Raw genomic sequence first — 55407 nt, 5'->3', positions numbered from 1 at the left:
GGCAGCTTCCGCTTTTCCGCTGCCGGAGGAGCCATTCGTCCAAACGGAAAACCGGCCGTCATCCGCTCTGTTGCATCGGGTGAGAGAAACAGCGGAGGACGCGCTTGCAGCATTGGAAAGAAGAACGACAAAGAAGGCGTCCGCCGTGCTGTTCGAAGCGGCAGTGAGCCCAGGGGTGGCCAACAAGCAGTTTACTCCGGAGCAGCTCATCGCGCTTGCCGAAGCGGTCGGACCGGACGGGAAAATGACGTACACGCCGGATCATTATATCAAAATCGAGCGGGTGACAGAGGATCCAAAAGGGCTTGTCGATCGGCTCGCTGCTGTCGGACTGATGGTGATGCCGGTTGGTGATGTGCTGACGGTGAAGGCATGCGACTTTTGCGATGGAGAGAAAAAAGACGCGATTCCATATGCCGAGGAATTGGCGCGGCGATTTGGGGGCATGGCGCTGCCGAAAGAGTTGAAGCTTGGCATCAACGGCTGCGGGATGGCATGCTACGGCGCGGTGCGCGAAGACATCGGGCTTGTGTACCGGAAAGGGAAATTTGACTTGTTTTTAGGCGGGAAAACGGTCGGCCGCAACGCCCATCCTGGCCAGCTCGTTGCGGAAGGCATCCCGCCGGAAGAGATGGTGGCCATTGTGGCGGACATCATTGAACAGTACAAAGAACATGCTCATCCGAACGAACGATTTCATAAGTTTTTTGCCCGCGTGAAACAAATCGGCCGCTTTTCGTACGAGGAGGCCAAGACGGCGGCGAAGATCGAAACGCCGGCATGCGGTGAGTAACCTCGGATGGAGTGATATAAAAGAGAGGAGAGCGAATATGAGAGCCATTTTGTTTGTCGGCCATGGAAGCCGCGACCCGGAAGGAAATGAGCAAGTACAGCAGTTTGTCGACCGCCTGCGGCCGCGTCTTTCTGCTTCTTTCCATGTTGAAACGAGTTTTCTAGAGTTTGGCCGTCCGTCGATCAGCGAAGGAATCGCGCGGTGCGTTGAGGCCGGAGCGGCGGAAGTGGCGGTCATTCCGCTCATTTTATTGCCGGCTGGGCATTCGAAGCTGCACATCCCGGCGGAAATCGATGAGGCGAAAGCGCGCTATCCGCACATCATGTTTCGATATGGACGGCCGATCGGCGTTCATGAGCAGACGTTCGCGATTTTGCGCGAGCGTCTGCAAGAAATCGGCGAGCGGCCGGAGCAGCCTGATGACGGAACAGCGGTCATTTTGCTTGGCCGCGGCGGGAGCGACCCGGACGCGAACAGCGACTTGTATAAAATCGCCCGCTTGTTTTGGGAACAAACGGGCTATGCGCTCATCGAGCCGGCGTTTATGGGGGTGACGACGCCGTCGCTTGATGACGCCGTCCGCCGCTGTCTCATGCTTGGGGCGAAGCGGATCGTCGTTTTGCCGTATTTTTTGTTCACCGGTGTGCTCATCAAGCGGCTTGAACGGCAAGTGGCGCAATACCGCCTCGATCACCCGCACGTCTCATTTGCGCTGGCCGATTATGTCGGCTTTCATCCGAAACTGATCGATATCGTGCTTGACCGCCTGCAAGAAGTGCTCGATCAAACGGTGGCGATGAACTGCGATGTCTGTCAATACCGGCTGCACGTTTCTCACCATCATCATCACCATCATCACTAAAAAACAAAAAGGAGGAGCGCTGATGATTTTGATGTTGGCAGGGACGAGCGATGCCCGCGAATTGGCGGTGATGATCCAACAAGCTGGCTATTCGGTCACGGCGACGGTCGTCACCGATCACGCGGCCGAACAGCTTCGGTCATCCGGCATTCGCGCCTACGTCGGCCGCTTGGATGCGTCCCAGCTTGCCGAGCTGGCCAAAGCCGAGGGAGCCAAAGCGATTGTCGATGCGAGCCATCCATTTGCGGAGGAGGCGTCGAAAAACGCCATGCAAGCGTCGGCCGCTGCCGAATTGCCGTACATCCGCTATGAGCGGCAGGCGTCTTCGCTTTCATCCGAGAAGGTGACGTTTGTCGATAGCTATGAAGAAGCCGCCGAGCTGGCGGCGGAAAAAGGCGGCGTCGTGATGCTGACGACCGGCAGCAAAACGCTCGACATTTTCGCCGCGAGGCTCATCGGGCGCCCGGACGTCAAGGTGATTGCACGGATGCTCCCGAGAAAAGACAATTTGGACAAATGCGAGCGTCTTGGGTTTTCCCAAGAGCAGATCGTCATGATGCAAGGGCCGTTTACGAAAGAGCTCGATCGGGCGCTGTACCGCCATTTCGGCGTCACGGTCGTCGTCACGAAAGAAAGCGGCAAAGTCGGGTTTGTCGATGAGAAAATCGCTGCCGCCGAGGAGCTCGGCATCGAGGTCATCGTCATCCGCCGCCCACGGTTGTCATACGGCATCGTGCATCACGATTTTGCCGGCGTGCTCGATGCGTTGAAGCAACATGCGCCGCTTCCAACCGTGTAAAACGTGTTTTCAGAAAAAACAGCAAAACGTTTTTCGCGCCAATGGCGTCCCATGCGTCTGAGCTTGTTGCCTTCATGCGGGAAGCGAAGCGCACGGATGGAAGGAATGGGCTTCTAGCGGCCGCTCATGCAAGCGATCATGAAGAAAGGAGAGAATTGTCATGGACTTCCATACAACATTTCGTCCGGCGACGGTGCAGCCGGAACAAATTGAAGCGCGCAGCTTTCAAATCATTGATGAAGAGATCGGCGAGCATTCATTTACAGAAGAACAATACCGAATCGTTCAGCGCGTCATCCATGCATCGGCTGATTTTGAGCTGGGCAAAAGCCTCATTTTCCACCCGGATGCGATCCGCTCAGGCATTGATGCCATTCGCAGCGGCAAGCTCGTCGTCGCCGATGTGCAAATGGTGCAAGCCGGCGTCAATCAAGCGCGGCTTGCGAAGTTCGGCAGCGCGGTGCGCGTCTATATTTCTGATGAAGACGTGATCGCGGAAGCGAAACGGTTGAATACGACGAGGGCGATTGTGGCTATGCGCAAAGCGGTGAAAGAAGCGGAAGGCGGCATTTTTGCCATCGGCAACGCTCCGACAGCGTTATTGGAGCTCATTCGCCTCATCAAAGAAGGAGAGGCGCGGCCGGGATTGGTGATCGGCTTGCCGGTCGGATTCGTCTCGGCGGCGGAATCGAAAGAAGAATTGGCGAAGCTCGATGTGCCGTTCATCACCAACCGCGGCCGCAAAGGAGGAAGCACCGTGACTGTCGCCGCCTTGAATGCGTTATCGCTGCTTGCCGAGCGAGCGTGACGAACGATGGAAACGAAAAAAACGCTGCGTGAAGGGTATACGACCGGATCGTGCGCGACAGCGGCAACGAAAGCCGCGCTCACGGCGCTCATCACTGGCCAAGTGCAGGCGGAGGCGACGATTCGGATTCCGATCGGGCGGGTGGTGACCTTTTCGCTCGCCTCTTGTTCGTTCGATGGCGAAACGGCGACGGCCTCGGTCGTGAAGGATGGCGGCGATGACCCAGATGCGACGCACGGCGCGCTCATCGTTTCCACTGTCTCGTGGGCCTCGTCGCCGGGCGTTCATATCGACGGCGGTGAAGGGGTCGGACGCGTCACCAAACCCGGCTTGCCGGTGCCGGTCGGGGAAGCGGCGATCAATCCAGTGCCGCGGCAAATGATCCGCGAAGCCGTCAATGAAGTGCTGGCGCAATACGGTCTACATCGCGGGGTGAAGGTCGTCATTTCTGTGCCCGGCGGCGAGGAAATCGCCAAAAAAACGTTGAACCCGAGACTAGGCATCATTGGCGGCATTTCGATTTTGGGGACGCGCGGCATCGTCGTTCCGTTCTCCACCGCCGCCTACCGGGCGAGCATCGTGCAGGCGCTTCAAGTGGCGAAAGCGAACGGCTGCCGCCATGTTGTCATCACAACCGGGGGGCGGAGCGAGAAATACGCCATGCAAGAATATCCGCATTTGCCGGAAGAAGCGTTTATCGAAATGGGCGATTTTGTCGGCTTTACGCTGAAACAATGCAAACGGCTTGGCATCAAGATGGTGTCGATGGTCGGGATGATGGGGAAATTTTCGAAAGTCGCTCAAGGAGTGATGATGGTGCACTCGAAAAGCGCCCCGGTCGACTTTGGCTTTTTGGCTGCCATCGCCGAGCAGGCAGGTGCTGGCCCAGAACTGGTGGCTGCGGTGCGCGGCGCGAATACGGCGGCGCAAGTCGGCGACATGATGCAAGAGGCCGGTTGCATGAAGTTTTTCGAGCTTTTGTGCGAAGCGTGCTGCCAGGCGGCGCTTCACGAAGTGGGAGGCGGTCTGACGGTGGCGACGTCCATTTACACAATGAACGGACAACAATTAGGAAAGGCGGTGCAGACCGATGGGGACGATGAAGTTGATCGGTGTGGGTGCTGATGGGCAAGCAAGTCTTCCTGAGCTGTATCGACGCTGGATTGATGAAAGCGAGCTGCTTGTCGGCGGCGAACGGCAGCTGGCGATGTTTCCTGAATACAAAGGAGAAACGATCATCATCCGCCGCGGACTGGCGGAGCTGGTGGAGCGGCTCCGCCATGAGACGCGCAACACGGTCGTGCTTGCTTCCGGCGATCCGCTCTTTTACGGCATCGGCAGCTATTTGGCCGGCAAATTGCCGATCGACGTGTATCCGGCCGTCAGCTCAGTGCAATGGGCGTTTGCGAAAATGGGCGAGTCTTGGCAAGACGCGGCGTTTGTCAGCGTCCATGGCCGGCCGCTCACCGGTTTGGCTCAGCGGGTCGACGGGCGGCGCAAAGTCGCCATCTTAACCGATGAGACGAACTCGCCGGCCGCCATCGCCCGCTATTTGCTCGAGTACGGCATGACGGAATATGAGGCGTTTGTCGGCGAGGAGCTCGGCGGGCCGAATGAGCGATGCCGGTTTTTCAAGCTAGAAGAAATGGCAGAAACCGAGTTTCTTCCATTAAACATAGTCATTTTGCGGCAAACCGCTCCTGGTCCGATTTGGCCGCTCGGCATTGACGATGATGAATTTTTCCAACGCAAGCCGGACAAAGGGCTGATTACAAAGAAAGAAATTCGCGTCTTAAGCGTAAGCGCCTTGCGCTTGCGCCCGGACAGCGTCGTCTGGGACATTGGGACGTGCACCGGTTCGGTCGCGATTGAAGCGGCGAAAATCGCCCGCGACGGGGCGGTGTTTGCGATTGAAAAAAATGAATACGACCTCGAGATTTGCCGGCAAAACTTGCGCAAATTCCGCGTTGACATCACGCTTGTGCACGGCAGGGCGCCCGATCGGCTCGATGAGTTTGCCGACCCGGATGCCATCTTTATCGGCGGCACGTCAGGCGCGATGTCGCCGTTGTTGGACGTCTGTGCGAAACGGCTGAAGAAAAATGGACGCATCGTGATCAACGCGGCAACGGTTGAGACGCTTGCTGAAGCGGGCCGCGAGCTGCGCAGCCGTGGATTTCATGTTGACATCACGCTCGCGCAAGTGTCGCGAAGCAAGCCCATTTTAGAGTTGACGCGCTTTGAGGCGCTCAATCCGGTGTATATCATGACAGCCAAGCGGGAGGGAGACGAATGACCGGCACGTTGTACGGCATCGGTGTTGGCCCGGGCGATCCAGAGCTCATGACGGTGAAAGCATACCGCCGCCTAAAAGAAGCGGATGTCATCGCCTATCCAAAAAAAGGGCGGCAAAGCAAAAGCTATGCCGAACAAATTATCGACGCGTATTTTGCGCCGGAGGAAAAACGCCGGCTTGGGCTTCATTTTCCGATGACAAAAGACGTGGCCGTGCTTGAACCAAAATGGAACGAAGCAGCCGACGCCATTTGGGCGGAACTGTCGGCTGGGCGCGATGTGGCGTTTGTCACCGAAGGCGATCCGCTGTTGTACAGCACGTTCATCCATTTGATGCATGTGATGGAGCGACGCTATCCAGACGCGCCGATCGAAGTCGTCCCCGGCGTCAGCTCGGCGAACGCCGCCGCCGCCCGGCTTCGCCTGCCGCTTGCGGACGGCGATGAGCAAGTGGCGATCGTGCCGGCGCGTGACGACTATGAAGCGATGAAAGCCGCGATTCTTGCACATGATTGTGTCATCTTTTTTAAAGTAGCAAAAGTGATCGACTTGATGATCCGCCTCCTGCGCGAGCTCGATTTGCTTCATCGCGCCGCTGTTGTGACGAAAGTGACGTCCGGCGAGGAAGTCGTGTGGAAGGTCGAGGAGCTCGACGGAGCGGAGCTCGAATATTTGACATTGATGGTGGTGAGAAAGTGAAGCTGTATATCGTAGGAGCGGGGCCGGGAGCGCCGGATTTGATCACGGTTCGCGGCGCCGAGCTTCTTGCTGCTGCCGACGCCATTTTTTACACAGACTCGCTAGTGAGCGCGGAATTGATCGAGCGCTACCGGAAGCCGGAAGCGGAGGTGTTTCATACGGCCGGCATGCATTTGGAGCAAATGGTGGCGATGATGGCCGACAAGGTGAGACAAGGCCGGCTCGTCGTGCGCGTCCATACCGGTGATCCATCGATTTACGGGGCGACGCTCGAGCAAATCGCCTTGTTGAAAGAAGAAGGAATTGAAGTGGAAATCGTCCCCGGCGTCAGTTCGGCGTTTGCCGCCGCGGCCGCCGTGCAGGCGGAGCTCACCGTTCCGGAATTGACGCAGACGGTCATTTTCACCCGCGCCGAGGGGCGGACGCCGATGCCGCCGCGTGAGAAATTGCAGGAGCTGGCGCAGCATCATTGCACGCTCGTTCTTTTTTTAAGCGCGACGCTTGCCAAAAAAGTAAGCGCGGCGCTCCTTGAAGCGGGCTGGAGCGGTGATACGCCTGTCGCGATCGTCTATAAGGCGACATGGCCGGATGAAGTTGTGATTCGTTCCACCGTTGCCACAATGGCTGACGATATGCGGCGCCATGGTGTGACGAAACACGCGATCATGTTGGCCGGTTGGGCGCTCGATCCCCATATTCATGAGCGCGGCTACCGTTCGAAGCTGTACGACCGCACGTTTACGCACGGATATCGAAAGGGGGAGAAGTAAGGTGGGGGCTGCTGCCGCGAACAACGAAAGACACGGCGCCTATGCTGTCGTGGCCATTACGAAACACGGGGTCGAGATCGCCCGACGCCTTGGAGGCGCTCTTGCGGGAGCGGACGTTTATTATACGGATAAATTCGCCCGCGGCGATGAAGCCAAGCACGGGATCCGCTTGTTTTCCGGCAACGTCAGGGCCTTGTTGCCGGAGTTGTTCGCCCGCTATGACGGACTCATTTGCATCATTTCGCTCGGCGCTGTCGTGCGGATGATCGCTCCGCTGTTAAAAGACAAAAAGACCGATCCTGCGGTCGTGGTGATCGATGATAAGGCTGAACATGTGATCAGTGTTCTTTCCGGCCATTTGGGCGGAGCGAACGAACTGACGCGGCGTGTGGCCGCCATATTGGGCGCCCGCCCGGTCATTACGACCGCTTCCGACGTGCAGCAGACAATCGCCGTCGATCTGTTCGGTCGCCAGTTCGGCTGGGAATGGGAATCGGCCGACAAGCTGACACCGGTGAGCGCCGCGGTCGTGAATGAAGAGCCGGTGGCGATCGTGCAAGAGTCGGGGGAACCCGATTGGTGGCCGGAGGGCCGGACGCTGCCGAAAAACATCACCGTGTACGGCTCAATCGCGGAAGCGCTCGCTGCCCGCCCGGCGGCCGCGCTTGTGGTCACTCATCGCCTGCTTGCACCGGAAGAAGAGGCCATTTTGCAAAACGGCGTTTTGTATCGCCCGAAAGTAATCGCGCTTGGCATCGGCTGCAACCGCGGCACATCGGCTGACGAAATCGAAGCGGTCATCCATGAGACGCTCAATGAGCTGCGCTTTTCGATGAAAAGCGTCAAAGCGGTGTGCACCATTGATTTGAAAAAGGATGAACAAGGACTTTTGGAGGTAGTCAACAAATATAGATGGGAATTGGTTGCGTATACGCCAGAAGAGCTGAACACGGTGCCGATCGAAGCGCCGTCGGAAACGGTGTACCGCTACACCGGCGCGTATGGGGTGAGCGAGCCGGCGGCGAAATTGTACAGCGGGGCCGATCGGCTGGCGCTGGTGAAAAAGAAGTCCGGCAATGTGACGATTTCCGTAGCGCTCATCGATCATCAAAAGAAAGCGACCATGCAGGGAAAGGGGAAAGAGGCATGCGACGGCTTGTCATCGCCGCACCGGGAAGCGGCGCCGGCAAAACGACCGTGACGCTTGGATTGATGGCGGCCATGAGGCAGCAAGGATATACGGTGCAAGGGTTTAAATGCGGCCCGGACTACATCGACCCGACTTACCATACGGCTGTGACCGGCCGGCCGGCGCGCAACTTGGACAGTTGGATGATGGGAAGCGAAGCGGTCAAAACGGTGCTCGCCAACGGTTGTCAAGGGGCTGATATCGCCATCATCGAGGGGGTGATGGGGCTGTTTGACGGGAAACAGCCGCTTTCTGACGAGGGGGCGACGGCTGAAATCGCCGTATTGACCGAAAGCCCGGTGCTGCTTGTCGTCGATTGTTCCGGCATGGCCCGCAGCGCCGCCGCCATCGTCCATGGGTTTCAAACGTTTCGCCCCGATGTGCGCCTCGCCGGCGTATTTGCCAACCGCGTCGGCAGCGAAGGGCATTTTCGGCTCGTCAAAGCGGCCATCGAGCAAACGTGCGGGGTGCCGGTCGTCGGGTTTCTCACGCAAGACGAAGCGTTGGCGCTGCCAGAGCGCCATTTAGGGCTCGTGCCGTCGGTGGAGCGCGGCGAACTGGATTCGTTTTTTGCCGAACTGGGGAGAAAGGTGGCGCGCACGATCGATTGGGAGACGCTTCTTTCGATTGCAGAAGCGCCAGCCCTTTGTTCTCCGGCGCCGCTCATTCGCCCTTCGCGGCCGTATCGCGTGCGCGTGGCGGTTGCCAAAGATGCCGCCTTTCATTTTTACTATCCGGAGAATCTGGAGATGCTTTCTGCCTGCGGCGCGGAGCTTGTCTACTTTTCTCCGCTCGCCGGCGAGCCGCTTCCGGATGGGGTGAACGGATTGTATATCGGCGGCGGCTTCCCGGAGGAATTTGCCGCTGAGCTGGCGCGGCAGACGGCGGCGAAACAGTCGATCCGGGCGGCGATTGAATCCGGTTTGCCGACGCTGGCTGAGTGCGGCGGATTTATGTTTCTCACCGAACAGCTTGTGACGACGAGCGGGGAGGCGTACGACATGGTCGGCGTCATTCCGGGGAAGGTCGTGATGAAGACGAAGCTCGCGGCGCTTGGCTATCGCGAAGTGCGCGGGCGGAAAGGGAATTTTCTATTGCCGGAAGGAGAAACAGCGCGCGGACATGAATTCCATTATTCGGTGTACGAACCGCGGAGCGAGACGCCGTTTGCTTATGACACGAGCGGCCGGAAAGGAACAAAGCCGGACGGTTGTCTAGTGCACCGGCTTGTCGCCGGCTACGTTCATTTCCATTTCACGTCCGCCCCGGCGATGGCCGAACGGTGGCTTGCCGAATGCGAGCGGGTGAAACGCGATGGCTAGAGCGCTGCCGATCATGTTTCAAGGCACCCATTCCGATGCCGGCAAAAGCGTCATCGCAACCGCCTTTTGCCGCATGTTCGCCCAAGACGGCTGGAAGACGGCGCCGTTTAAGTCGCAAAACATGTCGTTAAACTCATATGTAACGCCGGACGGGAAAGAAATCGGCCGGGCGCAAGGCATTCAGGCCGAAGCAGCCGGAGTGGCGGCGCGCGCCGAGATGAATCCGATTTTGATTAAGCCAAGCCGCGAGCATGAATCGCAAATCGTTGTGCTTGGCAAACCGTACGGCAATATGCAGGCGTTCGCTTACCGGAACGAGTTTTTCCACCAAGGGTTGGCTGTCATCCGTCAGTCGCTCGAAACGTTGATGAATGAGTATGACCGGATTGTCATTGAAGGAGCGGGAAGCCCGGCGGAAGTAAACTTAAACGACCGCGAGCTCGTCAACATGCGCATCGCCCGCCTCGCCAACGCTCCGGTCGTGTTGATCGGCGATATTGAGCGGGGCGGGGTGTTCGCGAGCCTCGTTGGAACGCTGTGGCTGCTTGAGCCTGAGGACCGAAAGCGGGTCATTGGGGTCATCATTAACAAGTTTCGCGGCGATGTGGCGCTGCTTAAGCCGGGGCTTGATTGGTTTGAGCAGCACACCGGCGTGCCGGTGCTTGGCGTCGTTCCCTATTTGCCTGATTTGGCGATCGATGCTGAAGATTCGCTGTCGCTTGAGCGGTTTGCTTCATCTGTCGGGGGAGAGGAAGCGATTGATGTCGTGGTCATCCGCTGTCCGAAAATCGCCAATTTCACCGACATCGACCCGTTTTTGGCAGAACCGGACTGCCGCGTCCGGTTGGTCACGCACGCCGATGAGCTTGGCGCGCCGGATGTAATCGTGCTTCCCGGCAGCAAAAACACGATCGAAGACTTGATTTATATGAAGAAAAGAGGACTCGCTTCCCGCATTGTGTCGCTTGTCAATGAAGGAAAAGCGAGAGTCGTCGGCTTATGCGGCGGCTATCAAATGCTTGGCGCCGTCATCCGCGATCCGTATGGAGTCGAGACGCCGCTCCCGGAAGTAAAAGGGCTTGGTTTGCTGCCGATTGAAACGACGCTTGAGCGGACGAAAATCACGATCCGTACGGAAGGGATGCTTACGTGGGCGGGCGAGCGGTTTTCGGTGCAAGGATACGAGATTCATATGGGCCGCTCGGCGCCGCTTCCTGGCTATGCGCCGCTTATTGAGGCGGACGGCCGCCATGAAGGGGCGAAGCACAGTGATGAGCGGGTGCTGGGCACGTACATGCACGATTTGTTTCATAACGATGCGTTCCGCACCGCGTTTTTCAACAGCATTCGCCGCCAAAAAGGAATCGCCCCTTCTGGCGTCCGACCCTTTCGCTCGCTCAAAGAAAAGGCGTTCGACCGGCTTGCCGCTCATGTCCGCCAGCACGTGGCGGTCGAGCGGATCGAACAGATGATGCGTCAATTTGGCTGTCGCGATCACAGTTGAAGTCCAACAACGGGAAGACACCAAGGCAATGGGCGTTGATTTGGGACTTCGTTATATCGCCGTTGTCAGCATTGGAACGAAATCGTTGTTTTTCAAGGGTAGCCAATGCGCTTTCATTCGCCGACGATATGCGGCTTTGCGGCGAACGTTGGGCAAAGCGAAGAAGTTCCATATGATTCGCAAAATCGGCCGTAAAGAGTCCCGCTGGATGAAGGATCGAAACCATAAAATCAGCCGTCAACTCGTCCGTTTTGCCCTCGCCAACGGTGTTGGCGTGATTCGGATGGAAGCGTTGACAGGGATTCGGAAGCGGGCAACATCGTCCAAAGAAGCAGGACGAAGCCTTCATTCTTGGTCGTTTCATCAACTGCAAACGATGATTGCCTATAAAGCGGAAATGGCGGGCATTCGGGTGGAGTGGGTGAAGCCGACCTATACAAGCCAAACATGCCGATGCGGGCATCGGGAGAAAGCGAACCGAAACGGCACCCGCTTCCGATGCCAAAAGTGCGGATATGCGATTCATGCCGATCTGAATGGCGCGATCAACATCGCCAAAGCGATTTCGGGCTTCGCCGCCGAACCTAGCGCACTGGTCACAGGTGCGCCGCCCATTGGGGTACATCCTAACCCGATGGGACGGGGTGATGACACACCCCTAAGCTTGGGCGTTGTCCGAACCAGAAATGGATGAGGGCGCAAACGACCCAAGAATCCCACGCCCTTTAGGCGTGTGGAGTGTCAACGAATGATTGGCTCGGTTGTTGGGTTGTGAATCCCAAAGTGTAAAGCAGGTGGTGTTCGGCCTTCCTCTGCGCTAAAGCGTGACGGGGAAAGCTGCTTTTTCGCCCCTCAATCATAGACGAGAAAGGAGGAAGCGCCTATTCCCGCTTGATGGGGATATGGTGCGCCCATGATGAATGTTTCCATCCCACCGATCCACCGTGAAATGGTTGAACAAGCGCGTGCCTATATCGATCAATTGACCAAACCGCCCGGCAGCCTCGGCCGTCTTGAAGAAGTGGCGGCAACGCTTGCCGGCATGACCGGGGAGCTGCTTCCACGCGTCACTCCGCCCGGAGTGCTCGTGTTTGCGGCCGATCATGGCGTCACGGAAGAAGGGGTGTCTGCCTATCCGGCCGAAGTGACGGCGCAAATGGTGTACAACTTTGCCAACGGCGGAGCGGCGATCAACGCCTTCAGCCGGCAAATCGGCGCGTTGCTTCAGGTGATTGATGTCGGTGTCGCCGTGCCGATTGCTGATGAGCGCGTCATTCAGAAAAAGGTGCGCCCGGGAACGAACAATTTCGCGGAAACGGAAGCGATGACGCCGTCCGAGGCCGAACAGGCGCTTCATGTCGGTTACGAACAGGCGGCGTCCATCATTGAACAAGGCGTCCGCACGCTCATTGTCGGCGAAATGGGCATCGGCAATACGACCGCCGCGAGCGCCTTATTGGCCACGTTGACCGATGAGCCGCTTGAGCGCATCGTTGGCAAAGGAAGCGGCATTAAGGAGGAAATGCTTGCCCATAAACAGGACGTGATCCGACGGGCGCTCTTGCTTCATCGACCGGATCCGGCGAAGCCGCTTGAATGGCTTTCGCAAATCGGCGGGTTGGAGATCGCTGCTATGGCCGGGGCGATGCTGGCAGCCGCCGAACGGCGCATCCCGATTTTGCTTGACGGTTTTATTTGCACGGTGGCTGCCCTTGTGGCCCGCCAGTTTGCCGTGAACGTCACAGACTATATGATTGCCGGCCATCGTTCGCAAGAGCCGGGGCACAGTATAGCCCTTCGTTTGCTAGAGAAGGAGCCGCTTTTGGATCTCGGCATGCGCCTTGGCGAAGGAAGCGGCGCGGCGGTAGCGTTTCCGCTCTTGATTTCAGCAACGGCGATGGTGAACGAAATGGCGACGTTCGCCTCGGCGGGCATTTCCACAGCCAATGCAAAAGGGGAGAAGGGGCGATGACTGTCGGCAAAGTGTATTTAGTCGGCGCTGGGCCGGGGGATGAAAAGCTCATCACGGTTTACGGCCGCGAATGCCTAGAACGGGCGGATGTCATTATTTACGACCGGCTCATCAACCGTAAGCTGCTGCGCTACGCGAAGCCGGACGCTGAGCTTCTTTACTGCGGCAAAGAGCCGGGAAAACATGACACGGTTCAAGAACAAATTCATGAGCTGCTCGTTTGGCATGCGCAACAAGGAAAAACGGTCGTCCGCTTAAAAGGCGGCGATCCGTGCATTTTTGGCCGCGTTGGTGAAGAGGCGGAAGTGTTGGCGAAAGCCGGAATTCCGTTTGAAATCGTTCCAGGGGTGACATCCGGCATTGCTGTGCCGGCGTACGCCGGCATTCCGGTCACCCACCGTGATTACGCCGCCTCGGTGGCGATGGTCAGCGGGCATCGGAGTGAGCGGATCGATTGGGAGGCGCTGACTCGAGGATGCGATACGATCATTGTCTACATGGGAGCGGCCAATTTGCCGGATATTTGCGGCCGGTTGATGGCGGCCGGAAAGCCGTCGGATACGCCGGCGGCCATCATTGAATGGGGGACGACCGAGCGGCAGCGCACGGTGGCGGCGACGCTTTCGACGCTGTCAGACGAGGCGGAACAGGCGGGCATTTCCCATCCTGCCATCATCATCATCGGCGATGTCGTTCGTCTGCGTGAGACGCTCCAATGGTTTCCGGAGCGGCAAGGGGGCGTGGTCGATGCCGACGCCTCGTCATAGCGGGCGTGTCATCGTTTATACGGGCGACGGAAAAGGAAAAACGACGGCCGCATTGGGGCTTGCCCTGCGTGCCGTCGGCCGGGGAATGAACGTCGCGATTTTGCAGTTTGTGAAATCGCCGGAACGGACATACGGCGAGCAGTTGGCCCTAGAGCGTCTTGGCGTCGACGTCCGTCAGCTCGGCGCCGGCTTCACATGGACGAAAACGCCGGACATCCACCGCGAAGCATTGAAGCGTGCCTGGGCGGTGGCCAAAGAATATGTGTATTCCGGACGGTATGACATGATTGTGCTCGATGAACTGAACAATGTGTTGGCCATTGACCGCTTTCCCGTTGAAGATATCGTATCAGTCGGCGAGGTGCTCGAGCTGATCCGCACGCGCCCGCCGTCGCTCCATCTTGTCATCACGGGGCGCGCGGCGCGCCCGGAGCTGATGGCGGCTGCCGATATCGTGACGGAAATGAAGCTCATCAAGCATGACTATGAACAAGGAAGAACCGCGATGAAAGGGATTGAATTTTAGAAGCAAAAAGAGGCTGTCTCAAAAGGTTGGTTTTCTTTCGATAAAGTACAATATATGGTTTTCGGACAGCATTTTGCGCGTATATATACAGTAATAAGCAAAGGGGCTGACCCAAAAGGGTAATTTTCTTTAACAAAACACAACATATTGTTTCTTAATGATTGTTTTATACCTATATACGGTAATGAGAAAGGGTGTCTCGATCCTTTTGGGACACCCTCTTCTTTTTGTGGGTTAGGCATTTTCATCGGTTTTGTCATTTTGGATTTTGTTTTGCCGCCGTCCTTTGCTGTTATCGCCGGAAACCGGGCCGCGAAGCAAGGCCATCGGATCTTGCGTTGGCGCGTTTTGATTGCGGCTGCCGTTGTTTGGGCGTTTCGTCATGAGCTCCACCTCCTTTGGCTGCTGTTGTCATACGTTTAGCATGGACGATGCCTTCATTCCTATGCATGGTTGTCTACAGCCCAGCATAAAAAAGCGGGAAGCGTTCGTGTTCCCGCTTTCCCGCTGCAAGCCGGCCGGATGCTGGCAAACACGGCGGCCGGATGAAGGCAATCAGTGATTTCGGTTAGTAGGCATATCCGCCCAAGCAGGCACATCCAACAATAATCAACAAAATAAACAGAACGACAATCAACGCAAAGCTGTTTCCATGCCAAGCGCCCATCATGTTCACCTCCTGGTGGAATCTATCGTATTGTATGTCAAAAAAACGAAAAGAACAGGGCGATTGTCGAAACACGAAAACAATCGGCCAAAATGAGAAAAACGCCTTGCATATGTTTCAGCAAGGCGTTTTTTCGGGATGGTTCAACATGATTGCATATATTGATTTCATTCCCATTCATAAGGCGTTTCTTGATACACGTAATAGTTCAGCCAGTTGACAAACAGCAAGTTGGCATGCGAGCGCCATGTGTTCAGCGGTGGCTGGCTTGGGTCATCATTGGGAAAGTATGATTCCGGGATGTGAATCGGCAGCCCTTTCGCCAAGTCGCGTTCATATTCTTCTTTGAGCGTTGTCGCATCATATTCTGGATGGCCCGTTAAGAAAATGCGGCGCCCGTCGTTCGATGCGACGAGGCAAACGCCGGCTTTGTCAGACATGGACAAAATGGTGAGATCCGGCACTTTTTCGATGTCTTCGCGCTTGACGTCTGTATGGCGGGAGTGCGGCATGCGGAACACATCGTCAAAACCGCGCAATAGTTTTACGTTTTTCACTTCCACCGTATGGTTGAACACACCGAAGCATTTTTCCGGCAATGGGTATTTCGGAATGCCGTAGTGATAGTATAAGCCAGCTTGTGCCCCCCAACAAATGTGCAACGTTGACGTGACGTTCGTTTTCGTCCATTCCATAATTTCCGTCAATTCTCCCCAATAGTTGACCTCTTCAAACGGCATTTGCTCGACCGGCGCTCCGGTGATGATCATCCCGTCGAACTTGCGATGGCGAATGTGCGGGAAAATCGTGTAAAATTGTTCTAAATGATGTTTGCTTGTCGTTTTCGGCTCATGGGTCGCCGGGCGCAAAAAGGTGACGTTCACTTGCAGCGGCGAGTTGCCAAGCAGCCGCAGCAACTGTGTCTCTGCTTTTTCTTTTTCGGGCATCAAGTTTAAAATGATGATGTTGAGCGGACGGATGTCTTGCGAATACGCCCGTTCTTCGTCCATCACGAAAATGTTTTCTTGTTCGAGTATTTCTTTCGCCGGCAAGTCTTTTGGAATGTTGATTGGCAATGGTGTCCCCTCCGTTTCTGTCTCGTTACTAAATACCTTAATTATAAAAACTTTGTCAACATTCTTCAATTGATTTTTTGAACCTTAAAACAGCTTGTGAACAAAAAGGGGGAATCCCGATTGGATCCGACCGCCTTTGACAATTTAAAAACGGTGTTGGAAGGAGCGATATATGACGCGGACTTGCAAGGGCGCATTGCCGTGGTCGATCGCCGCGACCTTGTCGATTTGGCTCGTTTGTTCCGGGAGTACGCCATTTCATTTCGGCTGAATGATGCGCCCGATCCGCTCGTCGTCTGCACCGCGCGGCTTTCGCTTGATTTTGCTGAGCTGGTCAATGAGCGGCTCTATCACGACCGGGCCGGCTGCCGGCTCGCTCTTCTGTTTACCCTTCCGGTTCGCCGCTCGTCCGTTTGTGCGCTCATTGAAGGAACGCTGCGGACGATTTGGGGCAAGGAGCGAATCATCCGGCAAACGCTCCGCTTTCCGTTTCCGCATGAACACGGCCCGTATGAAAATGAAGCCGTGGTCGAATTTGCACGCCTCATTTATGAGGAAAACGCCGCCGATTTGCCGGAGATGGTGCCGTATATGGTTTCATCACTTGAACAATTGCAGCTGTTCGCCGGGCAGTAGTGGCGCAAAAAGTGGAAACAAACGGTGAAATCCGCTATGATAGGGATGAGGTGAAAAATCATGAGTGTATATGAATTCAGCGCCAAAACCATTCGCGGAGAGGAACAACCGCTTTCCGTCTATCGAGGCAACGTGCTGTTGATTGTCAACACGGCGAGCCGATGCGGATTTACCCCGCAGTATAAAGAACTGCAGGAGCTGTATGACGAATATCGCGATCGCGGGTTTGTTGTGCTCGGCTTTCCGTGCAACCAGTTCGGCGGCCAAGAGCCGGGGACGGAAGAGGAAATTGAGCAATTTTGCCAGTTGAATTACGGTGTGACGTTCCCGCTGTTTGCGAAAGTGGATGTGAATGGCGATAACGCCCATCCGCTGTTTCAATATTTGAAAGAAGAGGCGCCGGGGGCATTGGGAACAAAGGCGATCAAATGGAATTTCACGAAGTTTTTAGTCGACCGCAACGGCAAGGTTGTTGCTCGTTTCGCACCGCAAACAAAGCCAAGCGAGCTGAGAAAGGAAATTGAAAAGCTGCTGTAAGGCAAGGAGGGGTAACGCTTGCGCATTCAAGCGATTGAGCCGACGCCAAGCCCGAACACGATGAAAATATTGCTTGATGAAGAATTGCCTTCCGGCACGCGCCATAACTACAAACCGGACAACATTGGCGAAGCGCCGCCGCTTATTCAAGCATTGATGCGCATTGACGGAGTGAAAGGCATTTACCATGTCGCTGATTTTTTGGCTATTGAACGCCATCCGAAATACGACTGGCGCGACATTTTGGCGAAAGTGCGCGAAGTGTTCGGCGAGAAAGTGGATGACGGCGCCGAGACAAAGCCGAAAGGAAACGAACATTTCGGCGAAGTGAAAGTGTTCGTGCAAATGCTGTACGGTCTGCCGATGCAAGTGAAGCTTGTCGATGGGGAGCGCGAACACCGCGTCGGGTTGCCGAAACCGTTTATGGACGCGGTCATTGAGGCGCAAAAATACGCAGGAAATGTTGTGCTTGAGCGCAAATGGGTCGAAAAAGGAGTGCGCTACGGCACGTTTGAGGAAATCGGCCGCGAAATAGTCGATGAGCTGTCGGCAGCCTATCCGCCCGAGCGGCTGGAGCGGATCGTCAACATGTTCCGCCGCGGCGAGCAGGAAAAAACGGTGCAAAAGCGTCCAAGCCTCAAAGTGACGAGCGAGATGCTCGATGACCCGGATTGGCGCAAACGGTATGCCGCGCTCGAACAGATGGCCGAGCCGACCGAGGACGATATCCCGGTGTTGGCCAAGGCGCTCAAGGATGAAAAAATGGCGATTCGCCGCCTGGCGACGGCGTATCTCGGCATGATCGGCGGCAAAAAGGTGCTTCCGTATTTGTATGAAGCGTTAAAAGATCCTGCTGTCGCTGTCCGCCGCACCGCCGGCGACTGTTTGTCCGACATCGGCGATCCGGAGGCCATTCCGGCCATGATCGAAGCGCTAAAGGACGAAAGCAAGCTCGTCCGTTGGCGCGCGGCCATGTTTTTGTACGAAGTCGGCGACGAATCGGCGCTGCCGGCGTTGAAAGCGGCGGAAAACGATCCGGAGTTTGAAGTGAGCTTGCAAGTGAAAATGGCCATTGAACGGATCGAAGGCGGCGAAGAAGCGAAAGGGTCTGTGTGGAAGCAAATGACGGAGAGCCGGAAGAAAGAAAACGAAACAGAACAGTAAACCAGGCGCGCCCATCGGTGCGCCTGTTTTTATGATCGAAAAGAGTACGGCTGTTACGTCGTCACAGTAGTGTTGGAGCTTGGAGCGAATTGGACAATTTCGAGCACAACCGGGGTGTTAGCTGGAATCGAGCCGCTTCCGGTCGGGACGGTAATGGACAGTGACCCGACGCCGGTAGCTCCTGGGGTGTACGTCGATATCCCTTCCATTTGCAAAACGCCGTTAATGTACACGTTAAAGTAGCTATTGTTAGTTGCCAATGCTGGCAGCTGTGTCGCTTGGCTGCCGTCGTCTTGCAAAAAGCTGGCTGCGTCGATCGTTAAGGTTGCTCCTTCTGCTGTTTCAGCTGTTGTGATGTAAAAAAATCTTGCGACGTCTGGTGCAACCTCTGTCGTGGTAGTAGCGGCGACAAACAATTTAATTAATTGCAAAGCCATACAATCTCCCCTTCTCCATTTTGTGTTTAACATGCTGTGGCCCCGAAGCTGAGCCAATTATCATCCGTTCTTTTTAGTATCTGGAACTCTGTTGGCAATCAGCCGGTGCCATAGGTTCATTTTATTGTATGGATTAATTACAGAGGATGGCTCGGCGATTGCCGTAATGGGAGAAAAATGATGTTTTTGCCCTGCTATACCAGCCTGTTTTACCAGTGAATTTGAATTATGAAACAAACATTTTAAACGAATTTGGTCGTTTTATGATCCTGTTATAATAGACGGAATTAAGTGGAATATAGTGATTTTTTACTACCGTTCATTAACCTGCCATTTTGTTTGCTATTCACTTTGAAGATGGGAGGTGAATATACTAATGCAAAATATCTTGCGGAGTGAAATGATCACGAAACAATATGGTGTGTTTGGGTGAGCAAACGAATGAAACGGACATCTTCAACAGCAAAACATGTGATTGCTGCTTCCAAAGTATACGATTGGACCCATGCTGTACTGACCATTCCCCTCCGTGTGGCGCTCCACTTCCCTCCGCGTGTCTTGCAGGCGGAAACGTACCAGTATAACACCATATCAGACGGAGTGAAAACCGTCTATACAGACGGCGATGAACTGAGAGAGTACGGCGACCGCGGTATTTTAGATCCGAAACATGTATCATGGATCAACTTGTTTATTAATGGGGTGCTGCAACCGGAAAAACTGTATGAGGTGGAAAAGGGGAAACTGACGTTGAAAACAGCCGAGCCGCCGCCAAAAGGTGCGCCGATTATTCTTCAATTTATTACCATTAAAATGGGCTTCTAAATTTTTTGCCCCTCCAGCTGCGGATTTGGTTCTTAGAAAAGAGTGTTTTCAACAATGGTGAAGCCTTGGAGAGAGCTCCAAGGCTTGGCTCGTCATCCCCTGAAATATTGTTCGATAAAATCTTTAACAAGAGGAGAGAGTTCGTTTGGCAATTCATGAAAAGGGAAGAATTTCACTTCCAGCGATTCTTCCCCGTCTTCTTTCAGTTCTCCACCGCGGATATCACGGGTGAGATAAACAACAGTGACTGGGTAATATTGATCTCCATTAGGCAGCCGAACAAAATATTTTTTTCCAGAAAACACATCGACTAGTTCCAGTTTGCCGATTTCCAGCCCTGTTTCTTCCCACACTTCCCGCCGGGCTGCTTCTTCTGCGGACTCCCCCAACTCCAACAAACCGCCGGGCAGTCCCCATAAGCCGTCGCGGCGTTTCTGCAATAAAATCCGCCCGCATTCATCGGTGACAGCGACCCCGGCTCCCGCCAAGATGATCGGCCGGGTTCCAATGATTTTTCGCAGTTCTTCAATGTATCCCATGTGCACGCTCCTTTCATGGCCATCGATGGCATAGTATATGTTTGGTCGCTGACAATGGCCGCGGCGGTTGATAGAAAGCGAAACGAAATCGCTCGTTTGATGGCGGCCAAACGGGTGCGTTTAGCCCCGTTTGTTCTGAATGATGCCGTTTAGAGACATGCGGCCGTGGACGGTTCTCTTCATTGATTTTTCAAACGAAAATATAGTATGCTGATAGCGCAGCGATGATGAATGTGGAGGGATGAGGGCAATGTCAATGGCTTACGAAGACTATATGCGCCAACTCGTGCAGCCGATGCGGGATGAACTCGTCCGCGCCGGCTTTCGCGAATTGCGCACGAGCGAAGAAGTCGAGCAGTTTATGGAACAAGTGGAAGGAACGACGTTTGTCTTTGTCAACTCAGTGTGCGGCTGCGCCGCTGGATTGGCGCGCCCCGCGGCGACGCAGGCGGTGCTTAGGAGCGAGAAAAAGCCGGATCATCTCGTGACGGTATTCGCCGGCCAAGACAAAGAAGCGACGGCGAAAATGCGCGAGTACTTTGTCGGCTATGCGCCGTCCTCGCCGTCGATGGCGCTTTTAAAAGGAAAAGAAGTTGTTCATTTTATCCCGCGCGAAGACATCGAGTTTCACTCGATGGAGGACGTGATGGAAAATATTTTGGCTGCGTTTGACAAATATTGCGGTTGATGCCCAACGCCTTCCCCGGCCTTGCATACCGCTGCCGGCGCCGGGGAACGATAAGGGCGGAGGTGATCGGCGTGCCGAAGCGGAAAAAAGACCGTTCGAAAACGGGCGTCAGCGCCCCAGATGTTCGAGGGCAAGGCACGACGGAGACGGAGACAGGCGCCTTCGAGCTTGACTCTGCCCGCAAAAAAACAAAAATCGATTAAAAAGGAGCTCCCGATGCGGGGCTCCTTTTGTCGTTTTCATGCGCAAACTCCCTTCGCATCCAACAGAATGCCAAGGGAGCTGGATGGATCGCCAAGAGCGTTTAGGCGTTGGCGATACAACTATAAATAAAGTAAAGCAATGTAATGAGGCTGGCCGCAAAAAAGATCGTGTTCATGTTTCATTTTTCCCGCCTTTCTGTCTATATTTTCACTGAGAATCTATGATACACTATTCATGTGAACTACCCCCACTTCGCTTTGCTTGAAGTGGGAGCTTCTCAGTTCCACGACGAAAGCATTCTTTCGTCTCCCTGAGCGTGACTTCGGGTCGTCCCAACCCTAGGCATCCGACGATTCGGAGTTCTTTCGCGCCTTGGATATTTTACGCATGGAAGGCTTTGCTTGGTTTTCGCATTGGATATTCTCCATGCAACCCCCTATATCCAGTTCACAAAGAACATGATATACCTTGATTTTATCATGTGTTTTGGCTGACGCCAACCGACATCCATTTGCCGCTGATCGCTGGGCTGCGACCTTCACGCGGTTGAAGCGGGTGTCTTCTTTCGGAACTATGATAAAAGTATATACCAACAAAAGCAAAAAGAAAATGCAGTTTTGGTCTTGTCAAGGGAGAGGAAGACGAAATGAAAAAAGCGAAACGAATGAACGCGTTTTCGGCATCGATTTTCGCCGAGTTGACGGCGTATCGTCAAAAGCAGCGCCACCTTCATGACGAGTGGATCGACTTGAGCGTTGGCAGCCCGGATTTGCCCCCGGCGCCGTTTGTGCGTGAGGCGATCGCCCGCTACGCCAACGAGCCGAATGCGTACGGCTACACATTAAAGGGCATTCGCGAGTTTCATGAAGCGGTCGCCGATTATTATCGGACGGCGCATGGCGTCGTGCTCGATCCAGAGACGGAAGTGACGTACGTCATCGGGTCACAAGACGGGCTCGTTCATTTGCCGATGGTGTTCGCTGACCGGGGGGATGTCATTTTATTGCCGGATCCCGGGTACCCGGCGTATGCGGCGGGGGTGGCGATGGCGGAAGCGATGCCGTATTTTCTGCCGCTGAGGGAGGAAAACCGCTTTTTGCCGGATTTGCGTGCGATCCCGGAGGACATCGCCAAACGGACGACGATCATGTTTATCAACTTCCCTGGAAATCCGGTTCCAGCTGTAGCGACAGAATCATTTTATCGCGAAGTGGTCGAGTTTGCGAAGCGGTACGATATCCTCGTTGTTTCCGATTTTGCTTACGGCGAGCTGTATTATGACGGAAACAAACCGGTGAGTTTTCTTTCTGTTCCAGGCGCAAAGGACGTTGGCGTGGAGATCAATTCGTTGTCAAAAAGCTACAACATGGCCGGCTGCCGGGTCGGCTACTTGTGCGGAAATGCCGAGGTGATTCGTGCGTTTGCCGAGTTCAAGTCCAATTTGGATTACGGAATTTTTTGGCCGCTGCAAAAAGCGGCCGCGGAAGTGCTCCGCCATGGCGCCGGCTTTTGCGCCCAGAGCCGCATGATGTATCAGGCGCGCCGCGATGTGCTCGTGGATGGACTCGCTGACATCGGTTGGACGGTTGACCGTCCGCAAGCCGGCATGTTCGTGTGGGCGAAAATTCCGGACGGATGGACGTCGCTTTCGTTTGCGAAGGCGCTCATCGACCAAGCCGGCGTCGTTGTGACGCCTGGGCACGCGTTTGGGCCGAGCGGCGAAGGGTATGTGCGCATCGCCCTTGTCCAGCCGGAAGAAGTGTTGCGCCGGGCGGTCGCCAAATTAAAAGCGACCGGCTTGTTCGCGTCTTTGGCCGCTGACGGCGGTAGCGGGAGGTGAAGGCGATGAAGCTGCCGTCTTGGCTTCGAAAAACGCTTGTTGCCGCCATTACCGTCTGCACGTTTGGACTCGTCACACCGCCCGCTTCGCTGCTCGCGGCCAAAGAGCCGCCGTCAGATGATGCATCGTCTTCCGACTGGCAGCACAGTCCAACAAGTCGTGCCGAGGAAGCGGTTTCGTTGACGCGAGCTCAATTCATTGAGCGGACGATGGAAAAGGCCGTTGCCCAGTCCCATGAAAAATTCGGCCGCAAAATCGCTCCGGTCATTGAAGATGAGTTTCGCGCCGTCATTTTGCCGCGCATGGAAGAAGTGATCGCCGAGCTTGCCGATCGTTATCCGGAAGAGGAGCTCCGCTATTTGGCTGTTTCGGAAAATCCGTCCGGCGGGCAAGGGGAGCGCATTTTTCATTTGTATCGGGCGGATACGGGAGAGGATTTGATCCGCTTTCACGTCCGCCGCGAGCATCCGCCGCAAGACGGATATTGGTTTCAGTTTCACTATCATACATGCGATGATGGGTTTCAAGCCCATCATGAACTCGGGAAAATCTACTGGTCAAAAAATACGCCGCCGAACTGGCGTACATAATCGCCTGCGGTTCTTTCCTGATTTTGCGCGTTTTTTCCCGCTTCGTTCTATGATATGATTTTCATAGATTGAAAGAAGCGGGGGAACCACGATGAAACGGCTGTTCACTAGTTTGTTGGCGGCGCTGTTCGCCATTCCGCTTCTGTCGTTCTCGCCGTATCCGGCTGCCCATGGCGTGCTGCTTGAAGAAAGCAGCCTTGGCCTTAGGGGTGTTCCGTCTCATGATGTGCTTGGCCGCATCATCATCGTGCCGGAGACGGAGTTTTCCGCCTCTGAAGCGAATGAAATGATCCGGACGCTCGCCCACATTGATCGCACGATTTTAGAGCAGGCGGCGGACCACCATATTTACATCCAACTGTTGACCGGCCCGATCACCGATGAGCCGACGGCCCGCCATTTGCGCGGAAAAACGCCGCGCGGTTATATGCCGGGTTCGAAAACATGGGATGACGTGCCGGGCATCGGCGGGGCGCATTTAGTGCTTGTCCGCCTCGGCCATAGCGAAAAAGGAAAAGGGCATGGCTCGGTCAATTTGGAGCTGCATGAGTTTGCTCATTCGCTCGATTACATCGTATTTGACCGCATTCATGAAACGGACGAATTTCAAGCGATTTGGCGGGAGGAGGCGCCGCGGCTCTTTCCTGGCGAATATTATTTTTTGACTTATCCGGAAGAGTATTTTGCTGAGTCGTTTGCCTATTATTATGCAAGCGACAAGACGCGGCAAACGTTGCGGGCGGCAGCGCCGAGAACATATGCGTTGATCCGTGGATTGGCGGAACGGGCCTCGTAAAAGGCTCGTTTTTTTATGGACAAGTGGTTCACCATGCGTTGCTTTATGGTATGATAGAGCGTGAGGTGAGAACATTGCGGCAATATTTGCAGCTTTTGGAGGATATTTTGGAAAACGGCGTCGAAAAAGAAGACCGCACGGGCGTCGGCACGCTGTCGGTGTTCGGCCGCCAGCTCCGCTTCAACTTGCAAGATGGATTTCCGCTCGTGACAACGAAAAAATTGCATATCCGCTCCATCATTTATGAACTGCTTTGGTTTTTAAAAGGCGATACGAACGTCCGCTATTTGCAGGAGAATGGCGTGACGATTTGGGACGAGTGGGCGGACGAAAACGGCGATCTCGGCCCGATTTACGGCGCGCAATGGCGCTCATGGAAAGGGGCGGACGGGAAAACAATCGACCAGATCGCGTGGGTCGTCGAGGAGATCAAACGAAATCCGAATTCACGCCGGCTGCTTGTGAGCGCTTGGAACGTAGCGGAATTGGACGAGATGAAGCTGCCGCCGTGCCATTATGCCTTTCAGTTTTATGTTGCGAACGGTCGGTTGTCGTGCATGTGGCAGCAGCGCTCCGTTGATACGTTTTTAGGGCTGCCGTTTAACATTGCCAGCTACGCGTTGTTGACGCATATGATCGCCCAGCAGTGCGACCTCGATGTCGGCGAACTCATTTTCACCGGCGGCGACGTCCATTTGTACAAAAACCATCTCGAACAGGCGAAACTGCAGCTGACGCGCGAGCCGCGCCCGCTGCCGAAGCTCGTGATCAAACGGAAGCCGCCGTCCATTTTCGATTACGAATACGACGATTTTGAAATTGTCGGCTACAACCCGCATCCGACGATTAAAGCACCGGTGGCTGTGTAAAGGAGAGGACGCGATGATTTCGCACATTGTGGCAATGGATGAAAACCGGGTGATCGGCAAAGACAACCGCTTGCCTTGGCATTTGCCGGCCGATTTGGTGTATTTTAAACGGGTGACAATGGGCCATGCCATCGTGATGGGGCGCAAAACGTTTGAAGCGATCGGCCGGCCGCTTCCCGGCCGCGATAACGTCGTTGTCACGCGCAACCGCTCGTTTCGCCCGGAAGGCTGCCTTGTGCTTCATTCGCTCGAGGAAGTCAAGCAATGGATCGCATCGCGCGCTGATGAAGTGTTTATCATCGGCGGGGCCGAACTGTTTCGGGCGACGATGCCGATTGTCGACCGGCTGTATGTGACAAAAATTTTTGCTTCCTTCCCCGGCGATACGTTTTATCCGCCCATTTCTGACGATGAATGGGAAATCGTTTCCTATACGCCAGGAGGAAAAGATGAAAAGAATCCGTATGAACACGCCTTTATCATTTATGAGCGGAAAAAGGCGAAATAGATGGGACACGGGCATGGATATGCGTTTGTCGTTGGCGTACGAAACATTTGCGAAGACGCCCCCAAAAACGGGGCGTCTTTTTGTTTGAGATCGGAACATTTTGAAAACGTGTTTCTGCATAGAAGCGGGGCGAAAAAGGAACGATAATCAATAGAACCACAATGGAAATGGAGGAAGACGATGAAACATATCGTTCCGTTTGTCGTCAAGCTCGCTGCTTGGAGCGTCGTCTTGTTTTCGATGTTTACGATCTTCGATGCCCCGCTTTCCTTGATTTCACTCATGACGATCGTGACGGCGCTTGTTTCTTATATGATCGGCGATCTGTTCGTGTTGCCGCGCGTCGGCCATTTTGTCGCTGCCGCTCTTGACGTGCCGCTTTCCTTTTTGCTTATTTGGCCGGTCAGCTTTGCCCTCATTGCCCCGTCCGTCAACATGGCATACGGCGCGTTTTTCAGCTCCTTGGCGATCGGGGCGGTTGAAGCGTTTTTCCATTTGTATATGGAAAACCATGTGCACGAAGAAGCAAGAAGAGAAGAAGCGCACCGCTGGTATGATGAAGGAAGATGGGCGACGGAATTTGCCGAGGAAGAAGAGTTCAAAAAAGAGGACGACCGGGCATAGCGCCGGTCGTTTTTTCTGTCCGCTTGCGCATGAAGAAGTAGTTCGCCGTACATATGCTGCACAATTCGCCGTGTTGCCGTCTGGCAGGACGGCTAGGGAGAGGTTTCGAGCAGGAAGGATGACGCTCATCGGATGGCGTCAGGCCAAAAGCGTGAATCCGGCCGGCGGAAGCGTCCAGTATCCGGTAAAGCGGGGCCATCGCGATGTTCACGAGCCCGCTTCCCTTCATCCTCATAAAACTTTTCGAAAATTCCCTTTTCTTTTTGCGAATTTGTGATATAATCTACAAATCAAAGACAACTTAGAAAAGAAAGGGAACGAGAACATGGAACAACAGCTGAAACGGAAGCAAGGGGCAGTATACGTCGAGGACATTTTGATCGCGTATCATACGCTGAAGGATGTTGTTTTCCATACGCCGCTGCAAAAAAATCCGCTGTTATCCGAACGCTACGAGTGCAATGTCTACTTAAAGCGCGAGGATTTGCAAGTCGTGCGTTCGTTTAAGCTGCGCGGGGCGTACAACCGGATGAAGCATTTAACCGATGAGGAGCGGAGAAACGGGGTGGTATGCGCCAGCGCCGGCAACCATGCCCAAGGGGTGGCCTATTCATGCCGGGCGCTTGGCGTGCATGGGAAAATTTATATGCCGGCGACGACGCCTCGGCAAAAAGTGTCGCAAGTGCAGCTGTTTGGCAAAGACATGGTCGAGATCGTGCTTGTCGGCGACACGTTTGACGATTCCTACAACGAAGCGGTGAAGTGCGCCGAGGCGGAAGGGCGGACGTTCATCCATCCGTTTGATGATGAATACGTCATCGCCGGACAGGGGACGATTGGCGTCGAGGTGCTCAACGACTGCGATGAACCGATCGACTTTTTGTTCGCCAGCATCGGCGGCGGAGGATTGATGGCCGGACTAGGGACGTATGTGAAAAGCATTTCTCCGTCCACCAAAGTCATCGGGGTTGAGCCGGCCGGCGCCCCATCGATGAAAGCGGCGCTCGAGCACGGACATGTGGTGACGCTCGATGAAATCGACAAGTTCGTTGACGGCGCTGCCGTCAAGACGGTCGGGGAAAAGACATTCGCCTTATGCCGCGGGGTGCTTGATGACATCGTCGTCGTTCCAGAAGGAAAAGTATGCACGACGATTTTGGAGCTGTACAACGAAAACGCCATTGTCGCTGAACCGGCAGGGGCGCTGCCGATCGCTGCGCTTGATTTTTACAAGGAACAAATCCGCGGCAAGACGGTCGTTTGCGTGGTGAGCGGCGGCAACAACGACATTGACCGGATGCAGGAAATCAAGGAGCGCTCGATGATTTACGAAGGACTGCAGCACTATTTCATCGTCAACTTCCCGCAGCGGGCTGGGGCGTTGCGTGAGTTTTTGGATGAAGTGCTTGGGCCGACGGATGACATCACCCGGTTTGAATACACGAAGAAAAACAACAAAGAAAGCGGACCGGCGCTTGTGGGCATCGAGCTGAAACGGCGCGAAGACTACGCGCCGCTCATCGAGCGGATGAAGAAAAAAGGCTTCCCGTTCCAAGAGGTCAACAAAGACCCGAACTTGTTCCATCTATTGATTTGACGAAAAAAGTCGGAACAAATTCGCCGCATTCCGACATACTTTTTCACCGGATTGGTGTATAATAAAAGTAAATCGGTGAAAAAGAGGATTGATATTTTGCTATTCAAAAGCCTCGAGTTCAAAAACGCATATGGACAGAAGGTCAAGATTATCGAAATTCCTGTATTGGAGGAAGAGAACACATACCGATTCATGATCCAACTGCGCTTGGAGGCGTTTATTGCAAAGGTGTACCGATCGAGAACGAGCCGTTCTGTGTATTCGTTCCGCGAACATTTGAAGAAAGTGCTGAAATGGCCTGTATATGAACAGATCTTTAAAGAAACGGCGTTAAAGCATAATGCATGACTGTTGTTGTTTTGCCCTTGGCGGCAAAACAACTTTTTTTTGGTGGGATTTTCGCCGGTTTCATTATATAATGGAAACGAGATCATCAGTATTAGGAGTGAACGAATGAAATCAATCAAAATTGTAACCGACTCAACGGTCGATGTGCCGGCGGCGGTGCTTGCCGAGCACGGCGTTGAAGTCGTTCCGCTTCATTTGACAGTGGATGGGGAGGCGTTTATCGACCGGGTGACGATCACCCCGGAACAATTTATGGCGAAAATGAAAGCGGCGCGCGAACTGCCGAAAAGTTCGCAGTCATCGGTGGGAGAATTTCTCGCCGTTTACGACCGGCTCGGAGCGGACGGCAGCGAGATTGTGTCGATCCATATGGCTGGCGAGCTGAGCGGTACGGTCCGTGCGGCTGAACATGCGGCCGCTTTGACAGAGGCAGCGGTCACCGTCGTGGATTCACAATTTATTTCCTGTGCGTTGGGGTTTCAAGTGCTCGAAGCAGCACGTTTGGCCAAGGCGGGCAGAAGCGTCGCCGATATCATCCGGCGGCTTGACGAAATACGCCGTTGCACGCGGCTGTATGTTGTGCTTGATACGCTTGAGCATTTGGTGAAAGGCGGCCGCATCGGCCGCGGCAAAGCGCTCATCGGTTCGCTTTTGCGTATTAAGCCGATCGCCGCTCTGGTTGACGGGCTGTATACGCCGGTTGCCCAGGTTCGCAGCTTTTCGCAAGCGGTGTCCCATTTGGCGGGCCGTCTTGTCGAGGAACAAGGGGCCAAACGGGTAGAGAAAATCGCCATCGCCCATGCCGATGCTCCTCGGTGGGCGGAGCGGCTCAAGGAAGCGGTGACAGACATCATCGGCTATTCGCCGATTGACATCGTTGAAACAACGCCGGTCATTTCCATTCACACCGGTCCCGGGGCGCTGGCGCTCATGTACTACGCCGAGGAAGCGCCGCTTGATGAATAAACGCCGTTATTGGCGGCATCAACATATTTTGGTCGAAAAGGAAGGACCTATCGATGTGGAAACGAATCGCACTTTTTCTCGTTGTTCTTTTGCTGGCGGCGTGCGGAAAAACGATTCCGGACGCCAAAAACTGGCCGGTTGAGGACTTTACGTTTGTCGATCAGTCTGGTCAGCCGTTTGGACTTCGCGACTTGAAAGGAAAAGTGTGGGTCGCCGATTTTATTTTTACAAATTGCGAAACGGTTTGTCCGCCGATGACGGCCCATATGGCCAAGCTAAAGCAAATGGCAAAGAAAGAAGGACTGGATGTCGAGTTTGTCTCCTTCAGCGTCGACCCGGAAGTCGACACGCCGGAAAAACTGGCGGCGTATGCGAAGCAATTTACAGATGATCTAGCAAACTGGCATTTGCTGACTGGATACAGCCCGGCCGAGATCAGCGAGTTGGCGCAAAAAAGCTTTAAAACGATCGTGCAAAAGCCGGCCAATGACGACCAAGTCGTGCATGGCACCAGTTTTTATTTGGTCGGGCCAGACGGAAAAGTGGTTCAGACGTACAGCGGCGTGCAAGATGTGCCATACGAAACAATTTTAGAGCATATCAAAATCGTGCAGTCGTCGCAATGAGGCAAAAACGGCTACCGCCTTTTTGCCTTCTTTTCGTCTTTCCCCTTGTTGCGGCAAAAGGCAGGTGTCAAACAATGAGACGGTGGGGATGGTTGTTGTGCTGCTGGCTGCTCGCCGGATGCGTGTCGCTTTCGGCGGGCGGAAAGCCGGAGCGCCCGCATGAAGCCGCCGTCAAGCAGACGGAAGCAAAGCCGCTTCCGAAAGATATACATTTGGTCGCTTTAGGCGATTCGTTGACGGAAGGAGTGGGGGACGGCGAAAGGAAAGGCGGGTATGTCGGCCGCCTTGTCCCGCTCCTTTCGGCAGAAGACGGGGTGCGGACAGTCACCGTAGCGAATTTCGGGAAACGCGGCCGGCGCATCGCTGAATTGGAACCAGTCATTCACGCCCATCAAGCGGAGCTCGGGCGGGCTGATATGATCTTGATCACCATTGGCGGCAACGATGTGATGAATGTCGTCCGCTCGCACTTTTTAGACTTGTCGCGCCAGCGGTTTCAGCAAGCCACGGAAATATTTGCCGACCGACTGGATCATCTATTGATCTCGCTTCGCACGATCAATCCGGATGCGGTCATTGTGCTTGTGGGTCTATACAATCCGTTTTCCACGACGTTGCCGAATATTCCGGAAATCAATGATGTCATTACCGAGTGGAACAAGGCAAGCCAGGCGGTGCTTTCCCGTTATGACCGAACGATTTTCGTTGATATTCAAGACATCTTCATCGACCGCGACGAATTGCTTCATCGCGACGAATTTCATCCGAATGCCGCAGGATACGAACAGATGGCCATGCGAGTGCATGAAGCGTTAGATCAACAAAAAGAGTGGTGGGTAGGGAGCTTATTGCAATGAATTGGAAACGAGCGTTTTGGATGTTGGCGGCTGTCAACGCCGCGGTTCTTGTTTGGACTGTCGCCTGGCTGTTCGAACCCACTTCACCGGTGAAGCGGCCGGCGCGCCCAAATGTGGAGGGAGCTTCGTTTACAGTATACTCGAAGAAGGAGCATTTGAACGCCGTCATGAACGACTATTTGGCAGAAAAAACGAAAGGCCATCCGCTGCAATACCGCGTTTGGCTCGCCGATCGCGTCTATGTTTCAAGCGAAATCCCCATTTTAGGCCGCTCGGTCGAACTTGTCGTCTCGTTTGTGCCCAAAGTAATCAAAGGAGGGAATGTCGAGCTCACGGAGCCGACGATTTCGCTCGGCGACTGGAAGCTGCCAGTGACGTATGTGCTTCGCTACTTGCAAAAGCACGCCCCGCTGCCGGATGAAGTGGCGATTGACCCGGAGCACACCCGCGTCTACGTCGCGCTCACGGACATTCGCTTTGGCAACGGCTATCAAGTGGCGGCAAAAAAAATCGATTTAGCCGCCGATGAGATCGTGTTTACCTTAACAATTCCGACGAAGCAGCACCAGTAAAAAAGGGCTGACCTAAAACGCACCCGCGTTTTGGGTCAGCCCCTTTTTTGCGATTGGGAGCTCCTTTGCCATCTGCTTTTCCGACGTTTTAGACGAGGCGCAGCCCTTTTGGATAAAAGTTTTTCACCGTTCCTTTCACTTCTTTCCCCCAGGCGAACGGAAATCCATCCACGGCCACAAGCAGCCAACCGCGGTCGCCGCCGGTGGAAAGCGTCTCGCCGCGCCAATATTGGACGATTTCGCGGCTTGCGCTCGATAGGTCAAGCACATGTTTCGCTTCCTCTGTCCGCAGCGCCAAGGCAAGGGCATGGTTCGGCTCAAACCGCTCTTTTTTCACATCCCCTAAGTGCAACCCGGCGCGGACGATTTTCAAACCGGACAAATCCGGGCAACGCTCGGGCAACACAGTCAAATGGGCGCCAAATGACACGAACGTGCCGTCTCGCTCTGTCCACAATGCCTCTTGTTCAAACTGGCGATACAGGCGGATCGCGGCTTTTGGCGCGTTCGCTTTTGCCCGTCGCCCCTGCCAAGGCGGGGTGGAGCGCTGCTTTTGCAGCTTGGCGACAAAATGCCCTTCCCCTTTCAGACGGTGCGGCCAAAGGCGGGCGGCGTGGACGAGATCGGATCGATTGGTTTTCGTCCATTCCGGCCGCCCTGGCTCAAGCCCTCCCGCTTTGGCGATCGGCAACAGCCGCAAGTCATCGTGCGCCTCAAGCAGCCATTCAATCGTTTGCTCGTTTTCCTCCGGAGAGAACGTGCACGTGGAATAGACGAGAATGCCGCCTTCTTTCAGCATCGCATAGGCGCTTTCCAAAATGCGCCGCTGTCTGGCCGCACATTCTTCCACATAAGCCGGGCTCCAAAACGAAGCGGCCTCTTCATCCTTGCGAAACATGCCTTCGCCGGAACAGGGGGCGTCGACTAAAATTTTGTCAAAAAAGCCCGGAAACCGCTCGGCAAGCGCCTCGGGAGTTTCATTGACGACAACGGTGTTCGTCAAGCCGAACCGTTCGACGTTCTCTGCGAGCGCTTTGACCCGTTTCGGGTGGATTTCGTTGGCGACAAGCAGCCCTTTGTTTTCCATCATCGCTCCAAGCTGGGTCGTTTTCCCGCCAGGGGCGGCGCACAAGTCGAGCACTGTCTCCCCAGGGGCGGGACGCAGCGCTTCGGCGACCGCCATCGCGCTCGGTTCTTGAATGTAATACAGGCCGGCCGCATGGTACGGATGCTTTCCCGGCTGTTGGTCCGGCTCATAATAAAACCCGGTCGGGCAAAACGGCACCGGGGAAAGGGAAAAGGGCGCCGTTTTTGCCCATGCGCCCGGGTCGGTTTTCAACGGATTGACGCGCAAGCCGTTGATTTTTTCGTTTTCATAAACAGCGAAAAACTCGTCTGCTTCTTCATCAAGCAGCTTCTTCATTTTCGCGACAAATGCTTCCGGCAATCTCAACGCAACAAACTCCTTTCTCCGTCCGTCGTCATGAGCGTTTGCCTGGCCATTTCACTTTTGGCTCCGTTTTGTTCAAGATGCGCTTGATGTTGGCACGATGACGATAAAAGATAAACGAAGCCAGCAACAACACTGCCACCGTCAATGGAATGTCGTCAGTGAAAAAGACGGTGTACACGACCGCATACAGCGCCGCAGCCATCGATGACAGGGAGACGTAGCGTGAAACAGCCAAGACGACAAGAAACACGGCGATGAGCGACAAAAAGAACAACGGCGAATAAAACAGCATCACCCCGCCCGATGTCGCCACCGCCTTGCCGCCGCGGAACTTGGCGAACACCGGATACATATGGCCGACAACTGCCACCGCCCCGGCCAAAAGCGGATGCACGGGGACGGAAAAAAGCATCGGCAAGCTCGCCGCCAGCGTCCCTTTTAGCATATCGCCGACAATGACGATCGTTCCCGCTTTCGCCCCAAGCACGCGGAACGTGTTTGTTCCCCCAAGATTGCCGCTTCCATGTTCGCGGATGTCGATCCCGTAGCCGATTTTCCCGACAAGAAGGCCAAACGGAATCGAGCCGAGAAGATAAGCAAGAAGCAAAATGAGTGCGGTCATCGAATCAAACACCCTTTACTCAACAAGTTTGTGCATGTTTCTATTTTAACATGCATGAGCGAAAACGGTAGACAGGAATTTTGCATTTCAAGGACATAGCCGCTAAACTGAAAAGAAGAAACGGGCTGTCGGAACGTCCGTCCGACCCCGGACCGATGAGAAAGGAGCGACCATGATGAAAACGACGGTTGTATGGAACGGAAACATGTCATTCAGCGGCCAAAGCGCTTCCGGTGTCACCATTCCGATCGACGCGGCCAAAGACGTCGGCGGCAACGATTCAGGCGCTCGGCCGATGGAGCTTTTGCTTCACGCCTTAGCCGGCTGCACCGGCATTGACATCGTTTTGATCTTGCGGAAAATGCGGCTTGATGTCCGCGCGTTTTCGATGGAAGTCGAAGGAACGCGCGCCGATGACCACCCAAAGCGGTTTACAGAGATTCATATTCATTACGCGCTCGAAGGCGATTTGCCGGAAGACAAGGTCGTCCGCGCCATTCGGTTGTCAAAAGAAAAATATTGTTCCGTTTCCCATTCGTTAAATGCCGCCATTACAGCGAGCTATTCGATCAACGGCGTGCGCGGGAAGGAGACGATCTAACAAGGAGAAGGGCTTGACGTTCATGGCCGTTTCGCGTGGCATAGCGCCGAATGACGCTGGCTGTCCACCGAGCTAAAAGGGAAAGACTGTCCGATCAACAGACTCTATCGGGCGGTCTTTTTTTGTTTCTGTTGTTCTCAACAGTCAGTTGTGAATTTACAAAATATTTACGAAAAATCATCCTTTCTTCTCTATCATTGTATGGACTCGCAAGGATATAATGGGAGTGAACGAGAAGGCGAGAGAAAGGGGAACCGGGAATGAAGAATTCCAAACGATGGGGAAGACGGGTGCTATCCGCATTGGCTGCTGCAGCGGTGCTGGCCGCAGTTCCAGTTGGGGCGGCAGGGAACGGGAAAAGCAAGGGGAAGCCGCCTGCTTCCTCGCACCGTTATATTGAGGTGCAGCTGTTAGGCATTAACGACTTCCACGGTCAGTTGAATGTGACGAGAAAAGTCGGCGGGCGGGAAGTCGGACGGGCTGATTATTTGGCCGCTTATTTGAAACAGCGGGAGGCGGAAAACAAAAATACGCTGCTCGTCCATGCCGGCGATGCGGTTGGCGCCAGCCCGCCGGTATCGGCGTTGCTGCAGGACGAGCCGACGATCGAAGTGCTCAATAAGCTCGGCTTTGACGTCGGCACCCTTGGCAACCATGAGTTTGATGAAGGAGTAGCGGAAATGCTCCGCTTGATCCATGGCGGATATCACCCGGCGACCGGCGATTTCGCCGGAGCAGATTTTCCGTACGTGAGCGCCAACGTCGTTGATGCGCAAACAGGAAAGCCGATTCTCCCGCCATATGTGATTAAGCGGGTCAACGGCATGCCGATCGGATTGATCGGCGTCACGCTCACGGAAACACCAACGATTGTGACGCCAAGCGGCGTCGCGGGAGTCAAGTTCATCGATGAAGCAACAGCGATTAACAAAGCGGTCCGGGAACTGAAGAAAAAAGGAGTGCAAACGATCGTCGTTCTCGCCCATAACCCAGGCGTATCCAATCCGGATGGGACAAACGCAAGCGGGGAAATTGTCGATATCGCCAAAAATGTCGATGATGAAGTCGATGTGATTTTCGCCGGTCATAACCATGCCTATTTAAATGCGGTTGTGGACGGCAAGCTGCTCGTTCAGTCGTATTCGTACGGCACGGCGTTTTCTGATGTCGATTTGAAAATCGACCCGCGCACGAAAGACGTCGTCGCCAAAAAAGCGGAGATCGTGACGACCTATCATGACGGCATCACTCCGGACCCGGAAATCCGTGCCCTCGTCGAAAAATATGAAGCGAAAGTGGCGCCGCTTGTCAATCAAGTCGTCGGCACAGCAGCCGAAACGATCACCGATGAACAAAACGAAAGCGGCGAGTCCGCCTTGGGCAATTTGATCGCCGATGCCCAGCGGGCGGCGATGAAAACCGATTTTGCCTTTATGAACCCGGGCGGCATTCGCGCCGATATTGAACAAGGCGAAGTGACGTGGGGCGAATTGTACAACGTTCAGCCGTTCAACAACCAGCTCGTGAAAATGACGCTCACCGGCGCGCAAATCCGCCAGCTTTTGAATCAACAATGGCAGCCAACCCAAACGCGCATGCTGCAAATCTCCGGCCTCCGCTATACATGGAGCGCCAGCAGGCCGGTCGGAGAAAAAGTCATTGACATTCAGCTTCCTGATGGGACACCGCTAAAACCGGACGCCGAGTACACGGTGACGGTCAACAGCTTTCTCGCCGACGGCGGCGATGGGTTCACGGTGTTGACGCATGGGACAAACCGCGAGGTCGGCCCGGTCGATTTGGATGCACTTGTCACTTACATCCGCCAGTTGTCACAGCCGTTTTCGGCACAAATCGAAGGGCGGATCACAAAACTGCAATAGGCGGAACAATTATGATGTTTTTAGAAGCGAAAAAGGGATGCCGAAAACCATCGGCTCCCTTTTGGCTTTAGGAAGTTTTTTGCTCGAACAGCTTGATGATCTCCACGATCACTTCGGCCGCTTTCACCATATTGTCGGCGGAAATGTATTCGTAGCGGCCGTGGAAGTTTTCGCCGCCGGCGAAAAGGTTCGGCGTCGGCAGCCCCATGTAGGAGAGCTGCGACCCGTCTGTACCGCCGCGGATCGGTTTCACCTTTGGTTCAATGCCCAAGTTCGTCATCGCTTCGTGGGCGATGTCAACAATGTGGCGCACCGGCTCGATTTTTTCGCGCATGTTGTAGTATTGATCGTTGATTTCGAGCGTGATTCGGTCGTTTCCATATTTTTGCGCAAGCGAAGCCGCGATCTCTTTCATTTTCGCTTTGCGAGCCTCGAACTGTTCGCGGTCAAAGTCGCGGATGATGTAGTGAAGCTTCGTTTCCTCTACACTGCCTTGGAACGAAAGCAAATGGTAAAACCCTTCATATCCTTCCGTATGCTCAGGCGCCTCATCGGCTGGCAACTGCTGCTCGAACTCCATGGCGATTTTGATCGAGTTGATCATTTTTCCTTTCGCTGTGCCCGGATGGACGTTTTTTCCTTTGATCGTGATTTTCGCTTCGGCAGCGTTAAAGCTTTCATACTCCAATTCGCCCAGCGGCCCGCCGTCGACCGTGTAGGCAAATTGGGCGCCGAATTTGGCAACGTCAAATTTATGCGGCCCGCGGCCAATTTCCTCATCCGGCGTAAAGGCGACGCGCACTTTGCCGTGCTTGATTTCCGGGTGTTGAATGAGATAGTTCATCGCGGTCATAATTTCGGCGATTCCGGCTTTATCATCGGCGCCAAGCAGCGTCGTCCCATCGGTCGTGATGAGCGTATGCCCTTGGTAGTGAGCGAGCTCCGGGAAATCGTTTGGCGACAAGATGATGCCTTGTTCTTTGTTTAACACGATGTCCCCGCCGTCGTACTGTTCGATGATTTGCGGGTTGACGTTGGCTCCCGTAAACTCCGGAGCGGTGTCCATATGAGCCAAAAAGCCAATCACTGGCACGTTTTTGTCCGTATTGGCCGGCAACGTCGCCATCACGTAGCCGTTGTCATCGATCGTCACATCTTCCATGCCGATCGACTTCAGCTCTTCGACGAGCATTCTCGCCAGCTCCCACTGTCCCGAAGTCGATGGGCACGTATGGCTGTTTGGGTCGGATTGAGTGTTGACTTTCGCGTAGCAGATGAAGCGTTCGATGAGTTCCTGTTTCATTGGTTCATCTCCTTATGTATAAGTTTTTCTGGATCAACGAATCATTCCGCCGATGCAGTGAGAAAAAAGAGGCGGTTTCCGTTTTATTTTACCATATGCGGCTTCAAACGGTAAAAAAGAGGGGGGACCTTTCCTACTTGGCGCTATGATGCCCCAAAGTTGGCGTACGGACGCTGCCATTACAGGCGCCGGTGGCAGAGGACGGTTATGGTATAATGAAAAGGCCAGTGCCTCGTCCAAAACGCGAAAGTAGGTGCTTCCTGCCTCGTGCGGATGAAACAAATGGAAAGGAGAAGCCAAACCATGTCATTCAGCTACGTGTCTCATCTGTATTGTCCGAAGTGTGAACGTACATACGATGTCGACCAAATCCATCAACTTTGCGAATGCGGTTCGCCGCTTCTGGTCGCGTACGATTTGGAGTTGATGCGCCAAGAAGTGAAGCGGGAGGCACTTGCGGAGCGAGAACCGAGTTTATGGCGGTATCATGAGCTATTGCCGGTGAAACATCCTGAACATATTGTCTCTTTAGGGGAAGGAATGACTCCGCTTGTGCGAATGCCGCGCCTTGGCCGGAATATCGGCATTGACTCACTCTATATGAAAGACGAAGGCGTCATTCCGACCGGGACGTTTAAAGCCCGCGGCGCGGCGGTTGGGATTTCGAAAGCAAAGGAATTGGGCGTCAAACGACTCGCCATGCCGACAAACGGCAACGCCGGCGCGGCATGGTCGCTATACGCGGCGCGGGCGGGCATTCAGGCGACAGTCGTCATGCCGGTTGATGCACCGGAACTGACGCGAAAGGAATGCGCCATCGCTGGGGCGGAACTGTATTTAGTCAACGGCCTCATTAGCGATGCCGGGCAAATCGTCGCCAAAGCGATCCGCGAATACGGATGGTACGATGCGTCGACGTTGAAAGAACCGTACCGGATTGAAGGGAAGAAAACGATGGGACTGGAGATCGCCGAACAGTTCTCGTGGCAACTCCCGGATGTCATTTTGTATCCGACCGGCGGCGGCGTCGGGTTGATCGGCATTTACAAGGCGATCAAAGAACTGCAGGCGCTCGGCTGGGTGGACGGCCGCATGCCGCGGCTTGTCGCTGTGCAGGCCGAGCATTGCGCGCCGATCGTCAAGGCGTGGAAGGAGAAAAAACGGGAATCGGAGTTTTGGCCGAACGCCCATACAGTGGCGTTTGGCATCAATGTGCCGAAAGCGCTTGGCGACTTTCTTGTTCTTGAGGCGGTGTATGAGACGGACGGTTGCGCGGTTGCCATTGGCGATGAAGCGATTTTGGCTGAACAGCGGACGGCAGCCGAACTCGAAGGGGCGTTCATTTGCCCGGAAGGAGCGGCGGCGTTTGCGGCGGCACGAACGTTGCGCGAGAGCGGTTGGATTCGCGACGGGGAGACGGTCGTCGTATTAAATACCGGAACCGGGCTGAAATACGCCGATACGGTGGACGTCCATCCGCCGGTGCTCGAGCCGGGGGATATGCTTCCAAAGGAGAATTGACAAGTGGGCGGAGTAGGCGCCAAACATAAAACATATGGGAAAAAATGATAGACAAACGAAAAGAGGTATTGTATACTAAATTCATCGGAATAATAAAAATGTATAAGCGATTCATCTTCGGGGCAGGGTGAAATTCCCGACCGGCGGTGATGAGGCGCTTGGCCTCTCAGCCCGCGAGCCGCAAGGCAGGATCCGGTGCGAGTCCGGAGCCGACAGTATAGTCTGGATGGGAGAAGATGAAGGTTTGCCGGCGTTCGTTTTGGCGCATGCGAACGTCTAGTTGCGCACACCCTTTTTCTCCCTTAAGCCTCGTTCGGTTTAAGGGAGTTTTTGTTGGCGCTCGCGGCGGCAGCCTTCTTCTTGTGAGGATGAATCACGAGAAGGGGAGGAGAACAAACATGAAACGCATTTCCATCCGCGCCTTTGTCGGCATCGGAGTGTTGGGCGCCATGGCGCATGTGCTCATGATGCTCAACTTTCCGCTGCCGCCGTTTCCGAACTTTTTGCTTGTCGACTTCAGCGACATCCCGGCGCTTGTCGCCGCGCTGTTGTACGGCCCGCTCGCCGGCGTGGCGGTCGAACTCTTGAAAAACGTGCTGAACTACGTGTTCGTCGGCAGTGCGACCGGCGTTCCGATCGGCCAAATCGCCAACTTTACCGCTGGGGCGGCGTTTATTTTGCCGGTTTCCTATATTTATGGGAAAGCCGCATCGAAAAAAGGCTTGCTGCTGGGGTTGGCGGCGGGAACAGTGACGATGGCGCTCGTCATGAGCGTGCTCAACTACTACGTCTTTTTGCCGGCGTACACGCTTTTTCTTGGCGCTCCGCAGATGAGCGCGCCGGAAGCGAAGGCGTTGGTGGTATCGGCGATTTTGCCGTTTAACGCCGTCAAAGGAGCGATGGCGGCCATCGTATTTCAGCTTCTCTTTTGGCGTCTTCGTGCTTGGCTTGAGAAACAAGCGGCATCCCGCCAAGCCGCTTGATGATCAAAGAGGCTGTCCCAAAAGATCGTCTCTCTTTGAGAGAGATACAATATATCGTGTCGCCGAAGTGATTTGTTCCTACCTCTTGTAGTAAAAGAGGGTGTCCCGTTGCGTTTGGGACACCCTCTTTTGCTTTTGTCAAAAGCGAATCCGCGGCACCCACTCAGCAAACCGCTCCTCTTTAAACGGATTGGCGGTCATCGAATAACCGCGCTCCTCCCAATAGCCCGGCTCATCTTCCTTCATAAAGCGGATGCCGGACGCCCATTTCGCCCCTTTCCATAAGTAAAACGTCGCCGGCGGAATGAAACGGAGCGGATAGCCGTGCTTCGGCGAGATGTCCTGCCAGTCGTGATGCTTGTCTTTCCATCGATAGACAAACAAGGCATCATCGCCCATCAGCGCTTCAAGCGGCAAGTTTGCCGAATAGCCGAACCGGTCGCCGTTTAAATATCCGTAAATTTTCACATATTTCACGTCGGGATCGAGCTCGACAAAGCGCAAAAACTCGCGGAAGGCGATGCCTTCAAACGTCGTGTCGAATTTTGACCATGTTGTGACACAATGCATATCGATGGTTGAAACCGTCTTCGGCAGCTGCATCACTTCTTGATACGAAAGCGACACTTCCTCTTTCACATCGCCGAACAATCGGAAATTCCACGTCGCTTCATCGAATTGGTACACATCGCCCTCATGCAAAATCGGCCATTTTTCCGTTTCAAATTGGCCGGGAGGGAGTTGTTTGGTCATGGCGGGCACTCCTTTTTCTGCTAAATTTCTCTTAATTATTCATGATACAAAATAGGGGCAAGGGATGCAACGAAGAGGGGGCTTGATGTATCATGACGGGTTCGGGCAAGTTGATGTTTTATTTTGTAAAGTAAATTTTCAGTAAGTATTTATTGATTTTCCACTTTTCTCAATTATATAATGATAACAACAAATTTGAAACTATTGTTCCGAAATATGGAACGACAGATGGAGGAGAGGGGGATGCCGACTAAGAAATAGAGTGCGGTGAACGACGTAACGATTTGTATTAACATTTGCCGTAAAATGTACTGGAGAGGAGAAGAGAAACATGGTGCTCATTGGAGTGTTGATCGTCATCATCGGCTTCATTATTCGCATTAATCCACTTCTTGTCGTGACAGCGGCTGGATTGGCGACAGGATTGCTCGCCCATCAATCGCTGTATGACATTATTGAACAATTTGGAACAGCGTTTACGACCAACCGGTATATGGCGGTGTTCATCGCCACATTGCCCGTCATCGGCCTTTTGGAACGCTTTGGGCTGCGGGAACAGGCGGAGAGTGTCGTGGCGAAAATCAAGGCGGCGACAACAGGGAGAATCTTGACGGTCTATTTAATCATCCGGGAAGCGGCAGCCGCGGCTGGGCTTACTTCCATCGGCGGCCATGCTCAAATGGTTCGTCCGCTCGTCGCTCCTATGGCAGAAGGAGCGGCGGAAGCGAAATACGGAAAACTGCCGGATCATGTGCGGGATGACATTCGCGCTCATTCGGCAGCGGTGGACAATATCGGGCTGTTTTTTGGCGAGGATGTGTTCATTGCCATCGGAGCGATTTTGTTGATGAAAGGATTTTTTGATCAAAACGGCATTCCTTCTGATCCGCTGCATATGGCGTTATGGGCGATCCCAACGGCCGTGGCCGCGTTGATCGTTCACAGCATCCGCCTGCATCGGCTGGACCGCTCGCTTCACAAGCTCCTTCATCGGGAGAATGGAAAGGGGATAGAGTGAATGTGGCTGTCCATTGAAGCGGTGTACATATTTTTAGGCATTGTGGTTGTGTTGGGAAGCTTGTGGACCTTTGCCGATCGCCAAAACCCGAAGCGTTTCACATCAGGGCTGTTTTATTTGCTTTATGGCGTGGCGTTGCTGTTCGGCAGCATCATTCCCCCGTTTTACACCGGAGTGCTTGTGCTTATCATGGTGGCCATTGTCGGAACCGGGGGATTGAAGCTCGGAAGCTACCAAGAGGCGACGCCGGAAGAGAGAAGACAACATCGCGATCGATTGAAACATCGCCTGTTCATTCCGGCATTGTTGATTCCGGTTTTGACTGTCATCGGCGTGACATGGCTGAAAAATGTCAAGGTTGGAAACGCTTTTCTTTTCGATCCGAAAAACGTGACCCTTGTGTCTCTCGGGCTAGCGACGTTCGTTGCTTTGCTCGTCAGCATGGCCATGACTCGATCGACGCCGTTTATGGCGGTTAAAGAATCGCGCAGGCTGCTGGAAACAATCGGCTGGGCTGCTCTCTTGCCGCAGATGCTGGCGACATTAGGGACGATCTTTACGACTGCTGGGGTGGGCGCGGCTGTGTCCAATTTGGTGAAAGCCATTATTCCGACTCATTCGTTGTTTTGGATTGTGGTGGCCTATTGCATCGGGATGGCTTTGTTTACGATGATCATGGGCAACGCTTTTGCGGCATTTCCCGTGATGACGGCGGGGATCGCTGTTCCGCTGCTGATAAAACAATTTGGCGTCGATGCGAATCATGTGGCCGCCCTCGGGATGTTTTCCGGCTACTGCGGCACCTTGATGACGCCGATGGCGGCGAATTTCAACATCGTGCCCGCCGCCCTGCTTGATTTGAAAGACAAAAACCACGTGATTCGCGTGCAAGTGCCGACAGCGTTGATTCTGTTGGCGTTCAACATCGCCGCAATGTATGTGATTACACTCATAGATTTATAAATTTCATCATCAAAAAGGGATGGAGATGCGATGAAAAAAGTGCTCGTGACCGGATTTGATCCGTTTGGAGGAGAAACGGTGAATCCGTCGCTGGAGGCGGTCAAGCAAGCAGCTGGATGGAAAACCGATCGGTATATCGTTGAAGTTCGGGAGATTCCAACCGTATTTGGCCAATCATTAGCCATCTTGCATGACGCAATCATGCAAGTGGATCCCGATGTGGTGATTTGCGTCGGACAGGCGGGAGGGAGAGCCGATATTTCCGTTGAAAGGATAGCGGTGAACATCAATGATGCCCGCATTCCCGACAACGAAGGCCATCAGCCGATTGACGAACCCGTTGTTCCAGGCGGGCCTGTCGGCTATTGGTCAACTTTGCCGGTCAAAGCGATTGTCGAGGCGTTGAGGCGTCACGGCATACCAGCCTCTGTCTCTTATACAGCGGGAACGTTCGTCTGCAACCATGTATTTTATGGATTGATGCATTACATCACCCAATCGAAGAAGCCCATTCGCGGCGGATTTATCCATATTCCGTATTTGCCGGAACAAGCCGCCCGGCATCCCGGGCAGCCCAGCATGGCATTAGAGACGATCGTGGAAGGGCTGCGCCTTGCCATTGACGTGGCGGTCGAACGTGAAGAAGATATCCAAGCGGTTGGCGGGCACATTTGTTAAGGGGGATTCGTCCAGTTGCCTTTGACTTCAGCCTGTCCCTTCTGCTCGGCATGGATTTGGCTAAACAAAAAGCGGTCGCCATGGAGGTGGGAATGCAAAACTCCGGATTGGGCGTGGCGATTGCCACAGCGAATTTTTCACCCTTGGCGGCTGTTCCAAGTGCGATCTTCAGTGTGTGGCACAACTCTGAAGCGATCCTCGCGGCGATTTTCAGCTGGAGGGAAGAGAAGAATAAACACATGCCGGGATTGGGGGAAAAAACACGAATATCGCAGTAAGGTTAAACAGCGGCTCCGTAAGAGAGGGAGGCCGCTGTTTTCTATTGTGTATTGTAGTGGGGGAGCTATCTACCATAAGTTGCCCTTAATATTTTAAGATAGGTGTGCATAGAGAAAATAGAAGGGGCAAAAAAATGCGAATGAAGAGGAGACTGAGAAGAACGCGCAGCCCCCCTTTTCATAAATCACCACCCTCTTCGACCGTCCTTAGGAATAATTTTCTTCTTATTGCACATCGTATTCAATAGGGATTTCATGGCCAAGAACAGCTATGGCGGGAGCGTGATGCCGATGGCCGAACAACGAGAACGATGGTTTTTCCTTTTGGCGCTTGGCGTCATCGCCCTTTACGTGTCCCCGCTCTTTCTCCTTGGTGAGAACGCCCATATTCGCGTCCACGATAATTTGGATTCCAATATCGCTTGGTATAAGGTGCTCTCCGAAAGCGGAAAAATCACCGGGCCGCTTGACGCGAAGATTCCGCAAATCGCCAACGGCCAGTTGTCAAGAAACGCCCTCGGTTCGGAGTTGACCGGCATCGTCTGGCTGCACGCGTTATTTCCCACGATGACTGCTTATGCGCTCAGCCAAACGATCACAAGGGTGGTGGCATTTGTCGGTATGTATTGGTTGTTAAAAACACATTTCCTGCCCGAGCCGCGTTGGATGGCCGTCCGCATCGGCGTGGCGCTCGCATTTGCCCTGACGCTGTTTTGGCCGTCGGGGATGTTAAGCACGCTGGGCATGCCGCTTGCGCTTTGGGCATTTTTGAGCATCCGAAAAGGTGAGGGGAAGTGGAGACATTACGCCGCGCTTACGCTTCTCCCGTTTTATTCCAGCTTTGTGCTCGGATTTTTCTTTTTTCTTGCCGCCATGGGCGTTTTTTGGCTTGTTGATGTGCTGCGCGGGAAAGGGTGGAACATCCGCTTTTTGACTTCCATCGCTTACATGACGCTGCTTTATTTGCTTGTCGAGTACAGGCTTGTCTACTCGTTTTTATGGGAAGACGAGCCGACGAGCCGGGATGAGTACTTCCATGCCCGTTTGTCGTTTTGGCATTGCGTCCGCTTGACGTGGAAAAACTTTCTCCTCGGGCACCATCATGTCATGACCGAGCATACGTTTTTTATTTTGCCAAGCTGGTTGGTGGCGTTGTATCTCGTTTTCGTGAAAAAACGGTGGAAGCAAGAACGGTTATTTCTTTTCCTATTCGGACTGAATTTCGCGCTGTCGGCATGGTACGCCTTTTGGTTTTATAAAGGGTGGCTGCCGCTTACCGAGCGGCTTCATTTTTTAGACACGTTTAACTTTGCCCGCTTTCATTTTTTGCGCCCGATGATCATTTATGTGCAGTTTGCGCTGGCGCTGAAAATCGTATGGCAATACAGCGAAAAAGGAGAAAAGTGGGCGAAGCGGCTGCTAGCGGCCCAAGTGATCTTGGTGTTTTTGATTAACGAAGAAATCGTCTTCCGCTACGAGCCGACGGTAAAACAATTTTACGCGGAAAAACAGTTCCAAGAAATCAAGCAATACATCGGGCTCCCGGTGTCCGACTACCGCGTCGTCAGCATCGGCATTCACCCCGCCATCGCGCAATACAACGGGTTTTATACGCTCGATACGTACAACAACTTTTATCCGCTGTCATATAAATACGAGTTCCGCAAAATCATTGAACGTGAACTGGAAAAAAGCAAAACGATCCGCACATATTTTGACGAATGGGGCGGGCGCTGCTATATTTTTACAGCGGAACTTGGGAAACGGTACATGTTCACGAAACACTCGAAAAAGCGGCTGAAGAACTTGCTGCTGAATACAGAACAGTTGAAAAAAATGGGCGGCCGCTACGTTTTCTCGGCCGTTCCGATCGATAACGCGGCGGAAAACGGCCTCACGCTTGAGAAAAGATTTACGTCCGATGAGTCGGCGTGGACGATTTACTTGTACAAGGTGAAATAGAAACAGCGGCTCCCTTTTGAAAGGGGGAACCGCTGTTTTCTTGATTTAGCGCTCATTCAACTGCGCAAGCTGCCGGTCGTGCCACCTTGAGAGCAGCCATAGGGCAATCAGTGTCCCAATCAATGTGCATACCATATCCCATTGGGTGTCCCAAATATCGCCTTGCGTGCCCAAAAAATCTTTCGATGCCTTTCCTCCTTGGAACAGCGAGATTCGTCTATGGTCATTATTCGGAAAAACGCTGATTTTATACAAATCATTTTTTCGAGCGCTTGATGAAAACGTCGGAGTTTCAGCGGTTATAGGAAGCAGGGGAGAAGGACTGTGGAAGCGGCGATACGAAGCAACAGGAAAAGTGGCGTTTGTCCCCCTCGGGTAGGGAAACATTCCTAATTTTCAACGAGGATGCGAATGTATATTCGCATTTGTTTGATTTGATGGTATAATGAAACATGCACAGCCATATGCAGGGTGGGCAGTGGCCACTCCCTGAACGAAAGGGGGTGGTGCTGATGATGTCGATTGCCGACGCGCTGACGCTCATGATTGCGTTTGCGTCACTCATCGTCGCGGTGATCGCCGTATCCAAAGACAAAAAGTAACCCACCCTGCTAGGCCGAGGCGAGGGTAGGTTACGATGCCCGAGGCTTGGGCCACTGCACTTCTTGCAGCGGCTGTGTATGGACAGGGCATTGGTGGCCGCCAATGCCCTGCTTTATTATACGTTCCTTCTTCCTTTATTATACGCGTATAAAGAAGGGGATGACAAGAATTTTCGAGAAAGGGACAGTGAAGATCGAAAAAAATGAAAAAGAGGGTTGACTCTTTCGTTTTTTTATAGTAAATTTTACATTGTCGTTCCGATTCTGAAGGAACGACAATAAAAAATCCTTGACAAACTGTTTTATTGTTTTATAATAAATATCGTCGCCATTGCCTAGTGGTGATAGCGGAGGGGAAACACCCGTTCCCATCCCGAACACGGAAGTTAAGCCCTCCAGCGCCGATGGTAGTTGGGGCCAGCGCCCCTGCAAGAGTAGGTCGCTGCTAGGCAAACAACGTGGAGTATTAGCTCAGCGGGAGAGCACCACGTTGACAGCGTGGGGGTCACTGGTTCGATCCCAGTATACTCCACCATGATGGGGCGTTAGTTCAGGGGGAGAACGCTTCGCTGGCAGCGAAGAGGTCAGGGGTTCAAATCCCCTACGCTCCACTTCTACGCGGTCGTGGCGGAATGGCAGACGCGCTAGGTTGAGGGCCTAGTGGGGGCAACCCCGTGGAGGTTCAAGTCCTCTCGACCGCATCGCTCCAAACAGTTATGGAGGAGTACCCAAGTCTGGCTGAAGGGGTCGGTTTCGAAAACCGATAGGGGTGTCACAGCCCGCGGGGGTTCGAATCCCTCCTCCTCCGCCATAAAGCTGTCATTTGTACTGACGTTTCTATCATGCCGACTTAGCTCAATTGGTAGAGACGAGCATCTGCATCGTCGAATTTGCTTCGAGTTGTCCCGACGCATCCAGCGTCTTCGAATTGGCTGGGAGAGGAAGGGACACAACAGAAGCCAAGGAGTCACGGTCTACTTCTATCATGCCGACTTAGCTCAATTGGTAGAGCAACTGAATCGTAATCAGTAGGTTGCGGGTTCGAGTCCTGCAGTCGGCATTTTTTATTTATGGAGGGGTAGCGAAGTGGCTAAACGCGGCGGACTGTAAATCCGCTCCCTTTGGGTTCGGCGGTTCGAATCCGTCCCCCTCCATTCATAAACGGGCCTATAGCTCAGCTGGTCAGAGCGCACGCCTGATAAGCGTGAGGTCGGTGGTTCAAGTCCACTTAGGCCCATTTTTTATGACAGATGGCAAGAGCAATTCTTGCCATCTTTTTTTATGCCATCGCTAACGGAGCGATAGGCCCGTTTATGCGGGCGGGAATCGGGCAAAATAAGCGGCGGGGAACGGCATGTTTTTGCGGAAGGAGGGAAGAGGATGGCTGAAGCTACCTTTTATCTCACATTTCGCACCCTAACAAGGTCAAAACAAAGGATTTTTTATTTAGTTTTTCAGAATAACTTTTTGACCAACACAACGAGCGATGGCAATCCTTTTTTTACCATCGCTGGTCGTTCCGTATCACGTTACACGTAGATGCTCTCATCCATGCCCAATCCCTGCAGAATCCTTCGCTGATCAGGGGTAAGGGAGCGATCCAGTGAGCGTTGGATGCGCCCATCCGGCAGCTTGAACAGGACGACGTTCACATATTGAAACAGCTGAAAAATCGCCTGTCCCGTCGGCCGGGTCAGCTTGCGGCCTCCAGGACCCTTCAACGGGTGTTCTGGAGTAATAAACTGACGCACTCGGCGCTGAAAAACGCGGTAAATAGCCAAGGCCAACAGAAACAAATAGCCTAATACTGCGACCCGTTCTGGTTTTTTGACGTAAATCTCATCCGTGAAAAACGGATCTTTCAAAAAAGCGAAGTTCATTTCCACCGAGATCTGCCCTTTATACAGCTTCAAGATCTCTTGGGCATCCATGGGTTGGCCCTTCCATTCCTTCGGAACGGTCGTGACAAGGACAAACCGGGACGCTTTCCGTCTCGCCTGTTCCCACGCGTCTTGGTCGAATTCGACGTCAAGGTGCAAGAAATACAGCGTCTCCACCTCGGGTTCCGCCCCTTTTTTCGGCCGTCCGCGCCGTTTTTTCAGGCGTACGATCTCTTCGACCGCGGCCTCAACCCGATGAAACCGGGGGCGAAGGGACGCCTTGAGGGACGCCAAGGCTTGTTCGGCATCTTCCCGGCAGGAGAAGGGGTGACGCTCCCAACGGGCTTGTTCCTCGCGAAGAAGCTCCGCTTCTTTGGTTCGTTCTTTTTCAAGCGTCTTTCCTTTTCGCTGGTCGAGCGCGCTCGATTCAACAACGATCAGCCGAACGGGGTGGCCTTCATACGTCGAGGCCGTTTCCCATACCCGGTACGTGGCGCCGTTTCTCTCCACCAACGTAAAGGGATCGCTCCACGTCGTGTCCTCAGCATCCGCTTCGGCCAGCGCGGTTTTCACGATCCGGAGCGACGAAGGGCCTCTGGTGATCAAAAAGGCGTTGGCCGCTTTGGTTTGCGCCAGGGTCTCTTTCGTCATCGCGGCGGAATCGGCCACGTAAATCCATTCGTCTTCGATTTTGGCCTGCTTCAGCTGTTCATGGACACGAGACAGCACCTCGGGATTCCATGTTTTATCGGGCAGGTTGCCATCGTGCACATCGCCGTAAAACGGGATGCCGTCCTCGTTGCCGACCAGTCCGAAACCGATCTGTTTTTGCCAACGATGATGGCGGTTGTAGCCATGTGTGATTTGTAAGGCCTCTAACGAGGCCGATTCATACGCGCCGTAAACCGTCTTGTCCGTCGTATCGGCGTGGAAGGCTCGGAGGGAAAGGCCTTCTTTGCGATAAATATGAATCAAGCAAGTGCTGATGACGTTGTGAATGCCAGCCTCATACAGGCGATCGAGATGACGGGCCAACGCATCGTCGTTCAACCAGGAAGGATGGAGATCGGGACGGATGAGTTTCTCACAATCGACCTCCTGAGCCCAATGTTCCAAGTGAACAAGGGCTTGCCGGCCGTCAAACACATTGTAGAGGATGGCCTGAACGGCATCGCTGACTCGCGTTTGGCACTGCGGATCGACGGGCACGAGATGGTCAATCAATTGAGGCAGACCCAGTTTCTTGAATAGGGCACTTATTATATTCAAATAAGAATTGCGATAGACCTTTTTGACTTGAACGTTCATAAGAGAAAAACTCCTTTACGTTCCTTGTGTGTCAAGGATTCATTCGACATCGGAACGAAAAAATCCTCCCGATTTTCGTCGAGAGGGTGCGAAATGTGAGTTTTATATCGATGGGGCGACGTCGCCGCAACCCATTGCGCGCATTGAACATCTTCTTAGTGGGCTCGACGGCGTGGAGCGCTCGCTCGTCGACACGGAAGATGGGGAAGTGAAGGTTCAATTTGATGAAAAAAAGATTTCGAAGGAACGCATCGTCTTGACGTTGCAGCAGCACGGATTCCGCTTTCAGTAGCAAATTGGCGGCTGTTGTCGACAGTGTAAGGGTGTCCGATTGGGACACCCTTTTTTCTTAGCCACGGCCTGCCGCTGATCATTTCAAACCGGGAAGCCTTTCATTTCCCATTGTAAGCGCCGGCGGGATCGCTCCGTTAATGGACGTACTTTCCGTAATCTGGGACAGCGATGCGGTCAAAATCACAAGCGAGCTTCGTCAGCCCATCACGCAACTCGTCTCCCGCTACTGGGGCGCCGTGTCCCGTGACAGCGACCGATGGGAAGAGGGCGGCCAATTTGCGCACCGATTCGCGGGCGGCCGTCCAGTCGATCGTATAGTAGCGCGGCGGGCCGGTAATTTCGGTTTGCTGGGTCAATACTTTGTACAGTGAGTCTTGGCGGACCGTGACAAACGCATCGCCAGCGATCAAGGCCGCATCGCGCGGACGGAACAAGGAGATGTGGCCCGGTGTGTGCCCGGGGGTGTGCAGCCAGCGGAACTCCGGCAAATGCGGGACAGTGCCGTCCTCAGGTAGAGGTTGGACGCGGCTGCCAAGCTGGATCGGTTCGTTTGGGAAAAACGGCGAGATTTTGGCGAGAAGTCCGCCTTCAACGGACGCGTCCGGTTCGGGATAACGCGCTTTGCCGGTTAAATACGGCAGTTCGTCTTTGTGGGCGTACACCGGCACATTCCATTCCCGGACGAGTTCAATTAAGGCTCCGACGTGGTCAAAGTGGCCGTGGGTTAAAATAATGGCTTGCGGGCGGCTGCCGCTGCCAAAGCGGTCTTCAACAGCGGAAATAATATCGTCCGCTGACCCCGGCATTCCCGCATCGATCAAGACGAATGCGCCGTCGCCAGGGCGGCCGACGAGGCAAATGTTGACGATTTGGATCGTATGGCAGTACAAATCGGGCAGCACGCTGACGCCGACGCCGCTTGCCAAAGACGTCGCGGGAATAACATGATAGTCTTCTCCGTAATGCAACGGTTCATCAGCCATTAAAATCCCCCTCCTTTGCATCGTTGTCCAACGATAGCATGCCGCATCGACCTGTCTCCTATACAAAAGAGCTGCCGTCTAGCTCGACATGGATCGCCAAAGAATGGTACAATAAGGAAAATACAATGGCACAAGGAGGCTGCAAACGAATGAGCATTTTGAAAAAAGGATTGGCATTCGGGCTGGGATTGGCGATTGCAAGCAAAGAACAAGTGGAAAAGATCATTGACGAGCTTGTCAAAAAAGGCGAATTGTCGCTTGACGAATCGAAGGAAGTGATCGATCAATGGAAGCAGCAGACCGAAGCGCGGAAAACGGAAGTGCAGCGGCTTGTACGCGAGCAAATCAAGCAGGTGATCGACAAGCTTGAATTGGCAACAAAAGAAGACGTGCGGCAGCTTGAAGAGCGAATCCGCCGTCTGGAGGAAAAAGAACAAAGCGGGCAGTAAACCGATGCGGCCTGTCCGCTCGCTTTTTGCCGCCTTAGGAGAGATGTCCCGATGATCGGAAAACGGATGCGCCATATCGGAAGGTATCACGAAATCGCCGTCTCCTTGCTTCGGCACGGATTCGGGATGATCGTCGATGAGCTCGGCTTTTCGTCTTTTCTTTCTTTGCCGCCGCGATGGAGAGCGGAGCAAGGGAAAAAGGAAGGAAAAACGGTTGGGGAGCGGCTCCGCCTTGTGCTCGAGGAGCTCGGCCCGACGTTCGTGAAGCTCGGGCAAATTGCCAGCACACGGCCGGATTTGATTCCCGCTCCGATCATCAGCGAGCTCGAAAAACTGCAAGACCAAGTTCCGCCGTTTCCGTTTGCCGACGTTCGCCGGAGGGTGGAAACAGAACTTGGGGGCTCGCTTGAAACCTTGTTTCGTTCATTTGACGAAACGCCGCTCGCTGCCGCTTCGCTCGGACAAGTGCACCGGGCGGTTCTTCCTTCCGGACAAGCCGTGGCGGTGAAAGTGCAGCGTCCGCACATCGCTGCGCGGGTGGAGACGGATCTGGAAATTTTGCAAGATTTGGCCGTGCTGGCGGAACGTCGTCTCGATTGGGCGGCAACCTACCAATTGTCTGAAATTGTCGATGAACTGGCGCGTTCATTACGGCAGGAGCTGGATTATACCGTCGAGGCGCGCCATGCGGAACGGTTTGCACAGCAGTTTGCCGACGATTCGTCGGTGTATGTCCCGAAGGTGTTTTGGGATTATACGACGAAAACCGTGCTCACGATGGAATATGTCGAAGGAATGAAACTTGGGGAGCTCGAGCGGCTGAAAGCGAACGGCCACTCCTTAAAAACGATCGCCGAGCGTTTGGCTGAAGCAACCTTTAAACAAATGTTTGAGCATGGATTTTTTCATGGCGACCCTCATCCTGGCAATGTATTTGTTCTTGACGATGGAACGCTTTCCTTCATTGACTTTGGCTTGATGGGCCGCCTTCGCCCCCATGTCAAACATCATCTTTCTTCACTCATCATCGCCTTAATGCGGCAAAACACGGATGGGGTGTTGGGTGCGATCTACGGCTTAGGGATTGTTCCTGACGGAGTCGATGAAGGAAAATTGCGCGATGATCTTGACGAGCTGCGGGAGAAATACTACGGCGTCCCGCTCGGTGAGATCAGTCTTGGGGAAGCCGTCGAGGATTTGCTTTCGGTGGCATTTCGCCATGGCATTCGCATCCCAAGCGATTTGACGCTGTTAGGAAAAGCGCTGTTGACGGTCGAAGGGGTTGTGGAGACGCTTGACCCGCAGTTTCGCATCATGGACGTTGCCGAACCGTTTGGGAGAAAGCTGATGAAAGAGCGTCTTCGGCCTGATCGCGTGGCAGAAACAGCGTGGAAGCGGATTTTTGATTATGGTGAATGGCTGCTCCGACTGCCGGAGGGCGTAAAGGAATGGACGAAAATGATGCGGCATGGCAAGCTTCGATTGGAAATCACGGCTCCTGATTTGGAAGCGCTGCTAAAGAAGCTCGACCAGATGACGAACCGGCTGTCGTTTAGCATCGTTCTTCTTTCGCTGAGCATCGTCCTCGTCGGCCTGATGATCGCTTCATCATTGGGGCGTCCGTCGACGCTGCTGTGGAAGATTCCTGCTGTTGAAATCGGATTAGGCGCGTCCGCTTTTCTATTTGGTTGGCTGCTTTACTCGATTTTTCGTTCGGGAAAATTTTAGTGTTTGTTGCACAATGATTTCTTTTTTCGGAAATTCTTGAAAGTTTGATGCAGTCCGATCCATGGAAGGTGTCCCAAAAACACAGCGGGACACCTTTTCTTCATCAATAATTAAATTTGCACGAAGCACGTTTGTTAAGCCATGCTAGGCAGCCTGATGGAGTGGAAAGCCGGTGAGGGCGCCGGAATAAATTCTATGCTTTGGATTATACTAACAGTGCTGTCTGAGACAGCGTTTAGGGAGTGGGAAATGGGTTAGGGAGGATCGATGATGACGTTTTCTCTTCCTGTTGTTTGGACGGTGGAACTCTCAGCGGTCATGTTGAGTATAGCGGGAAGTTTTTGGATCGCCAAACGGCATATACGGAGATATGCGGTTTTGTATGCATTCAGTGCGGTGACAGGCATCGTTCTTTGCCTTGCGTTTGTCTATGCAGGCTTTTACTCCTTCCCTGTTAAGCTCGTTCCTTATACACCGATTCCGCTCGTTGAAATGGCAACCGTCATTCCGTTTTTCGTTTTGTTTGGAGTCAAGTACAGTCCGGAAAGCTGGGCATGGAAGTTGCCGTTTTACTTTGCGATGGTGCAGTTGATTATGTTGTTCGAGTTGGTTGCTCTTGTGTCGCCGCTCTCTCTGATTGATTATAAGAAGTGGGATGTATGGGATTCATACACCGCCTGGTGGCTGTATTTGCTTTTCTTTGAGTGGATGGGCGGAAAAATCGTCCCCCAAAAAGCGCGCTCCCCGCTTGCGGCTTCCTCGTTCCGCTACGGGCGATGGGGATGGATTGTCGTCCACCTCATTGCCATGACGACTGTTTTTTTAGCGGGCGTGTATGCGGGATGGGGACTGCGCATAAGCAGCTTGTAGCCAAAACTGAAGAGGGGCTGTTCTGAAAAGGGGCTAAAACATTTTCCGTCCCATAGAAGGATTTTTCTTTCTCGATCGCGAAACAAGTACTGCAAAACCAAAGAGGGAAGGAAGGAGAGAACCCGATGCCCATTGTCAACCCAAGCCGCGAAGAAATCGGCGACATTTTGCGCAAGGCGAAGCGGATTGCCGTTGTCGGCTTGTCCAACAATCCAGAGCGCGAGTCGTATATGGTGGCGAAGGCGATGAAAGACGCCGGATACGAAATCATTCCGGTTAACCCGATGATCGATGAATGGGAAGGCATTCCAGCGGTCGACAAACTGACGGATATCGAAGGGCATGTCGATATCGTCGATGTGTTTCGCCGTTCCGAACATTTGCCGGAGCTCGCCCGCGAGTTTGTGCAAATCGACGCGGACGTATTTTGGGCGCAGCTTGGCGTCGTCAATGAAGAAGCATACGCGTTTTTAAAAGAAAAAGGCTATACGGTGATTATGGATCGCTGCATTAAAGTAGAACATGCGCTTACAAAACGCCCGTAACAGGCGAAGCGCGTCATTGACGAAACGGCCATCTTCTCTAAGATGGTCCTTTCGTTTTTCAGGCGCTGTTGTCCGATTTTGTCAAGCGGTGTCAAAAGACAATGGACAGCTGGTCATTTTATGATACAATAAAACAGAAACAGATGTTCTTGTTTTGGCAGAAAGGGGTGGCCTTGTGGCAAAGCGAGCGGCATACGAATATAACGAAGATGCCATTCAAGTGTTAGAAGGACTTGAGGCGGTGAGGAAGCGGCCGGGGATGTACATTGGCAGCACCGACAGCCGCGGTTTGCATCATCTTGTTTATGAAATCGTCGACAACTCGGTCGATGAAGCGTTGGCCGGATATGGAAATTACATTTTGGTGCAAATACATAAAGACAACAGCATCACCGTCCTTGATGAAGGGCGCGGCATGCCGGTCGGGATGCATAAGCTTGGCAAGCCGACGCCGGAAGTCATTTTGACCGTGCTTCATGCCGGCGGCAAATTCGGCCAAGGCGGCTATAAAACGAGCGGCGGCCTGCACGGAGTCGGGGCGTCGGTTGTCAACGCCTTATCAGAATGGCTGGTCGTCACGATTCATCGCGACGGCTTCATTTACCGGCAGCGGTTTGAGCATGGAGGCAAACCGGTGACGACGCTAGAGAAAATCGGCACAACGAACAAAACCGGAACCATCATTCAATTTAAGCCGGACCCAACGATTTTCAGCACGACAGTCTTCGATTATGAAACATTGAGTGAACGGCTGCGCGAATCGGCGTTTTTGTTAAAAGGGCTGAAAATCGAACTCGTTGACGAACGGACCGGCATGCGCGAGGTGTTCCACTATGAAAACGGAATTGAAGCGTTTGTCGCCTATTTGAATGAGGAGAAAGATGTGCTCCACCCGGTCGTTTATTTTGCTGGCGAGCAAAACGGCATTGAAGTCGAGTTTGCGTTCCAGTTTCATGACGGTTATTCGGAAAACGTGCTGTCGTTTGTCAACAACGTGCGCACAAAAGACGGCGGCACGCATGAGGCGGGTGCGAAAACGGCGATGACGCGCGTTTTTAACGAATACGCCCGCCGTGTCGGTTTGCTCAAGGAAAAAGATAAAAATTTGGAAGGAACCGATATTCGCGAAGGGTTGTCCGCGGTCGTTTCGGTGCGCATCCCAGAGCACTTGCTGCAGTTTGAAGGGCAGACGAAAGGAAAGCTCGGAACGAGCGAAGCGCGTTCGGCCGTCGATGCGGTGGTGTCCGAGCAGCTGATGTACTTTCTGCAAGAAAACCCGGACGTAAGCGCGATGCTCATTAAGAAAGCGATCCGGGCCTATCAGGCGCGTGAAGCGGCCCGCAAAGCGCGCGAAGAGGCGAGAAGCGGCAAAAAGCGGAAAGGGAAAGAGGCGCTCTTAAGCGGCAAGCTGACGCCGGCGCAAGGGCGCAATCCGCAAAAAAATGAGCTCTATCTCGT

Annotated in this window: 58 protein-coding genes, 7 tRNA genes, 1 rRNA gene, 3 pseudogenes and 1 riboswitch (2 of these 70 cut by a window edge); of the genes and pseudogenes, 57 read left to right on the top strand and 12 right to left on the bottom strand. The window is 53.8% G+C overall.

Going from position 1 to position 55407, the window contains the following annotated elements; genetic code table 11:
* From cobJ to cobO, 15 genes and pseudogenes are all read left to right on the top strand, one after another.
* On the top strand, positions 1 to 793 hold the final stretch of the coding sequence (gene cobJ, locus QWV57_RS09090) for a precorrin-3B C(17)-methyltransferase (RefSeq protein ID WP_083509277.1). It extends 989 nt beyond the left edge of the window; 793 of the gene's 1782 nt are visible here — the last part of the coding sequence; the start codon falls outside the window, past its left edge; it ends in the stop codon at positions 791 to 793.
* 37 nt (positions 794 to 830) lie between these two features.
* A complete protein-coding gene (locus QWV57_RS09085) occupies positions 831 to 1655 on the top strand; it encodes a sirohydrochlorin chelatase (RefSeq protein WP_033005389.1) in 825 nt (274 codons plus the stop codon).
* Positions 1656 to 1677: 22 nt separating this feature from the next.
* Entirely contained in the window at positions 1678 to 2454 is a 777-nt protein-coding gene (gene cobK, locus QWV57_RS09080) for a precorrin-6A reductase (protein WP_033005390.1), read from the top strand.
* A gap of 160 nt (positions 2455 to 2614) precedes the next feature.
* A complete protein-coding gene (locus QWV57_RS09075; protein WP_014195898.1) occupies positions 2615 to 3262 on the top strand; it encodes a precorrin-8X methylmutase in 648 nt (215 codons plus the stop codon).
* A gap of 6 nt (positions 3263 to 3268) precedes the next feature.
* Positions 3269 to 4387: a cobalt-precorrin-5B (C(1))-methyltransferase gene (locus QWV57_RS09070; protein ID WP_014195897.1), complete on the top strand. Its 1119-nt coding sequence runs from the start codon at positions 3269 to 3271 to the stop codon at positions 4385 to 4387.
* The gene (locus tag QWV57_RS09065) at positions 4353 to 5558 is read left to right on the top strand and encodes a bifunctional cobalt-precorrin-7 (C(5))-methyltransferase/cobalt-precorrin-6B (C(15))-methyltransferase (protein WP_020754788.1); all 1206 of its coding nucleotides are present in this window, start codon (positions 4353 to 4355) and stop codon (positions 5556 to 5558) included. The genes QWV57_RS09070 and QWV57_RS09065 overlap by 35 nt, the downstream gene beginning before the upstream one ends.
* On the top strand, positions 5555 to 6256 hold the full coding sequence (gene cobI / locus QWV57_RS09060; RefSeq protein WP_020754789.1) for a precorrin-2 C(20)-methyltransferase: 702 nt from the start codon (positions 5555 to 5557) through the stop codon (positions 6254 to 6256). Before QWV57_RS09065 ends, cobI begins: the two co-directional genes overlap by 4 nt.
* Positions 6253 to 7026, top strand: a complete 774-nt coding sequence (cobM, locus tag QWV57_RS09055; protein WP_033025425.1) for a precorrin-4 C(11)-methyltransferase — start codon at positions 6253 to 6255, stop codon at positions 7024 to 7026. Before cobI ends, cobM begins: the two co-directional genes overlap by 4 nt.
* A 1-nt stretch (position 7027) precedes the next feature.
* Positions 7028 to 8227, top strand: a complete 1200-nt coding sequence (locus QWV57_RS09050) for a cobalt-precorrin 5A hydrolase (RefSeq protein WP_020754792.1) — start codon at positions 7028 to 7030, stop codon at positions 8225 to 8227.
* Complete coding sequence (locus QWV57_RS09045) at positions 8173 to 9537, top strand: cobyrinic acid a,c-diamide synthase CobB (protein WP_020754793.1); 1365 nt, start codon at positions 8173 to 8175, stop codon at positions 9535 to 9537. The genes QWV57_RS09050 and QWV57_RS09045 overlap by 55 nt, the downstream gene beginning before the upstream one ends.
* A complete protein-coding gene (locus QWV57_RS09040) occupies positions 9530 to 11041 on the top strand; it encodes a cobyric acid synthase (RefSeq protein WP_020754794.1) in 1512 nt (503 codons plus the stop codon). The genes QWV57_RS09045 and QWV57_RS09040 overlap by 8 nt, the downstream gene beginning before the upstream one ends.
* Positions 11019 to 11735 (top strand): annotated as a pseudogene (locus QWV57_RS09035) (RNA-guided endonuclease TnpB family protein); the annotation flags it as partial. The gene QWV57_RS09040 and the pseudogene QWV57_RS09035, both read left to right, overlap by 23 nt.
* Before the next feature lie 219 nt (positions 11736 to 11954).
* Positions 11955 to 13013, top strand: coding sequence for a nicotinate-nucleotide--dimethylbenzimidazole phosphoribosyltransferase (gene cobT / locus QWV57_RS09030; RefSeq protein WP_301101972.1), 1059 nt, complete (start codon positions 11955 to 11957; stop codon positions 13011 to 13013).
* The gene (cobA, locus tag QWV57_RS09025) at positions 13010 to 13780 is read left to right on the top strand and encodes a uroporphyrinogen-III C-methyltransferase (RefSeq protein WP_081132594.1); all 771 of its coding nucleotides are present in this window, start codon (positions 13010 to 13012) and stop codon (positions 13778 to 13780) included. The genes cobT and cobA overlap by 4 nt, the downstream gene beginning before the upstream one ends.
* Positions 13761 to 14306, top strand: a complete 546-nt coding sequence (gene cobO, locus QWV57_RS09020) for a cob(I)yrinic acid a,c-diamide adenosyltransferase (RefSeq protein WP_013145285.1) — start codon at positions 13761 to 13763, stop codon at positions 14304 to 14306. The genes cobA and cobO overlap by 20 nt, the downstream gene beginning before the upstream one ends.
* Before the next feature lie 234 nt (positions 14307 to 14540).
* On the opposite strand, the gene QWV57_RS09015 is transcribed toward cobO, so the two are convergent.
* From QWV57_RS09015 to metA, 3 genes are all read right to left on the bottom strand, one after another.
* Positions 14541 to 14690, bottom strand: coding sequence for a hypothetical protein (locus QWV57_RS09015; protein ID WP_011231282.1), 150 nt, complete (start codon positions 14688 to 14690; stop codon positions 14541 to 14543).
* Positions 14691 to 14874: 184 nt separating this feature from the next.
* Complete coding sequence (locus QWV57_RS09010) at positions 14875 to 14973, bottom strand: YjcZ family sporulation protein (protein ID WP_011231280.1); 99 nt, start codon at positions 14971 to 14973, stop codon at positions 14875 to 14877.
* Positions 14974 to 15140: 167 nt separating this feature from the next.
* A complete protein-coding gene (metA, locus tag QWV57_RS09005; RefSeq protein WP_011231279.1) occupies positions 15141 to 16049 on the bottom strand; it encodes a homoserine O-acetyltransferase MetA in 909 nt (302 codons plus the stop codon).
* A 120-nt stretch (positions 16050 to 16169) separates the two neighbouring features.
* Here metA and QWV57_RS09000 point away from each other — a divergent pair, with 120 nt between their 5' ends.
* From QWV57_RS09000 to QWV57_RS08990, 3 genes are read left to right on the top strand one after another with little or no spacing between them, the layout of a single operon-like run.
* The gene (locus QWV57_RS09000) at positions 16170 to 16685 is read left to right on the top strand and encodes a hypothetical protein (protein WP_301101968.1); all 516 of its coding nucleotides are present in this window, start codon (positions 16170 to 16172) and stop codon (positions 16683 to 16685) included.
* A gap of 60 nt (positions 16686 to 16745) precedes the next feature.
* The gene (locus tag QWV57_RS08995; protein ID WP_013145288.1) at positions 16746 to 17222 is read left to right on the top strand and encodes a glutathione peroxidase; all 477 of its coding nucleotides are present in this window, start codon (positions 16746 to 16748) and stop codon (positions 17220 to 17222) included.
* 18 nt (positions 17223 to 17240) lie between these two features.
* On the top strand, positions 17241 to 18386 hold the full coding sequence (locus QWV57_RS08990; RefSeq protein WP_020755877.1) for a conserved virulence factor C family protein: 1146 nt from the start codon (positions 17241 to 17243) through the stop codon (positions 18384 to 18386).
* A 53-nt stretch (positions 18387 to 18439) separates the two neighbouring features.
* Here QWV57_RS08990 and QWV57_RS08985 read toward each other — a convergent pair whose 3' ends face one another.
* The gene (locus QWV57_RS08985; RefSeq protein ID WP_011231275.1) at positions 18440 to 18823 is read right to left on the bottom strand and encodes a DUF4183 domain-containing protein; all 384 of its coding nucleotides are present in this window, start codon (positions 18821 to 18823) and stop codon (positions 18440 to 18442) included.
* A gap of 441 nt (positions 18824 to 19264) precedes the next feature.
* On the opposite strand from QWV57_RS08985, the gene QWV57_RS08980 reads away from it, so the two are divergent.
* Positions 19265 to 19648 (top strand): DUF4183 domain-containing protein, encoded by a 384-nt coding sequence (locus QWV57_RS08980; protein WP_015374894.1) that lies wholly within the window; start codon positions 19265 to 19267, stop codon positions 19646 to 19648.
* Between the two features lie 92 nt (positions 19649 to 19740).
* Here the strand turns inward: QWV57_RS08980 and QWV57_RS08975 are convergent, their stop codons facing one another.
* On the bottom strand, positions 19741 to 20187 hold the full coding sequence (locus tag QWV57_RS08975) for an NUDIX hydrolase (protein ID WP_011231274.1): 447 nt from the start codon (positions 20185 to 20187) through the stop codon (positions 19741 to 19743).
* A gap of 250 nt (positions 20188 to 20437) precedes the next feature.
* Between QWV57_RS08975 and QWV57_RS08970 the strand changes: the two genes are divergently transcribed.
* The 14 genes from QWV57_RS08970 to QWV57_RS08905 all read left to right on the top strand — a co-directional run bounded on the left by QWV57_RS08970 (position 20438) and on the right by QWV57_RS08905 (position 31272).
* Complete coding sequence (locus tag QWV57_RS08970; protein ID WP_060788085.1) at positions 20438 to 20875, top strand: BrxA/BrxB family bacilliredoxin; 438 nt, start codon at positions 20438 to 20440, stop codon at positions 20873 to 20875.
* Between the two features lie 71 nt (positions 20876 to 20946).
* Positions 20947 to 21078, top strand: a complete 132-nt coding sequence (locus tag QWV57_RS08965; RefSeq protein ID WP_011231272.1) for a YuzL family protein — start codon at positions 20947 to 20949, stop codon at positions 21076 to 21078.
* A gap of 647 nt (positions 21079 to 21725) precedes the next feature.
* The gene (locus tag QWV57_RS08960) at positions 21726 to 22919 is read left to right on the top strand and encodes an LL-diaminopimelate aminotransferase (protein WP_060788084.1); all 1194 of its coding nucleotides are present in this window, start codon (positions 21726 to 21728) and stop codon (positions 22917 to 22919) included.
* An 11-nt stretch (positions 22920 to 22930) separates the two neighbouring features.
* The gene (locus QWV57_RS08955; protein WP_173346448.1) at positions 22931 to 23509 is read left to right on the top strand and encodes a YpjP family protein; all 579 of its coding nucleotides are present in this window, start codon (positions 22931 to 22933) and stop codon (positions 23507 to 23509) included.
* A gap of 91 nt (positions 23510 to 23600) precedes the next feature.
* On the top strand, positions 23601 to 24305 hold the full coding sequence (locus QWV57_RS08950; RefSeq protein ID WP_129446765.1) for an anthrax toxin lethal factor-related metalloendopeptidase: 705 nt from the start codon (positions 23601 to 23603) through the stop codon (positions 24303 to 24305).
* A gap of 74 nt (positions 24306 to 24379) precedes the next feature.
* Positions 24380 to 25174: a thymidylate synthase gene (gene thyA / locus QWV57_RS08945; RefSeq protein ID WP_011231268.1), complete on the top strand. Its 795-nt coding sequence runs from the start codon at positions 24380 to 24382 to the stop codon at positions 25172 to 25174.
* A 13-nt stretch (positions 25175 to 25187) separates the two neighbouring features.
* A complete protein-coding gene (locus QWV57_RS08940; RefSeq protein WP_060788082.1) occupies positions 25188 to 25682 on the top strand; it encodes a dihydrofolate reductase in 495 nt (164 codons plus the stop codon).
* A 180-nt stretch (positions 25683 to 25862) separates the two neighbouring features.
* Positions 25863 to 26306, top strand: coding sequence for a YndM family protein (locus QWV57_RS08935; protein ID WP_020755891.1), 444 nt, complete (start codon positions 25863 to 25865; stop codon positions 26304 to 26306).
* A 325-nt stretch (positions 26307 to 26631) separates the two neighbouring features.
* Complete coding sequence (gene ilvA / locus QWV57_RS08930) at positions 26632 to 27903, top strand: threonine ammonia-lyase IlvA (protein WP_015374892.1); 1272 nt, start codon at positions 26632 to 26634, stop codon at positions 27901 to 27903.
* Positions 27904 to 27999: 96 nt separating this feature from the next.
* Positions 28000 to 28251, top strand: coding sequence for a YpmP family protein (locus tag QWV57_RS08925; RefSeq protein ID WP_015374891.1), 252 nt, complete (start codon positions 28000 to 28002; stop codon positions 28249 to 28251).
* Between the two features lie 105 nt (positions 28252 to 28356).
* A complete protein-coding gene (locus QWV57_RS08920; protein ID WP_020755896.1) occupies positions 28357 to 29217 on the top strand; it encodes a DegV family protein in 861 nt (286 codons plus the stop codon).
* 53 nt (positions 29218 to 29270) lie between these two features.
* Entirely contained in the window at positions 29271 to 29843 is a 573-nt protein-coding gene (locus tag QWV57_RS08915) for an SCO family protein (RefSeq protein ID WP_011231262.1), read from the top strand.
* A 74-nt stretch (positions 29844 to 29917) separates the two neighbouring features.
* Positions 29918 to 30700, top strand: a complete 783-nt coding sequence (locus QWV57_RS08910) for an SGNH/GDSL hydrolase family protein (protein WP_011231261.1) — start codon at positions 29918 to 29920, stop codon at positions 30698 to 30700.
* Positions 30697 to 31272 carry a YpmS family protein gene (locus tag QWV57_RS08905; protein ID WP_011231260.1) on the top strand — a complete coding sequence of 192 codons (576 nt, stop codon included), beginning with the start codon at positions 30697 to 30699 and terminating at the stop codon, positions 31270 to 31272. The genes QWV57_RS08910 and QWV57_RS08905 overlap by 4 nt, the downstream gene beginning before the upstream one ends.
* An 88-nt stretch (positions 31273 to 31360) precedes the next feature.
* On the opposite strand, the gene QWV57_RS08900 is transcribed toward QWV57_RS08905, so the two are convergent.
* Together QWV57_RS08900 and plsY are read right to left on the bottom strand one after the other, a co-directional pair.
* Positions 31361 to 32725 carry an RsmF rRNA methyltransferase first C-terminal domain-containing protein gene (locus tag QWV57_RS08900; protein ID WP_020755900.1) on the bottom strand — a complete coding sequence of 455 codons (1365 nt, stop codon included), beginning with the start codon at positions 32723 to 32725 and terminating at the stop codon, positions 31361 to 31363.
* A gap of 28 nt (positions 32726 to 32753) precedes the next feature.
* Entirely contained in the window at positions 32754 to 33347 is a 594-nt protein-coding gene (plsY, locus tag QWV57_RS08895) for a glycerol-3-phosphate 1-O-acyltransferase PlsY (RefSeq protein WP_015374888.1), read from the bottom strand.
* Between the two features lie 175 nt (positions 33348 to 33522).
* Here plsY and QWV57_RS08890 point away from each other — a divergent pair, with 175 nt between their 5' ends.
* Both QWV57_RS08890 and QWV57_RS08885 read left to right on the top strand, forming a co-directional pair.
* The gene (locus QWV57_RS08890; RefSeq protein ID WP_015374887.1) at positions 33523 to 33948 is read left to right on the top strand and encodes an OsmC family protein; all 426 of its coding nucleotides are present in this window, start codon (positions 33523 to 33525) and stop codon (positions 33946 to 33948) included.
* A 260-nt stretch (positions 33949 to 34208) separates the two neighbouring features.
* Positions 34209 to 35831 (top strand): bifunctional metallophosphatase/5'-nucleotidase, encoded by a 1623-nt coding sequence (locus tag QWV57_RS08885; RefSeq protein ID WP_020755904.1) that lies wholly within the window; start codon positions 34209 to 34211, stop codon positions 35829 to 35831.
* Positions 35832 to 35898: 67 nt separating this feature from the next.
* Here the strand turns inward: QWV57_RS08885 and pepT are convergent, their stop codons facing one another.
* Positions 35899 to 37134: a peptidase T gene (pepT, locus tag QWV57_RS08880; RefSeq protein WP_015374885.1), complete on the bottom strand. Its 1236-nt coding sequence runs from the start codon at positions 37132 to 37134 to the stop codon at positions 35899 to 35901.
* 303 nt (positions 37135 to 37437) lie between these two features.
* On the opposite strand from pepT, the gene QWV57_RS08875 reads away from it, so the two are divergent.
* Both QWV57_RS08875 and QWV57_RS08870 read left to right on the top strand, forming a co-directional pair.
* Positions 37438 to 38655: a threonine synthase gene (locus QWV57_RS08875; protein WP_015374884.1), complete on the top strand. Its 1218-nt coding sequence runs from the start codon at positions 37438 to 37440 to the stop codon at positions 38653 to 38655.
* Positions 38656 to 38764: 109 nt separating this feature from the next.
* Positions 38765 to 38897: riboswitch (FMN riboswitch) on the top strand.
* Between the two features lie 156 nt (positions 38898 to 39053).
* Positions 39054 to 39638, top strand: a complete 585-nt coding sequence (locus QWV57_RS08870) for an ECF transporter S component (RefSeq protein WP_015374883.1) — start codon at positions 39054 to 39056, stop codon at positions 39636 to 39638.
* Between the two features lie 138 nt (positions 39639 to 39776).
* Here QWV57_RS08870 and QWV57_RS08865 read toward each other — a convergent pair whose 3' ends face one another.
* Positions 39777 to 40391 carry a sulfite oxidase-like oxidoreductase gene (locus QWV57_RS08865; RefSeq protein ID WP_013523784.1) on the bottom strand — a complete coding sequence of 205 codons (615 nt, stop codon included), beginning with the start codon at positions 40389 to 40391 and terminating at the stop codon, positions 39777 to 39779.
* 331 nt (positions 40392 to 40722) lie between these two features.
* Here QWV57_RS08865 and QWV57_RS08860 point away from each other — a divergent pair, with 331 nt between their 5' ends.
* The 5 genes and pseudogenes from QWV57_RS08860 (at position 40723) to QWV57_RS08840 (ending at position 45290) form a co-directional block, all read left to right on the top strand.
* Positions 40723 to 41409, top strand: a complete 687-nt coding sequence (locus QWV57_RS08860) for a DUF969 domain-containing protein (protein ID WP_129446767.1) — start codon at positions 40723 to 40725, stop codon at positions 41407 to 41409.
* On the top strand, positions 41410 to 42372 hold the full coding sequence (locus QWV57_RS08855) for a DUF979 domain-containing protein (protein ID WP_020755910.1): 963 nt from the start codon (positions 41410 to 41412) through the stop codon (positions 42370 to 42372).
* A gap of 30 nt (positions 42373 to 42402) precedes the next feature.
* Positions 42403 to 43050 (top strand): pyroglutamyl-peptidase I, encoded by a 648-nt coding sequence (gene pcp / locus QWV57_RS08850; RefSeq protein ID WP_020755911.1) that lies wholly within the window; start codon positions 42403 to 42405, stop codon positions 43048 to 43050.
* Positions 43051 to 43091: 41 nt separating this feature from the next.
* Positions 43092 to 43328, top strand: a pseudogene (locus QWV57_RS08845) (transporter, sodium/bile acid symporter family protein); the annotation flags it as partial.
* Between the two features lie 291 nt (positions 43329 to 43619).
* Positions 43620 to 45290 carry a DUF6044 family protein gene (locus QWV57_RS08840; RefSeq protein ID WP_129446768.1) on the top strand — a complete coding sequence of 557 codons (1671 nt, stop codon included), beginning with the start codon at positions 43620 to 43622 and terminating at the stop codon, positions 45288 to 45290.
* A gap of 45 nt (positions 45291 to 45335) precedes the next feature.
* On the opposite strand, the pseudogene QWV57_RS17965 reads toward QWV57_RS08840, so the two are convergent.
* Positions 45336 to 45491 (bottom strand): annotated as a pseudogene (locus QWV57_RS17965) (DUF2238 domain-containing protein); the annotation flags it as partial.
* Positions 45492 to 45802: 311 nt separating this feature from the next.
* Here QWV57_RS17965 and QWV57_RS08830 point away from each other — a divergent pair.
* From QWV57_RS08830 to QWV57_RS08790, 9 genes are all read left to right on the top strand, one after another.
* Complete coding sequence (locus QWV57_RS08830; RefSeq protein WP_021322622.1) at positions 45803 to 45892, top strand: putative holin-like toxin; 90 nt, start codon at positions 45803 to 45805, stop codon at positions 45890 to 45892.
* 334 nt (positions 45893 to 46226) lie between these two features.
* Positions 46227 to 46343: ribosomal RNA gene (gene rrf, locus QWV57_RS08825) — 5S ribosomal RNA — on the top strand.
* 9 nt (positions 46344 to 46352) lie between these two features.
* Positions 46353 to 46427: transfer RNA gene (locus tag QWV57_RS08820), tRNA-Val, on the top strand.
* A 4-nt stretch (positions 46428 to 46431) separates the two neighbouring features.
* Positions 46432 to 46503: transfer RNA gene (locus QWV57_RS08815), tRNA-Ala, on the top strand.
* A 7-nt stretch (positions 46504 to 46510) separates the two neighbouring features.
* Positions 46511 to 46593, top strand: a tRNA-Leu gene (locus QWV57_RS08810).
* A 17-nt stretch (positions 46594 to 46610) separates the two neighbouring features.
* A tRNA-Ser gene (locus tag QWV57_RS08805) sits at positions 46611 to 46703 on the top strand.
* 176 nt (positions 46704 to 46879) lie between these two features.
* Positions 46880 to 46952, top strand: a tRNA-Thr gene (locus tag QWV57_RS08800).
* Between the two features lie 12 nt (positions 46953 to 46964).
* Positions 46965 to 47046: transfer RNA gene (locus QWV57_RS08795), tRNA-Tyr, on the top strand.
* Between the two features lie 9 nt (positions 47047 to 47055).
* A tRNA-Ile gene (locus QWV57_RS08790) sits at positions 47056 to 47129 on the top strand.
* A gap of 292 nt (positions 47130 to 47421) precedes the next feature.
* Here QWV57_RS08790 and QWV57_RS08785 read toward each other — a convergent pair.
* A complete protein-coding gene (locus QWV57_RS08785) occupies positions 47422 to 49080 on the bottom strand; it encodes an IS1634 family transposase (RefSeq protein WP_301101941.1) in 1659 nt (552 codons plus the stop codon).
* 28 nt (positions 49081 to 49108) lie between these two features.
* Between QWV57_RS08785 and QWV57_RS08780 the strand changes: the two genes are divergently transcribed.
* The gene (locus QWV57_RS08780; RefSeq protein WP_301101939.1) at positions 49109 to 49372 is read left to right on the top strand and encodes a heavy-metal-associated domain-containing protein; all 264 of its coding nucleotides are present in this window, start codon (positions 49109 to 49111) and stop codon (positions 49370 to 49372) included.
* Positions 49373 to 49508: 136 nt separating this feature from the next.
* Here QWV57_RS08780 and QWV57_RS08775 read toward each other — a convergent pair whose 3' ends face one another.
* Positions 49509 to 50357 carry an MBL fold metallo-hydrolase gene (locus QWV57_RS08775; protein WP_033006834.1) on the bottom strand — a complete coding sequence of 283 codons (849 nt, stop codon included), beginning with the start codon at positions 50355 to 50357 and terminating at the stop codon, positions 49509 to 49511.
* A gap of 149 nt (positions 50358 to 50506) precedes the next feature.
* On the opposite strand from QWV57_RS08775, the gene QWV57_RS08770 reads away from it, so the two are divergent.
* The 5 genes from QWV57_RS08770 to parE all read left to right on the top strand — a co-directional run.
* Positions 50507 to 50806, top strand: a complete 300-nt coding sequence (locus QWV57_RS08770; protein WP_025950623.1) for a phasin family protein — start codon at positions 50507 to 50509, stop codon at positions 50804 to 50806.
* 51 nt (positions 50807 to 50857) lie between these two features.
* The gene (locus QWV57_RS08765) at positions 50858 to 52534 is read left to right on the top strand and encodes an ABC1 kinase family protein (protein ID WP_060788518.1); all 1677 of its coding nucleotides are present in this window, start codon (positions 50858 to 50860) and stop codon (positions 52532 to 52534) included.
* A gap of 270 nt (positions 52535 to 52804) precedes the next feature.
* Complete coding sequence (locus QWV57_RS08760) at positions 52805 to 53404, top strand: CBO0543 family protein (protein ID WP_033006577.1); 600 nt, start codon at positions 52805 to 52807, stop codon at positions 53402 to 53404.
* A 125-nt stretch (positions 53405 to 53529) separates the two neighbouring features.
* Positions 53530 to 53949, top strand: a complete 420-nt coding sequence (locus QWV57_RS08755) for a CoA-binding protein (protein WP_020756535.1) — start codon at positions 53530 to 53532, stop codon at positions 53947 to 53949.
* Between the two features lie 175 nt (positions 53950 to 54124).
* Positions 54125 to 55407 carry the 5' portion of a DNA topoisomerase IV subunit B gene (gene parE / locus QWV57_RS08750; RefSeq protein WP_060788519.1) on the top strand. Its footprint extends 655 nt past the window's final position, so only the first 1283 of its 1938 coding nucleotides appear in the window; the start codon lies at positions 54125 to 54127; the stop codon falls past the right edge of the window.

Source organism: Geobacillus zalihae, from assembly GCF_030414215.1.
Lineage (GTDB): Bacteria > Bacillota > Bacilli > Bacillales > Anoxybacillaceae > Geobacillus > Geobacillus zalihae.
The sequence above is the reverse complement of the archived record's forward strand: the minus strand, read 5'-3'. Positions and strand labels throughout refer to the sequence as shown.

What these genes read in the sequence shown, in the direction of transcription:
- QWV57_RS08975 (WP_011231274.1), bottom strand. Translation starts at nt 20,187, where the DNA reads ATGGGATACATTGAAGAACTGCGAAAAATCATTGGAACCCGGCCGATC.
- QWV57_RS08840 (WP_129446768.1), top strand. Translation starts at nt 43,620, where the DNA reads ATGGCCGAACAACGAGAACGATGGTTTTTCCTTTTGGCGCTTGGCGTC.
- QWV57_RS09085 (WP_033005389.1), top strand. Translation starts at nt 831, where the DNA reads ATGAGAGCCATTTTGTTTGTCGGCCATGGAAGCCGCGACCCGGAAGGA.
- QWV57_RS08785 (WP_301101941.1), bottom strand. Translation starts at nt 49,080, where the DNA reads ATGAACGTTCAAGTCAAAAAGGTCTATCGCAATTCTTATTTGAATATA.
- QWV57_RS08940 (WP_060788082.1), top strand. Translation starts at nt 25,188, where the DNA reads ATGATTTCGCACATTGTGGCAATGGATGAAAACCGGGTGATCGGCAAA.
- QWV57_RS09040 (WP_020754794.1), top strand. Translation starts at nt 9,530, where the DNA reads ATGGCTAGAGCGCTGCCGATCATGTTTCAAGGCACCCATTCCGATGCC.
- QWV57_RS08860 (WP_129446767.1), top strand. Translation starts at nt 40,723, where the DNA reads ATGGTGCTCATTGGAGTGTTGATCGTCATCATCGGCTTCATTATTCGC.
- QWV57_RS08890 (WP_015374887.1), top strand. Translation starts at nt 33,523, where the DNA reads ATGAAAACGACGGTTGTATGGAACGGAAACATGTCATTCAGCGGCCAA.
- QWV57_RS08910 (WP_011231261.1), top strand. Translation starts at nt 29,918, where the DNA reads ATGAGACGGTGGGGATGGTTGTTGTGCTGCTGGCTGCTCGCCGGATGC.
- QWV57_RS08960 (WP_060788084.1), top strand. Translation starts at nt 21,726, where the DNA reads ATGAAAAAAGCGAAACGAATGAACGCGTTTTCGGCATCGATTTTCGCC.
- QWV57_RS09045 (WP_020754793.1), top strand. Translation starts at nt 8,173, where the DNA reads ATGCGACGGCTTGTCATCGCCGCACCGGGAAGCGGCGCCGGCAAAACG.
- cobT (WP_301101972.1), top strand. Translation starts at nt 11,955, where the DNA reads ATGATGAATGTTTCCATCCCACCGATCCACCGTGAAATGGTTGAACAA.
- QWV57_RS08995 (WP_013145288.1), top strand. Translation starts at nt 16,746, where the DNA reads ATGAGTGTATATGAATTCAGCGCCAAAACCATTCGCGGAGAGGAACAA.
- QWV57_RS08870 (WP_015374883.1), top strand. Translation starts at nt 39,054, where the DNA reads ATGAAACGCATTTCCATCCGCGCCTTTGTCGGCATCGGAGTGTTGGGC.
- QWV57_RS08920 (WP_020755896.1), top strand. Translation starts at nt 28,357, where the DNA reads ATGAAATCAATCAAAATTGTAACCGACTCAACGGTCGATGTGCCGGCG.
- QWV57_RS09075 (WP_014195898.1), top strand. Translation starts at nt 2,615, where the DNA reads ATGGACTTCCATACAACATTTCGTCCGGCGACGGTGCAGCCGGAACAA.
- QWV57_RS08905 (WP_011231260.1), top strand. Translation starts at nt 30,697, where the DNA reads ATGAATTGGAAACGAGCGTTTTGGATGTTGGCGGCTGTCAACGCCGCG.
- QWV57_RS08770 (WP_025950623.1), top strand. Translation starts at nt 50,507, where the DNA reads ATGAGCATTTTGAAAAAAGGATTGGCATTCGGGCTGGGATTGGCGATT.
- QWV57_RS08915 (WP_011231262.1), top strand. Translation starts at nt 29,271, where the DNA reads ATGTGGAAACGAATCGCACTTTTTCTCGTTGTTCTTTTGCTGGCGGCG.
- QWV57_RS08935 (WP_020755891.1), top strand. Translation starts at nt 25,863, where the DNA reads ATGAAACATATCGTTCCGTTTGTCGTCAAGCTCGCTGCTTGGAGCGTC.
- QWV57_RS08775 (WP_033006834.1), bottom strand. Translation starts at nt 50,357, where the DNA reads ATGGCTGATGAACCGTTGCATTACGGAGAAGACTATCATGTTATTCCC.
- QWV57_RS08950 (WP_129446765.1), top strand. Translation starts at nt 23,601, where the DNA reads ATGAAACGGCTGTTCACTAGTTTGTTGGCGGCGCTGTTCGCCATTCCG.
- cobO (WP_013145285.1), top strand. Translation starts at nt 13,761, where the DNA reads ATGCCGACGCCTCGTCATAGCGGGCGTGTCATCGTTTATACGGGCGAC.
- cobK (WP_033005390.1), top strand. Translation starts at nt 1,678, where the DNA reads ATGATTTTGATGTTGGCAGGGACGAGCGATGCCCGCGAATTGGCGGTG.
- QWV57_RS08985 (WP_011231275.1), bottom strand. Translation starts at nt 18,823, where the DNA reads ATGGCTTTGCAATTAATTAAATTGTTTGTCGCCGCTACTACCACGACA.
- ilvA (WP_015374892.1), top strand. Translation starts at nt 26,632, where the DNA reads ATGGAACAACAGCTGAAACGGAAGCAAGGGGCAGTATACGTCGAGGAC.
- plsY (WP_015374888.1), bottom strand. Translation starts at nt 33,347, where the DNA reads ATGACCGCACTCATTTTGCTTCTTGCTTATCTTCTCGGCTCGATTCCG.
- QWV57_RS08765 (WP_060788518.1), top strand. Translation starts at nt 50,858, where the DNA reads ATGATCGGAAAACGGATGCGCCATATCGGAAGGTATCACGAAATCGCC.
- QWV57_RS08980 (WP_015374894.1), top strand. Translation starts at nt 19,265, where the DNA reads ATGAAACGGACATCTTCAACAGCAAAACATGTGATTGCTGCTTCCAAA.
- QWV57_RS08855 (WP_020755910.1), top strand. Translation starts at nt 41,410, where the DNA reads ATGTGGCTGTCCATTGAAGCGGTGTACATATTTTTAGGCATTGTGGTT.
- QWV57_RS09065 (WP_020754788.1), top strand. Translation starts at nt 4,353, where the DNA reads ATGGGGACGATGAAGTTGATCGGTGTGGGTGCTGATGGGCAAGCAAGT.
- QWV57_RS08885 (WP_020755904.1), top strand. Translation starts at nt 34,209, where the DNA reads ATGAAGAATTCCAAACGATGGGGAAGACGGGTGCTATCCGCATTGGCT.
- QWV57_RS08830 (WP_021322622.1), top strand. Translation starts at nt 45,803, where the DNA reads ATGATGTCGATTGCCGACGCGCTGACGCTCATGATTGCGTTTGCGTCA.
- QWV57_RS09015 (WP_011231282.1), bottom strand. Translation starts at nt 14,690, where the DNA reads ATGACGAAACGCCCAAACAACGGCAGCCGCAATCAAAACGCGCCAACG.
- QWV57_RS09010 (WP_011231280.1), bottom strand. Translation starts at nt 14,973, where the DNA reads ATGGGCGCTTGGCATGGAAACAGCTTTGCGTTGATTGTCGTTCTGTTT.
- pcp (WP_020755911.1), top strand. Translation starts at nt 42,403, where the DNA reads ATGAAAAAAGTGCTCGTGACCGGATTTGATCCGTTTGGAGGAGAAACG.
- cobI (WP_020754789.1), top strand. Translation starts at nt 5,555, where the DNA reads ATGACCGGCACGTTGTACGGCATCGGTGTTGGCCCGGGCGATCCAGAG.
- QWV57_RS08760 (WP_033006577.1), top strand. Translation starts at nt 52,805, where the DNA reads ATGACGTTTTCTCTTCCTGTTGTTTGGACGGTGGAACTCTCAGCGGTC.
- QWV57_RS08865 (WP_013523784.1), bottom strand. Translation starts at nt 40,391, where the DNA reads ATGACCAAACAACTCCCTCCCGGCCAATTTGAAACGGAAAAATGGCCG.
- QWV57_RS09070 (WP_014195897.1), top strand. Translation starts at nt 3,269, where the DNA reads ATGGAAACGAAAAAAACGCTGCGTGAAGGGTATACGACCGGATCGTGC.
- QWV57_RS08970 (WP_060788085.1), top strand. Translation starts at nt 20,438, where the DNA reads ATGTCAATGGCTTACGAAGACTATATGCGCCAACTCGTGCAGCCGATG.
- QWV57_RS08755 (WP_020756535.1), top strand. Translation starts at nt 53,530, where the DNA reads ATGCCCATTGTCAACCCAAGCCGCGAAGAAATCGGCGACATTTTGCGC.
- pepT (WP_015374885.1), bottom strand. Translation starts at nt 37,134, where the DNA reads ATGAAACAGGAACTCATCGAACGCTTCATCTGCTACGCGAAAGTCAAC.
- QWV57_RS08875 (WP_015374884.1), top strand. Translation starts at nt 37,438, where the DNA reads ATGTCATTCAGCTACGTGTCTCATCTGTATTGTCCGAAGTGTGAACGT.
- cobA (WP_081132594.1), top strand. Translation starts at nt 13,010, where the DNA reads ATGACTGTCGGCAAAGTGTATTTAGTCGGCGCTGGGCCGGGGGATGAA.